Genomic DNA, 57,671 nt, shown 5'->3' with positions numbered 1-57,671 from the left:
CTTAATCTCTTTACGCATTTGTTGCTCGTTATCAAACTTTGTAGCTTCAGGTGAATTAGTTGTAAAAACGAAAGTGACTGGAACAATAGGGCGGTCATCTGTGGAGACTTTAGGGGCTTCTCCTGAAGGAATTGGGGGACGTGTAGTACAAGAAACAGATAGCAAAGTCAAAGTAATGACCAGTAATATTTTTTTCATGCAGATCTCCCTTAATCCCACCTTGGATTGCATTTAATTTTAGTCAAAAATTCTTATATGATACGAATTACGTCAATTTTTATGGAGTCCATTTTGACAACTCAGTATGAACTACATCGGCAAATTTTAGAAGTCATTGCTTTGATTCCTTACGGAAAAGTTGCAACTTATGGACAAGTGGCTCGTATGGCAGGATTACCGAAACATGCGAGATTAGTGGGGTATGTTTTGAAACATCTTGAAGCTGATCATCAAGTTCCTTGGTATCGTGTGATTAATTCTCAAGGCAAAATTAGCCTAAGTAAATTTAATGAAAAAGGTGAAAATATTCAGCAATTAAAATTGGAAGTTGAAGGTGTCTATTTGTTAAATGGTAAAGTTGACTTAAAGCAGTTTGCTTGGCAGCCTTAAATCTATTGAAAAAAGTTTATTTATCAAAAATTGCCTAAATTATTAAGATTAACAAGATAGGCAATATTGAAAATTATCGAACAATTAACACGGGAATATGGCTTTCCCCTAAAACTTTTTGTGCCACACTTCCTAAAACGAGTTTTCGTACCCCCGTGCGCCCATGAGAGCCCATTACAATCAAATCTGCATTTAAGTCTTGGGCAGCCTGAATGATTTCCTCATGAACGACAAAACCTTCCAGCAGTTTAGTCTCAACGGTAATGCCTTCGTTGGCAAACTCTTGTTTTGCGTGTTCTAAAATATCGAGTAAATAAGTTCTTGTGCGTTCAATCAAATCATTCGTTTGGCCAGTTTTTACGTAGACATCAGCAATAAATGGGTCAAGTGCCATCACTTGTACAACTGTAATTTTGCTATTTAATGCTTTTCCCAGCTTAATGGCCTCTTTCATGGCGACCATAGAAGTTTCAGAACCGTCAATTGGTACCAAAATATGTTGATATAACATGAGTATTTTCCTTATTGTAATGATGCTTATTTTAATTAATACTTTATACCTATTTTTTAACGATTTAAATTCAAGCACGTAATCATTTGTGATTTTATAACGACAAATTTTGTAGATAAATTTTTATAAATTGCGCAAATTTTCTATATGTGTAGATAAAGCATCAATATCGTCAGTTTGAAGATATTCACGTATTTTCAAAATTTGCTTCTCATCTAAACCATAAAGTTTTAAAGCAAGTAGTTTGTCGATTTGTTCTTGAGGAAAGCGATATTTAATAATTTTCGCAGGCACTCCACCTACAATTGCATAAGGAGGAACATCTTTAGTTACCACGGCTCCAGTGGCGACCACTGCACCTTCACCTAGTTTGACACCTTGCATAATCATGGCACGGCTACCAATCCAACAGCCATCAGCAATAATAGTATCGCCAGCCGCCAAAAAACTACGAGTATCAAAAGGGAAAGTTGAAATCCAGTCAGGTCTATGAAGCTGATTACCGCCCATCATGATTACACACTCAGCGCCAAAACAAACAAAATTGCCAATATAAAGTTGGTCAATCGGTTTCTCTGGCGTTGAAGCTTTGTCATGTAAATAACGGACTACACAACGTTCAAAACCTTGATCCCAATAGGCAGAGTAATATGAGTAATTTCCTTTAATATGGATATTTGGATTTTTCACAGTTTTGGAAATAAACTCAAATTCGCACCAATGACGGACTGGTGTGTTAATCAGAGGCGTATCCATAATCTATTATCCAAAAAATGAGCTAAACCATATTAAATAAAAAACCCCTCAGGAAGAGGGGTTCAAGAGCAGTATCTTAGAGATATTCTACGCTTACAACTTCGTACTCAACTTCGCCTTGAGGAGTAACGATTTTTACTTCATCACCTTCACTCTTGCTCAAAAGGCCACGTGCGATTGGTGAGTTCACTGAGATTTTATTGATTTTAAAATCAGCTTCATCATCACCAACAATTTTATAAGTCTTGCGTTCTTCAGTATCAAGGTTTTCAATCGTTACCGTAACACCGAATACAACACGACCGTTTTGTTCTAAGTCTTTAACATCGATGACTTGTGAAGCACCCAATTTCCCTTCGATATCTTGGATGCGTCCTTCACAGAAACCTTGCTGTTCACGAGCAGCATGGTATTCTGCATTTTCTTTTAAGTCCCCATGTTCACGTGCCTCAGCAATTGCTTGAGTAATACGTGGACGTTCAACAGATTTCAGATGTTGTAATTCTTTCTCTAAGGCGATTTTACCTTCAGGGGTCATTGGATAACGTTGCATTTCGGTCCCTCTTAAGTTGAGAAAACACAGTTAAAAAAATGAAAAAAACCCGCCACCGATAAGGTGACGGGACTTATCGGTAAAAAATTAACCTACAGTTAAATCTTGCAAGCGGTATACATCCATTGGCAATTTCACAGCAAAGGCTTGGCAAACAGCTTCTGCGCCATTGATAGTCGTTGTGTAATACACTTTGCCTTGTAGGGCAGCACGACGAATCATTGCAGAGTCATATTGAGCCTGTTTACCTTCAGTGGTATTGACAATAAGGTGTATTTCACCATTTTTCAAGCGGTCAACAATATGTGGACGACCTTCAGTAACTTTATTTACAGATTCGCATTCTAAACCTGCTTCTTTAAGCACTTGGTAAGTACCACCTGTTGCAACAAGCTTGAAGCCATATTCAACTAATTTCTTAGCGATATCAGCGATGTATTTCTTGTCAGATTCACGTACTGATAAGAAAGCATGTTTTACTTCGCCTTCAGTTGGTAAACCAGGTAAGCGTTCATTTGAGCCTAAAACAGCTTTATAGAATGCTTCACCAAATGTTTTACCTACGCCCATCACTTCACCTGTAGATTTCATCTCAGGTCCAAGCATAGGGTCTACGCCTTGGAATTTAGCGAATGGGAAAACGGCTTCCTTCACAGCAAAGTGAGTTGGAATGATTTCTTTAGTAAATCCTTGAGACTCAAGAGATTGACCTGCCATACAACGTGCAGCAACTTTCGCTAAAGAATCACCAATACACTTAGATACGAATGGAACTGTACGTGAAGCACGTGGGTTAACTTCTAGAACGTAAATATCGTCACCTTTTACAGCGAACTGAACGTTCATCAAGCCAACAACGCCAAGTTCTTTTGCCATCGCAATCGTTTGACGACGCATTTCATCCTGAATTTCTTTTGATAAAGAATAAGGAGGAATCGAACATGCAGAGTCACCTGAGTGAATACCAGCTTGTTCAATATGCTGCATGATGCCGCCGATCACAACGTCTTTACCATCAGATACACAGTCAACATCAACTTCAGTTGCGTCATCTAGGAAACGGTCAAGAAGAACAGGGGCTTCATTAGATGCTTGAACTGCTTCACGAAGGTAACGTTTAAGTTCTTCTTCGTTATATACGATTTCCATTGCACGACCACCTAATACATAAGATGGGCGAACAACAAGCGGATAACCTACTTTTGCAGCTTCAGAGATACCTTCTTCAGCAGATTTTACAATGCTGTTGTTTGGTTGACGAAGCTGTAAACGTTGAATCATTTGTTGGAAACGTTCACGGTCTTCAGCACGGTCAATCGCATCTGGTGATGTACCGATAATTGGGGTACCTGCTTCTTCTAAAGCACGTGCCAATTTAAGCGGAGTTTGACCACCGTACTGTACGATTACGCCTTTAGGCTTCTCTGTACGTACGATTTCAAGTACATCTTCAAGTGTTACCGGCTCGAAGTATAGACGGTCAGATGTGTCATAGTCGGTAGAAACAGTTTCAGGGTTACAGTTCACCATGATTGTTTCGTAACCGTCTTCACGCATAGCTAATGCAGCGTGTACACAGCAGTAGTCAAATTCGATACCTTGACCAATACGGTTTGGACCACCACCAATGACCATGATCTTGTCACGGTTTGATGGATTCGCTTCACATTCTTCATCATAAGTTGAATACATGTATGCAGTACCAGATTCAAACTCTGCTGCACATGTATCAACGCGTTTATAAACTGGATAAACACCCAAGTTCCAACGTTGTTTACGGAATTGTTTTTGTGAAATGCCCATGAGGTGAGCAATACGAAGGTCAGATAAACCTTTACGCTTGAACGAACGGATGTTGTCAGCGTTTAAGTCACCAAAACCTAAAGTTTTCACTTGAGCTTCAGTTTTAATGATGTCTTGAATTTGGATAAGGAACCAGCGGTCAATCTTAGTCGCTTCAAAAACTTCATCTAAAGAGAAACCATGACGGAAAGCGTCCGCTACATACCAGATACGCTCAGGACCCGGAACTTTAAGTTCTTTTAGAATAATTTCTTTTGCATTTGTTGCACCAGCTTCGATTTTTTCATCAAAACCGCTTACACCAACTTCAAGACCACGTAATGCTTTTTGTACAGATTCTTGGAAGTTACGGCCAATTGCCATCACTTCACCAACAGATTTCATCTGAGTGGTAAGAACTGGTTCAGCTTGCGGGAATTTCTCGAAGTTAAAACGAGGAATCTTCGTTACAACATAGTCAATTGATGGTTCGAAGCTTGCAGGAGTCACGCCACCAGTGATGTCATTTTTCAATTCATCAAGGGTATAACCAACAGCAAGTTTTGCTGCGATTTTAGCAATCGGGAAACCTGTTGCTTTAGAAGCAAGTGCAGATGAACGAGATACACGAGGGTTCATCTCGATAACAACCATACGGCCGTCTTTCGGGTTAATACCGAACTGAACGTTAGAACCGCCTGTCTCAACACCAATTTCACGAAGAACTGCAACCGAAGCGTTACGCATCAATTGATATTCTTTGTCTGTTAATGTTTGAGCTGGTGCTACAGTGATTGAGTCACCAGTGTGTACGCCCATTGGGTCGAAGTTTTCGATGGCACATACGATAATACAGTTGTCGTTTTTGTCACGAACAACTTCCATTTCGTATTCTTTCCAACCAATTAAAGATTCATCGATCAATAACTGATGAGTAGGAGAGAGGTCAAAACCACGTTCACAAATTTCAAGGAATTCTTCGCGGTTATATGCGATACCGCCACCTGAACCACCCATTGTGAATGATGGACGGATAATTACTGGGAAACCAAAGCGTGACTGGATTTCTAAAGCTTCTTCCATTGTTTCAGCAATGGCAGCTTTTGGACATTCCAAGCCAATTTTACGCATAGCGATATCGAAGAGTTTACGATCTTCGGCTTTCTCAATTGCGTCTTTAGTTGCGCCAATTAATTCAACATTATATTTCTCAAGAACGCCGTGCTCATCAAGTGCAAGAGCACAGTTCAACGCAGTTTGGCCACCCATAGTTGGCAATACTGCATCTGGACGTTCTTTTTCAATAATCTGTGCAACTGTTTGCCAAGTAATTGGCTCAATATAAGTTGCATCAGCCATTGAAGGGTCTGTCATAATGGTTGCTGGGTTAGAGTTAACCAAAATAACACGGTAGCCTTCTTCACGAAGCGCTTTACACGCTTGAGCACCTGAGTAGTCAAACTCACATGCCTGACCAATCACAATCGGGCCAGCACCAATAATTAAGATGCTTTTAATATCCGTACGTTTAGGCATTATTCGCTCCTTAATTACTGTTTAGATGCTTCGATAAGTTCGATAAAATGATCGAACAATGGGGCACAATCATGTGGACCTGGGCTTGCTTCAGGGTGACCTTGGAAGCTGAAAGCTGGTTTGTCTGTACGGTGAATCCCTTGTAAGGTGCCATCGAACAATGATTTATGCGTTGCTTTTAAGTTAGCCGGTAAAGTTTCAGCATCTACAGCGAAACCATGGTTTTGCGAAGTAATCATCACTGTACCATCTTCAAGATTTTGTACAGGGTGGTTAGCACCGTGATGACCATGATTCATTTTTACAGTTTTTGCACCAGAAGCGAGTGCCAAGATTTGGTGGCCTAAGCAAATACCAAATACAGGTAATGTTGTGGTTTCAACAATAGTTTTTACAGCTTCGATTGCATAATCACAAGCAGCTGGATCGCCAGGACCATTTGAAAGGAATACGCCATCCGGATTAAGTGCCAATACTTTTTCAGCCGGAGTTTCTGCAGGAACAACGGTTAATTTGCAACCGCGGTCTGCAAGCATACGCAAGATGTTGGTTTTGACACCGTAATCGTATGCAACTACATGATATTTTAATTCAGGTTGAGAGAAGCCTTGGCCTAGAGTCCATGAACCTTCAGACCATTCAAAACCAGTTGGATCGCAACATTCTTTTGCAAGGTCTAAACCGTTTAAGCCACCAAAAGCACGAGCTTTGGCAATTGCTTCTTCTTCAGTAATATTTTCGCCAGCAAGGATGCAACCATTTTGTGCACCTTTGTCACGCAAAATACGTGTTAATTTACGTGTATCAATATCCGCGATTGCAACAACATTGTGTTCTTGCAAATATTCACTCAATGACTGTTCAGCACGGAAGTTGCTGTGTAGTAGTGGAAGGTCACGAATAATTAAACCATTCGCCCATACTTTATGGATACGACCAGATTCAACGTCTTCCGCGTTGCAGCCAGTGTTTCCGATATGTGGGTAAGTTAATGTCACAATTTGTTGTGCATAACTTGGGTCAGTCAAAATTTCTTGATAGCCTGTCATGGCTGTGTTAAAAACGACTTCTCCAGTCGTACTTCCCGTTGCGCCGATTGACGTTCCTTTAAAGATCGTTCCATCTGCGAGGGCTAAAATGGCGGGGGTGCTCAAACCAAAGCTCCTGAATTTCGGCTGTAAAAAAGCGAGTAGACCCAAAAAAGATAGGCGATGTTGTGATAAAACATGCCCCTCCCTATCGGTCTGCTCGCTTGTAACTTAACAGCGCATTATACGCATGGAACCTCAAAAAGTCTATTTATTTTCTGCTAAAAAACATAATTCATTGCTTGATTTTTACAAAAAAATTATCCGCTCATCCGAATCAGTTACTTTTGATAAATTGTCTAACAATTTGCTGGCTGAATTTTTAGAACTGGATTTATTGTATTGCTAGTTAAAAAATAAACAGTATGAGGAAATAGCATGAGTAATGATCAAGTTTCAAAAGATGTGAGCGAGAAAGCTCAAGCAGTAGTTGACTCGGTAAAAGCTGAGGTGAATGAAGTGAAAGAAACCGTAGCTGCTACTACAACTAAAGCAAAAAGAACAGTAACTGCTAAAACTGCGCAAGTAAAAGAAAGTGTTGCAGAGAAAACTGAGCAGATTAAAGAAGTTGCTACAGAAGCAAAAACTCAAGTGAAAGAAGCTATCACTGAAACTCAAGAGCAGGTCAAAGAGGTTTTAAGTGAAACTCAAGAAAAAATTGAAGCTGAAACTCATGAGTTAAACAAGAATATTCAAAATCAATTTATTCAAATTAAACAAGATATTTTACAACGTCTTGATGTGATTAAAGCTCAGTTTAGCACTTCACAAGAAGGACTATCTGAACTTAAAAATGCTTTGAAAGCAGAAATTAATGCACTTATTGAAGATTTGACGAAAGTAAGTAAAGAACTTAAAGGTGATATTAGCCAGATTTCTTTGAAGCACAAAGATTCTTTAAGTGAAAGCATTAAACGTACTAAAAACAATGCAGTCGAAGCATGGAATAAAGCACGAGATAACTAATGATCTTAGCTTTTACCCAGCTATAAAAAAGCGAGAATTAATTTCTCGCTTTTTTATTTTTAAAACTGATGTAACCAGTCACGCTTATTATGGAAATCTGCACTTTTTCCACTATGCTGCATTGCATAGTACTGCATACCTTCTTTGGTTTTTAAAACTGCAGTTAAACCTAAATAGAGGTTTGCCCATTTCAAGCGATGCTTTTGCATAAATTGTCCCAAATCAAGACTAACATTTAAGCCATAATGAGTACGCTTGAGATGGTTCAGTTCGATATCGTAAGCAGCAAGGGGAGGCATACTTTCTGGGTAGCGATATTCTTCAAACTGATAAGACTGCCATGCTTGAGAAGGGGAAAGGTTAATTTCCCGATAATAATCTTCATCATGCACGCCAACAAAAATTTCGAAACAAGTTTCTTCCCACAAAAAATCCTGACGAGGATGAGCCGCGACTTCTTGGGGCCAGACAATGAGTTGATTTGGATCACGAATCCAAAAACCGACATTTAAGGTGTGCGGTGCTTGCTGTTCAATTGCGCCAACAACAGAAACAGCATGAAAACGATCAAAAGCTGAAAGTTCGTAACTTGCCATAGTTTGTCAAATCAACTTAGTTTGCTAAATGAGCGTGGCGAACAAGATTAGACAAATGCTGGTTTTGTTTAGCTGCTTTTTTGTAAAGTAAAACAATTTTACCAATCTTTTGCACAGCTTCTGCGCCAGTCGCTTCTACAATTGCATCAATTACAGCAGTACGTGCTTCACGGTCTTCACCAGCAACTTTAACTTTGATAAGTTCGTGGTCGTTTAAAGCACGAAGAGTTTCTTCGATAACAGCATCTGTTAAGCCTTGTCCACCAATCATGACAACCGGATTAAGCACATGACCAATTTGACGTAAACGTTTACGTTCATGGATAGATAAAGCGGCCATTAAAAATACCTGATTTTAAAAACGACTTAGTATAGCAAAAAACTTAAATTCAGATGTACGAAAAACTGTATAAATAATCGATCAACATTATTGGAAAAAAACTGTAAAACTTGGTGAGATTACGCTACATCCGTACTGTAATGAGAGTAATTTTCACGTACAATGAACGATCAGAAGTTTTTTTGATATTTAGTGAGTTATGGCAACACGCATTACAAACCAGAAATTGTCGAAAAGTAGTCGTGCGTGGATGAGGGAACATCTAGACGATCCTTTTGTAAAAAAAGCACAAAAGGAAGGGTATCGTGCGCGAGCAGCCTATAAACTTCTTGAAATTCAAGAAAAATATAAGTTGATCAAGCCAGGAATGACGGTAGTCGATTTGGGTGCAGCTCCTGGTAGCTGGTCTCAAATTGCTGGAAAACTTGTGGGTAGCAAAGGTTTAGTGATTGCTTCCGATATTTTGCCGATGGATGCTTTGCCTGATGTCACTTTCTTACAAGGCGACTTTAGAGAAGAAGCTGTATTTGAAAAATTGTTAAATATTTTAAATGGGCGACAAGTAGACATTGTAATTTCTGATATGGCCCCCAATACATCAGGTAATAGGGCTGTTGATCAACCTAGACAGATTTACTTATGTGAACTGGCTTTAGATTTTGCTCAAAAGGTTCTTGGTCCTAATGGACAGTTTGTGGTTAAAGTGTTCCAAGGCGCAGGATTTGATGAGTTTCGTAAACAAGTGGTTGATAGTTTTGATGTGTTAAAGACAGCAAAACCAGCAGCTTCTCGGGCGCGTTCTAAAGAAGTTTTTTTGGTTGGACAAGGGCGTAAGAAAGCATTGCAATAAAGTTTACTTGCCAAGCTCCTAAAAATTGTGCATTTTGTACTTTTAGGTTATCCGCAAGCAATACAGTTGCTGTTTTTATGACGATCAGCCAAGATTGGGCATGATCAAATTAGATCGATATGGGAATAAAGCTTTGAGCGATTACTTCAAGAATGCCGTATTGTGGCTAATAATACTTGGTGTTCTGATTTTAATTTTCAGTAATATCAGTGACCGCAATAAGCCTACTGCGATGAAATATTCAGATTTCGTTGCAGCGGTGAATGCTGGCCAAATTAAGCAAGTCACAATTGACGGTTTAAATATTAATGGTGAAAAAACTAACGGATCACAGTTTGAAACTGTTCGTCCGCAAGTTGAAGACACTGAGCTTATGCCGAGCTTAAATAAGCAAAATGTTGTTGTAGAGGGAACAGCTCCTCAACGTCAAGGCATTTTGATGCAACTTCTCATTGCTAGTTTCCCTGTACTGTTAATCATTCTGTTATTCATGTTCTTTATGCGTAACATGGGTGGTGGTGCAGGCGGAAAAAATGGGCCGATGAGTTTTGGTAAGTCGAAAGCAAAAATGCTTTCTGAAGATCAAATCAAAGTCAATTTTTCTGACGTCGCTGGTTGTGATGAAGCAAAACAAGAAGTTGTTGAAATTGTAGATTTCTTAAAAGACCCTGCAAAATTCAAACGTTTGGGCGCTACTATTCCTCGTGGCGTACTTATGGTTGGTCCTCCGGGTACTGGTAAAACGTTATTAGCCAAAGCAATTGCTGGTGAAGCTAAAGTTCCTTTCTTCAGCATTTCAGGTTCTGACTTTGTCGAAATGTTCGTGGGTGTGGGTGCGTCCCGTGTCCGTGATATGTTCGAGCAAGCTAAACGTCATGCGCCTTGTATTATCTTTATTGACGAGATTGATGCAGTAGGACGTCATCGTGGTTCAGGTACAGGTGGTGGTCATGATGAGCGTGAACAAACCTTAAACCAAATGCTTGTAGAGATGGATGGTTTTGAAGGTAACGAAGGTGTAATCGTAATTGCTGCGACGAACCGTGTTGATGTCTTGGATAAAGCGTTATTACGTCCGGGTCGTTTTGACCGTCAAGTAATGGTAGGTTTACCTGACATTCGTGGTCGTGAGCAGATTCTGAACGTACATTTGAAAAAATTACCTTCAGTTACGGGTGTGGATGTTAAAGTTCTATCTCGTGGTACTCCAGGTTTCTCTGGTGCGCAGTTGGCAAACCTTGTTAACGAAGCTGCATTATTTGCTGCACGCCGTAATAAGAACACGGTCGACATGCATGACTTTGAAGATGCAAAAGACAAAATCTACATGGGACCAGAGCGTAAATCGATGGTTCTACGTGAAGAAGAGCGTCGTGCAACGGCTTATCATGAAGCTGGTCATGCGATTGTTGCCGAGATTTTACCGGGTACAGATCCTGTTCATAAAGTAACGATTATGCCGCGTGGTTGGGCTTTAGGTGTAACTTGGCAGTTACCTGAACAAGACCAAATTAGCCACTATAAAGACAAGATGCTAAACGAAATTGCAATTTTGTTTGGTGGTCGTATTGCTGAAGAAGTATTTATCCAACAGCAATCTACTGGTGCTTCAAATGACTTTGAGCGAGCTACTAAAATGGCACGTGCAATGGTTACGAAGTACGGTATGTCTGACAAAATGGGTGTAATGGTTTACGAAGATGAAAACCAAAATGGTTTCTTTGGTAATGTAGGAAGCCGTACGATTTCTGAAGCAACTCAACAGCTAGTTGATGAGGAAGTACGTCGTATTCTTGATGAGCAATACAAAGTTGCACGTAATATCTTGGAAAGTAATAAAGATATTGCACACGCGATGGTAAAAGCTTTGATGGAATGGGAAACTATTGATCGTGATCAAATCCGTGACATTATGGAAGGTCGTGAGCCACAACCGCCTAAAGTATATGTTGCTGAAAACCCAGTGGCTGCATTTGAACCACCAAAAGATGGTCCATCTACACCGCCACCATTGCCAGCAATGAACTAATTAGTTAATTAAAAAAGCCACAGTCATGTGGCTTTTTTTATGGGTTTGATTTTGGTAAAAGCTGAAAACAAATCAACACCATACATGGATGATAATTGCTAAAATACAGCCTGATTTTAAACTGGAGCTTTTTATGCAACTAATGCCTTTGCCTCAACAAATTTTACAGTGTGGACAGCTTCAGTTAGATCTATCACAGCCTCACGTTATGGGTATATTAAATGTCACACCAGACTCTTTTAGTGATGGCGGAAAGCATAATCAAATAGATCAAGCGATTGCTTATGCACTAGCCATGATAGAGCAAGGTGCCACCATTATTGATATTGGTGGGGAGTCTACCCGTCCAGGAGCATCTGAAGTAAGCGTAGAAGAAGAAATACGAAGAGTTGTGCCCGTAGTTGAAGCTTTAGCTAAACATAATATTGTTCTATCAATTGATACGAGTCAGCCTGATGTTATTCGTGCTGCGAAAGAAGCAGGAGCACATATTTGGAACGATGTACGTGCGCTTACTCGTCCCAATGCTTTAAAAACGGCAGCAGAACTGGATATACCCGTAGTGATCATGCATATGCGTGGTGAGCCGACTACAATGAATCAGTTAGACCAATATACGGACGTAACCTTAGATGTTATAGAGGAGCTCCAGCAGCGCGTGAATGAAGCTTTAAATGCGGGCGTGAAAAAAAATAATATTATTATTGATCCTGGGTTTGGTTTTGCAAAAAATGCGCAGCAAAATTTAAGACTATTAAAAGAATTTTGGAAGCTTGGTGAAATGGGTTATCCGATTTTATCTGGCCTTTCTCGTAAACGTTTTATTGGTGAAGCATTAAAAGGTGCAACTGCAGATCAGCGTGCGGTAGGAAGCGTTACGGGGCATTTGCTTAGTATTCAGCAAGGAGCATCTATTGTTAGAGCGCATGATGTCAAAGCAATGACTGATGCAATTCTAGTTTGGAAGGCGATGATACAAGCTTAACAAAGTAGGCTTTATAAAAATCAGGTAGTAGCTCATTAATTTAATGAGCTAGCTGATTGAGTCAGGGAAAAATATCGTTATTCTTTTGAAAATATGTTATAAGCGGCAAGTTTTTGCTGTTGTGTAAACTTTTGTATGTTCGAAGACTTACTTCTCCCGATGTTTGATGATGAATATTATCCAGATATTTTGGTCGCTGAACTCAAGCAGCTCATTGAACAATTTGCTAAAAAAGTTCAGAAGCCTGCCTTAGCTGAGCAGGATATCTATCGATATGCTCATCAAACTGTGATTGAAATTAATGAGATGAAACCTCAGTTCGAAGATCTAGATTCTTCTTTAGATGATAGTGCTGCTGACTATATTGCTGAAGCAATGATGATGGTAGCACAGGAAGCTGGATATTTAGATCTAGAAATGGAAGAGCTGGTGATGAATCGAGAGTGGTGATTACTCTCGATTTTCAATATCTTCAAATGCATCTAATAAGTGGCAAGATGCCTTTAAATGTATTTCGTCTATTTCTTTAATTTTTAAAATTAAAACACCATTCTCTTGATAATCTGCGTCCGCTAACAAACTGACCCAATAAGTTTCTCGTTTTTGTTCTAGCGTTTTAAATTTATCTATTATCTGTTCGGGTGCTTTAACTAAATAATCATCTTTGGTAATAGAGCAACGTGAAAAATACCAATGGTTGTCTTTGAGAGAAAGGGTGCCGGAGAAAAGATCTATGGCGTAAACCTTTGTTATAAAAAGGGTAGTGTAAACGAGTAATAATATTCTTATCATAAAATTCATTTTAATTAGGCATAAAAAAACCAGCATACGCTGGATTCTTTGTAGCACCAAATTCAATATTTGAAAGTGGTGCCCGGGGCCGGACTCGAACCGGCACGCTTTGTGGGCGGGGGATTTTAAATCCCCTGTGTCTACCTATTTCACCACCCGGGCATGTGCGCAATAATAGAGGACAAGTGCGCGATTGGCAAGAGAAAATCAGAGAGTTTGCTTTATTTTCAATCAGTTCTTGTTGGTATTTATATAAATTAACCAATTTATGTCATGATTTGTTCATTAAACTGAGATCAGTTGTTCATCTTATCTCCCTAAATTTAAGACACTCATTGCTTAAAACTTAGGTAATTTTATGTCAGAGAAAATTTCACGCCGAGAATTAATTCAAAAAAGTCTGTTCGGTTTTGGGGCGCTATCTTTGCCTGTAGCTTTTACGGGGTGTAATGATGGTTCCGATGAGGAGGGTTCAGAAACACAAGCAGATTTTTTACATGGAGTTGCGAGCGGTGACCCATTGCAAGATAAAGTAATTTTATGGACGCGGTTAACACCAGTAGACCTTAATGCGCGTCTTAGAGTTACTTGGGAAATTGCTATCGATGATCAGTTCAAGCAGAATTTAAAGACTGGTACGGTTCAAACGAATAAAACTGACGATTTTACCGTGAAGGTGGATGCAACAGGTCTACAAGCGGGTATGACTTATTATTATCGCTTTCGATTTGGTAGCAAAGTCTCGCCAGTAGGGCAAACAAAAACATTACCTGTAACTACCAATAAGGTCAGCTTCGCAGTATGTTCTTGTTCTAATTATCCTGCGGGTTATTTTTACGTTTATCGTGAAATGGCAAAACAGAATGTGGATGTACTCATTCATTTGGGCGATTATATTTATGAATATGGGGCTGATGGCTATGCGACAGAAGATGCTGCAAAGCTGGGCCGTACTTTACCGTCCGATAATAATAAAGAAATTATTAAATTAGATGATTATCGCAAACGTTATGCGCTCTATCGTCAGGATAAAGATTTACAGGCGGTTCATCAGCGTCATCCTTTTATTGTAATTTGGGATGACCATGAGTTAGCAAATGATACTTGGCGTGATGGTGCGGAAAACCATCAAGATAATGAAGGATCTTTTTCTGATCGTAAGTTGGCTGCTCTACAGGCTTATTTTGAATGGATGCCAATTCGCCCTGTTTCTAACACAGATCATCTAAATATTTATCGTCAGTTTAACTTTGGTTCGTTGGTTCAATTAACCATGTTAGATACACGTATTATTGCGCGAGATAAACAGCTCGAATATACAAACTACATTACATCTTCAGGTTTAGATGCTCAAAAGTTTCAGACTGATTTAACAGATCCAAAGCGTACTTTAATGGGATATACGCAAAGGGATTGGCTGGTCGATAAATTAAAGCAATCTACAGCAACATGGAATGTGATTGGTCAGCAAGTCTTAATGAGTAAAATGTGGATTCCAGCTGAGTTATTGGCATCGCTGGGGCAAATTACTTCAGGCGGAACTTCACCTGATACTTTAGCTAAAATGAATGCGCAAATTACAGAATTAGTCACATTAAAATTACGATTAGAGCAGGGCGATCCAACTTTGACTATTCAAGAAAAAGCTCGAGTCACAACATTAGTTCCATATAACCTTGATGCTTGGGATGGTTATTATACTGAGCGAGAGTTTCTGTACGCTAAATTGGCAGAGTTTAATAAGAAAATTATTGTTTTGGCGGGCGATACCCATAATGCGTGGACATCTTACTTATATAGCCAAAAGGGTGAATATGTCGGGGTTGAACTGGCGACAAGTTCGGTTTCTTCACCGGGTCTTGAAAAATATTTAAGTATTCCGCTAGCTCAGTTGCAGCAATTTGAATTTGCCTTTACGACGCTTATCGATGAATTGGCATATTGTAATTTAAATCAGCGGGGTTATTTGATGGTTACACTAGATGATAAGCAGGTGCTGTCGGATTGGATTTTTGTAGATTCAATTAAAAATGCAGAATATAAAGTAGATTCTAGTAGAAGCTATCAATTGGTGTTGGATGCGAATTTAACACCTGAAAAAGATAAGCAAAAAACTGCTTAAATATATGGGGTGAGAAAGGGATGCTAATAAGTATCCTTTTTTTAGACATAAAAAAACCAGCTTTCGCTGGATTCTTTATGACACCAATTTCTATACTAGAAAATGGTGCCCGGGGCCGGACTCGAACCGGCACGCTTTGTGGGCGGGGGATTTTAAATCCCCTGTGTCTACCTATTTCACCACCCGGGCTTTACCAAAATTGGAGGCGGAGGTCGGAATCGAACCGGCGTCCACGGAGTTGCAGTCCGCTGCATGACCACTCTGCCACCCCGCCTACATTTGGTGATGCACATATTAGCAACCTTTACAAAAAAAACAATACTGTTTTGAGATAAGATGAACATAAAAGCAACATCTAGAATAAATTTGTCCAAATAATCATGTATTATTGGCACATTAAATTCATGTCTACCTTGGAGATGTGCTGTGGCATTGGTTTTAGACGGTCGCGCATTAGCAAAGCAAATTGAAGAAAATTTGTCAGTACGTGTTGAAGCTTTAAAAGCTAAAACAGGTCGTACCCCAATTTTGGCGACTATTTTAGTTGGGGATGATGGCGCATCTGCAACTTATGTACGCATGAAAGGAAATGCTTGCCGTCGAGTAGGCATGGACTCTTTAAAAATTGAATTGCCACAAGAAACGACAACAGAACAATTATTAGCTGAAATTGAAAAACTTAATGCTAACCCAGATGTACACGGCATTCTTTTACAACACCCAGTTCCAGAGCAAATTGATGAGCGCGCATGTTTCGATGCAATCTCATTAGCTAAAGATGTTGATGGTGTAACTTGTCTTGGTTTTGGCCGTATGGCTATGGGTGAAGCTGCATATGGTTCAGCAACTCCTGCGGGCATCATGACCATTTTAAAAGAAAATAATATCGAAATTGCTGGTAAACATGCGGTTGTAGTTGGTCGTTCTGCAATTTTAGGTAAACCAATGGCAATGATGCTTTTGCAAGCGAATGCAACAGTAACGATTTGCCATTCACGCACACAAAACTTACCTGAGCTTGTGAAACAAGCTGACATTATTGTTGGTGCTGTAGGTAAAGCTGAACTTATCCAAAAAGATTGGATTAAACAAGGTGCAGTGGTTGTAGATGCTGGTTTCCATCCTCGTGATGGCGGTGGCGTAGGTGATATTCAATTACAAGGTATTGAAGAAATTGCTTCTGCTTATACACCAGTACCGGGTGGTGTTGGTCCAATGACCATTACTACTTTGATTCGTCAAACTGTAGAAGCTGCTGAAAAAGCTTTAGGTTAATTTAATTAACGCTAGGCTGTTATTTGATACGCGTAACCGTCATCCGCAATTGTTTGAGGCAGAAATACGTTAAAAATTTAATGTTTCTGCGATGCTTTCGATTCTAGAGAGTATCTGCCGAGTTTTGCGGATGACAATGGTTTTGCCTACTTTTCCCGAAAGAAAAGTAGGTCCAACCAAAGGTTATTCTAAAAATTCAAATCATAATGGAATGACTCTGTTATGCTTGTTATAAAAATGAATTAAAAGAAATCTGATGAGCTGCACTTTTCAACTGTCTAAAGCCCCTGAACATTTACTTCAAGCACTAAATGAAGTTATTCCTAATTGTGAGTTGATGGTACAACAATTACCAGAAACGCCTATTTCTTTATGGTTGATTCCACCAGTTTTTCCAACTGATCGCTTAGATGATGAAGTTATTCGCCGTATTTGGAATGACACGCCGTATTGGATTTTTTGTTGGGCATCTGGTTTAGCGATGGCACAGTGGTTACTTGCAGAGCCGCAACATGTTAAAGATAAAGTTGTTTTGGATTTTGGAGCTGGTTCAGGTGTTGTTGCAATCGCAGCTAAAATGGCTGGTGCTAAAAGAGTAATTTGTTGTGATATTGATCAAATTAGTCTTGCTGCCTGCCGTGAAAATGCTTTGTTGAATGATGTTGAGCTGGAATATCTGGACGATTTGTATAAAGCAGAGCAAGTTGATGTTTTGCTAGCAGCTGATGTTTTATATGATCAATGTAACCGCTTTTTCTTAGATGAATTTTTAAAGTTTGCACCAGAAGTCTGGGTGGCTGATAGTCGTGTTAAGAATTTTAGTCACCCCAAATATCAAAAGATTGGTGAAAGAAGTGCTTCTACATGGCCTGATCTAGATGAAGCTAAAGAGTTTAGAAATGTAAGTTTTTATAAGACGCTGTAAAAGAACAGCGTCTTTTTTTATTTTATGAACAAGTATAACGAACAACTTTTAATGTGCTTGGACGTGCTTCAAGCGCTTGGCGAGTTGCATAGTCCTCACCATTATTTAAGCTAGGTGTGTTTGATAAACCAAAAGAAGCACGAGTTTCGCCGAGTTGAATTCCATAATGCTCATCTTTCGCTGGATTAGGAATTTCGTTGATACTCAAAATTGATAATTTATAAACTTTCTGAGCACCTAGCACATTCTGACAAGCGCGTTGTAATTTACGTTCATCGAGTTGCTGGTTATTACGACCCGCTAAAGTGTAAGCTAAAGTCGCCGAAGTTTTTGTTTGGTTTTCAATCTGGTATCCAGTTGAACCATTATATTGTCGAGGGGTAGTCTGACAAGCAGTTAAAACAAACATACTACTTAATGCCAAGCATAAAATACTTCTATTCATCAGTATCGTCCTTATTTTCTTATAGCTAGTATCTCATAAAATACAAAGGTTGTTGGGGCTTAATCTCATGATTTGAGCTAACATCGGCGAACGATATTAGCCCTTATTAGTAAAGTATTAATGTTCTTTGATTTTTGAATGATGCTTGGTATCTTTCATAAAAATATAAATAATGAGAGAAATGAAGATCATAATACTTACATAAATAAAGTACCAAGATTCATGCCCAGCTTCTTTAAAACTTAAAGCAAAGAACTCTGCTGTTCCGCCAAATAATGTATTGGCAATCGCGTAAGGTAATGCAACACCTAGAGCGCGAATGTGTGCAGGGAAGAGCTCGGCTTTAACCACGGCATTAATTGAAGTGTAGCCAGTCACCATCACAAGACCTCCAAAACATAACCAGAAAGCTGTCCAGTAATTATGTGTATTTGCAAGTGCATCAAATAAAACGTATGTGAATAAAACACCTGTTATTCCGAAGAAAATCATAAGGGGTTTTCGACCAATGCGATCCGACAGAGCACCCGCTACAGGCTGTAGACACATAAAAATAAATAGCGCTAAAGTTGTAATTTGAGTGGCTTCAGGTTTAGTAAATCCAGAAGTATTGACCAAATATTTTTGCAAATAAGTCGTGTAAGTATAAAAAGCTAAAGTCCCGCCAGCGGTTAAAAACAATACTGTGAAAGCTTCTTTAGGGTAATGTTTAAATAAAGCAAACATGCCTGATTTTGGCTGGTCTGTTTCTGCCTGAGCATTTTTAAAAGATTGAGTTTCTAATAGGCCACGTCGAATACGGAAAACTACAATAGCAAGTAAAGCCCCGATAAAGAATGGGATACGCCATCCCCAATCATGTAGTTGTTCTTCGGTTAATACCATTTGTAATATTAATAGAACACATAGGGCTGTGAGCTGGCCAGCAATCAATGTTACATATTGGAAGCTAGAGAAAAAACCACGTCGATTTCTTTCAGCCATTTCACTTAAATAGGTAGCACTAGCACCATATTCACCGCCTACACTTAAGCCTTGAATTAAACGAGCGACAACTAAAAGAAGAGGGGCAAATACACCAATACTTTCATAACTTGGTGTCACGGCAATAAGCAGCGAACCTATACACATTAAAGTGACGGAAAGCGTAAGACCCGCTTTACGACCTTTACGGTCTGAATAGATTCCCATAATCCATGCACCGATTGGGCGCATTAAAAAGCCTACAGCAAAAATTGCGGCCGCTTGAAGGAGCTGAGCCGTCTGGCTACCTTTTGGAAAAAAAGCATGAGCAAAATAGAGCGTAAATGCGGCATATACATACCAGTCGTACCATTCGACAAGGTTACCGGCTGAACCGCCCAAAATTGATTTTAGACGAGTTTTTGTATCTAAATTAGAATGTGGAGTTGTTGCGGTAGAAGGTTGATCAACCATGAGTCGCTCCATGTTTCGCTTGGGTTGAATGCTAAAAAAGAGAAGATTTATTCCGTTTTTACATATTTTCTAGAGGAGTATTTCACTTTATTTTTTTTATGTCTGTAAAACAATGTTTATTATTTAAGCAAAGGAATAAGTTGAATATTTATGTGATTTCAAATTAGCCGATCAGCTCACGTTTATAATATTGTTGGGATCTTTGGCATATTATTTTTTTCCAAGTAGTAAAAATTGATAAAGAATGAGTAGAGTTTGGGCGAAGAAAACCTATACCCCTTAAAAATAATGATATATTCCAAAGAAAATTTTAAGTAAATATAGTTAGGCATGATGTCTTGGCATTGTGGACTAGATGTGTGTGAATAATGAAAGGGACATTCAGATGTCAAATTGCCCGAAAAAATATATTGTTGCTTTTGATCAGGGAACAACAAGCTCAAGAGCAATTGTTTTAGACCATGATGCTAACGTTGTAAGTATTGCTCAAAAAGAATTTACTCAGATTTATCCTCAGCCTGGCTGGGTTGAGCATGACCCTATGGAAATTTGGGCTACGCAAAGTGCTGTTTGGGTAGAAGCATTAGCTCAAGCTGGTATCAAGAGTGAACAAGTTGCAGCAATTGGGATTACCAATCAGCGGGAAACCACAGTTGTTTGGGATAAAAAAACGGGCAAGCCGATTTACAATGCGATTGTTTGGCAAAGTCGACAAACGACTGAGATATGCAATCAACTACATAAAGCGGGATTGAAAGAATACATAAGTAAAACAACGGGTTTGGTGATTGATCCGTATTTTTCGGCTACAAAAATTAAATGGATTTTAGACCATGTTGAAGGAAGCCGTGAGCGTGCTGAGCGAGGTGAATTATTGTTCGGTACGGTGGACACTTGGTTAATCTGGAAACTAACCAATGGTGCTGTTCATGTCACTGATTTTACCAATGCTTCAAGAACTATGCTTTTTGATATCGAAAAACTTGAATGGGATGAAAAACTTTTACAAGTTTTAGAGATTCCTCGAGTAATGCTACCCGAAGTGCGTAGCTCATCTGAGGTTTATGGATATACACATACCATTAGTGGGCAAGAAGTTGGTATCCCCATTGCAGGAATCGCAGGTGATCAACAAGCCGCACTGTTTGGTCAAATGTGTGTTGAGTCTGGTCAGGCAAAAAATACCTACGGCACAGGCTGTTTTCTATTAATGAACACAGGTAAGAAGATTGTCTGGTCAGAACATGGATTACTAACTACTATTGCATGTGGTGCGAGTGGTGAGGTGAACTATGCCTTAGAGGGCGCCGTGTTTAATGGTGGTTCTTGCGTGCAGTGGTTGCGCGATGAATTAAAGGTCATTAAGAATGCTAAAGACTCTGAGCTTTATGCAACACGTGTGAAAGATAGTAACGGTGTATATGTTGTACCTGCTTTTACAGGGTTGGGCGCACCGTATTGGGATCCAACTGCGCGAGGAGCAATTTTTGGTCTCACACGTGGAGCCAGTATTGAACATATTATTCGTGCAACTTTAGAGTCTATTGCTTTTCAAACCCGAGATGTTTTGGATGCAATGCAGCAAGATGCAGAAGAAGAGCTCCGTACACTCCGTGTTGATGGGGGAGTGACGGAAAATAATTTCTTAATGCAATTTCAGGCCGATATTTTAGCAACACCAGTAGAACGTCCAATAATGAAAGAAACCACAGCTTTGGGTGCAGCTTTCCTTGCTGGACTGGCGACGGGTTTCTGGCAAGATCTACATGAGTTAAGAAATAAATCTGCCATAGAAAAGGTATTTGAGCCAAAAATGTCTTCTGAACAATCAGAAATTATTTATAAAGGTTGGATCAAGGCAGTTAAGCGTAGTCAAAGTTGGGCTGAGGATTAATTCGTTCTTTAACTGGTTGAATTCAATAGTAGGGTAATCAATTAACGGTTAAACACTTAGTTATTTAAAATTGATTATTCTACTTTTTTGATTGTTGTTTCTTCAATTTGGTGTTTTAATTTTTATAAGATCAACAATAAAAAGAAAATGAAAAATGATAGTACAGCCTAATGATTATTCAAAAATATATGACATTGCCGTAATTGGTGGCGGTATTAATGGCGTCGGTATTGCTAATGATGCGGCAGGTCGGGGCTTATCGGTATTTTTATGTGAAAAAGATGATTTAGCTAGTCACACTTCATCTGCTAGCAGCAAATTAATTCATGGTGGTCTGCGCTATTTAGAGCATAAAGAGTTTAGATTAGTTAGAGAAGCCTTAGCAGAGCGTGAAGTGTTGTTGGCTAAAGCTCCACATATTATTAAACCCATGCGCTTTATTATGCCTCATCGACCACATTTACGCCCTGCATGGTTAATTCGGGCGGGCTTGTTTTTTTATGATCATTTGGGAAAACGAGAAAAACTATTAGGATCAAATCTTATTTATTTCAAAGAAGATAGCCCTTTAAAGCCGGCTATCACACGTGGCTTTGAATATTCTGACTGTACTGTAGATGATGCACGTCTTGTAGTGTTAAATGCATTACAGGCCAAAGAGAAAGGTGCCAAAGTCGTAACACGTACGCGTTGTATTAAAGCTTATAGGGAACAAGAGCTGTGGCATCTGGAGCTACAAAGTGGAGCAGAGTTTTATCAGGTACGTGCACGAGCTTTAGTGAATGCGGCAGGTCCTTGGGTTGAAGAAATTATTAGTGAAAATCTGAAGCTAAAATCACCCTATCGAATTCGGCTGATCCAAGGAAGTCATATTGTTGTACCAAAATTATATGACTGCCATAAAGCCTTCATTATGCAAAACGAAGATCGACGCATCGTGTTTGCAATTCCGTATTTAGAAAAATATACACTGATTGGTACGACCGATCAGGAATATACAGGTGATCCACAAAAGGTAGAGATCACAGAGGTAGAAATTGATTACCTCTTAACAGTGACCAATTCACATTTTAAAAAGCAGTTAACTCGAGCTGATATTGTAAGTCAGTACTCGGGTGTACGTGCTTTATGTGATGATGAATCTGATAATCCTTCAGTGATTACACGTGACTATACCTTGGTATTACAGGCTGAACATAAAAAAGCACCTTTGTTATCTATATTTGGTGGCAAGATCACGACTTATAGGAAACTGGCAGAGGCTGCTTTAGAAGATCTATCCCCGTTTTTTAGTAATATGGCAGAGGAGTGGACTGCAGATGAGCCATTACCTGGCGCTGAAAACTGGACAACACTAGATGATTTAACGCATCAGATTCAGTCACGTGTAAGTGGAGTGTCTGAATCACTTACCAACCGTTGGGCGCATGCATATGGCACAAGAGTCTGGAATATGCTCCAAGAGAGAAATGCAATAGAGCAATTAGGCCAGAATTTTGGACATGACTTATTTGAATGCGAAGTCAAATATTTATGTGAATATGAATGGGCAACTACTGCTGAGGATATATTGTGGCGTAGAACAAAACTAAGTCTGGCATTTGATGAGCAACAAGTAAAAATATTGGAAGCTTATTTATCTGAGCGTCGACAAAAAGATGATGCCGCATAATAAAAAAGGTCGCACATGGCGACCTTTTTTATATATAGCAATTAGAAGCCAGTTTTTACAGCTTCAAGTAAAGCTGCTTGACGTTCTTTTAATGCTTTCGGTAAGCGATCACCGAGTTTATTAAATAAATCAGTGTGGCTTTCAATTTCAGTAATCCACTGATCTTTATCTTGAGCTGTGATTAGGTCAAATTCTTCTTTAGAGAATTCAGTACCTTCCCAGTTCAAGTCGTCATATGTTGGAACAAGGCCAATTGGTGTTTCAACAGCGTTTGCACGACCTTCACAACGATCAATGATCCACTCAAGAACACGCATGTTTTGACCGAAACCAGGCCATACGAAGTTGCCTTCAGCATCACGACGGAACCAGTTTACATTGAAGATTTTTGGTAATTTATTACCAGCTGCTTCAGCTTTTGTGCTTACTTGTTGACCAAGGCTTAACCAGTGATCGAAGTAGTCAGCCATGTTATAGCCAGCAAATGGAAGCATCGCGAATGGGTCACGACGAACGATACCTTGTTGGCCAACAGCAGCAGCAGTAGTTTCAGAACCCATGGTTGCCGCTTTATATACACCGTCAACCCAATCAAAAGCTTCAGAAACTAAAGGAACTGTATCTGCACGGCGACCGCCGAAGATAAATGCAGAAATTGGAACGCCTGCTGGATTTTCCCAGTCAGCATCGATAGAAGGGCATTGACCAGCTGCAACAGTGAAGCGAGCATTTGGATGCGCTGCTTTTTCACCATTTACATGAGGTTGACCTTTCCAGTTAGTTAAGTTTGTTGGAACTTCTTTAGAAAGACCTTCCCACCATACTTGACCATCTTCAGTTACCGCTACGTTTGTATAGATAACATCTTTATGAAGAGTTGCCATACAGTTCGGGTTAGTCTTGGTGTTTGTACCAGGAGCTACACCGAAGAAACCAGCTTCAGGGTTAATCGCATATAAACGACCATCTTCACCTGGTTTGATCCAAGCAATATCGTCACCTACAGTTTCGATTTTCCAACCTTCATAACCTGCTGGTGGAATTAACATTGCAAAGTTTGTTTTACCACATGCAGACGGGAATGCTGCAGCGATGTAGTGTTTTTCACCTTGAGGGTTAGTTACACCAAGAATAAGCATGTGTTCAGCTAACCAACCTTGTTCGCGTCCCATGACAGAAGCGATACGAAGAGCTAAACATTTTTTGCCAAGTAATGCGTTACCGCCGTAACCAGAACCGAAAGACCAGATTTCACGAGTTTCTGGGTAATGAACGATATATTTTTCAGGGTTACATGGCCAAGCAACGTCTTTTTGACCTTCAGCAAGTGGAGCACCTACTGTATGTACACAAGGAACAAACTCACCGTCTGTACCTAATACGTCATAAACTGCTTTACCCATACGTGCCATTTTACGCATGCTAACAGCAACGTAAGGAGAGTCAGTTAACTCAATACCGATATGAGCAATGTGGCTACCTAAAGGACCCATTGAGAAAGGAACAACGTACATTGTACGGCCTTCCATTGAGCCTTCAAATAAACCATTTAATTTTTCACGCATAACAGCTGGGTTTTCCCAGTTGTTTGTCGCACCAGCATCTTCTTTATTTTGAGAGCAGATGTAAGTACGGTCTTCAACACGTGCAACGTCAGATGGGTCAGAATTTGCAAGATAAGAACCAGGATGTTTTTCTTGGTTTAATTTCTGCATGGTGCCGTTAGCGATCATCAAGTCGATTAGACGTTGATACTCTTCTTCGCTTCCGTCACACCATTCGATTTTTGCTGGTTTGGTTAAGTTTGCAATTTCTTCAACCCATGCGATAAGCTTAGGATGACGAACGAATTCTGGTGCGTTCACTGTGGTCATGGTGAGGCCTATTCAAAATATGTACAACGTACAAGTCATTCATTGAGAGGTACAATGAAAGATCAAATAAAAAAGTGGCTGTATTAAAGCACAAAATCATAAAAAAAATAAGACTAAAGACTAAGAAATAGATATTTTACTTTTTTATATTTTTCTCATTTAAATCATTAACTTGTAGTTTTTTACAATATCTTATTCTCAATATTTTTATGTTGTATGTATGTTATTTATATTATTTATTTCCTTAAAAATCAATATCTTGATTCTTATTTTTTTCTTGAGAATTATTATTGATTAAACAAATGATCTTCATTCAAAATTTACATAAAGAGACTTTTATTAGGCGTTTTTATATACAATATTCAGGATGAATCCCTCTAAGATAATAAAAATGCGGACTTTAAAACCTCTCTCTATCATTTATAACCAAAAGTCGGGTTTTCATGCGTCAAAACATGAAGATATGTATGAACAGTTAATGACCGTGTTCACCGAATTTGGTTTTGAAATACAAGTTTTTGAATTAGCGGAAGATGTTTCTTTTGATGATTTGATGAGTCAAGTAATTCATCGGCATAGCCAAAATGCAAACTTAGGTGTTGTTGTTGCAGCGGGTGGGGATGGAACATTAAATGCGGTAGCATCAAAACTTAGACATACTCATATCCCTATGGGAATTTTACCTTTGGGAACTTTTAATTATGTCGCTAAAGTTTTAGATATTCCCTTAGATTTGTTAGAAGCTGCTGAAGTCATCGCTACAGGTACACCACGCTCTGTACATATTGCGACAATTAATGACCATGTTTATTTAAATAATGCGAGTCTAGGACTTTATCCATTATTTATAAAGAAACGTGAGCTTTATAATAAATACTTAGGACGCTTACCTTTGCATGCCTATACCTCAGCGCTGGATGTTTTATTAAGAGAAAATAAATCCATGAAACTTTCCGTCACAGTTGATGGGAAGAAATATCCAGTCAAAACCCCTCTAATTTTCTTTGGTAATAACCAGTTGCAGTTGTGTGATATGAAATTAAGAATTGCCGAATGTGCAGCACAAGGTCGAGTCGCTGGAGTGGTCATTACGAAAAGTGATCGGCTTAGTTTATTAAACATGTTGTGGCAGTGGATTCAAGGCAAAGTAGAAGAGACACAAGATGTTTATAGTTTTTGTGCAGATCATGTGGTGGTAGATTGTGCAAAAAGATCAAAACTTACAGTAGCTTTAGATGGTGAAATATTAGAGATGAAAGCACCTTTAAATTTCTCTGTAGAAAAGAATGCTTTAAATATTATGGTGCCAAATGTTGTTACATCTGTCTGATCTGCATTTTGGAACAGAAGTTGAGGTATGTTTAGATGCAATCCGACTTTTTTGCACTCAACATAAGCCTGAAGTCATTGTGGTGAGTGGTGATATTACTCAACGTGCCCGATATCAACAGTTTTATAAATGCCGTCAGTTTTTAGATAGCCTTAATATTCCTTATCTTGTTGTTCCTGGTAATCACGATATTCCGTTGTACCATGTCTGGAACCGTTTTTTTTCACCATTTACTCGCTACCAATATTTTTTTGGCCAGCTTGAACCCACTTTAGAAACTGAACATTTTTATATTGTTGGGGTGAATAGTATTCGCCGTCGTTATCATACTCGTGGACATATTTCGATTGAGCAAATTCAAACTACATATGAGCGATTACAGCAAGGGCCACCGAATAAAATCAAATTAGTTGTTTTCCATCAACCTTTTTATACTCCACCTGATGATGAGCATGGTATTAAAGATTGTCCTGTATTAGGAAAAATGGCACTCGAAAAATGGAGTACAACGGGACTATTTGGAATGTTACACGGGCATTTACATAAAACTGCTGTATATGATTTAACGCAAATTTATCAATTAAAGATAGATCATCCTATTTATGATATTCATGCGGGAACAGCAACTTCTAGCCGTTTGCATTATCATGTTCCAAATAGTTTTAATGTCATTTCAAATGAAGGAAAAATTAATCATTATTGGTTTAATGCGCAGTTGGCTAAATTCACTTCTGATTGATTTGGTTTAGATGAGTTTAAATATTTGATTGTTTAAAAAATATTCAAAAGATAGAAAAATTTTTCTTATTTCCCCTTGAAGCCTTTTTTTTCATCCCCACAAAAGTGACATCTAAATATTTTGTTATTGCTCTGGATTAAAGCAATAACGATTAATCAAAAAGACTTAGTCTGATGGAGTTAATTATGAGCAACATTCGTCCATTACATGATCGCGTTGTAATTCGTCGCGTAGAAGAAGAAACCAAAACTGCTGGCGGTATTTTACTTCCAGGTTCTGCTGCTGAAAAACCATCTCAAGGTGAAGTAATTGCAGTAGGTAATGGTCAAATCACTGAGAATGGCGTACGTGCTTTGGATGTTAAAGTTGGTGACAAAGTATTGTTTGGTACTTATGCAGGTACAACAGTGAAAGTAAGTGGTGAAGAACTCTTAATCATGAAAGAGTCAGACATTTTAGCTGTGTTAGAAGGCTAATCAATCCATAACTCAATTCATTATCAGATTCAGTATTTAAAAAGATTCGGAGTTTAATATGTCAGCTAAAGACGTAAAATTTGGTGATTCAGCTCGTTCAAAAATGATTGCAGGCGTAAACGTACTTGCTGATGCTGTTAAAGTGACTTTAGGCCCTAAAGGTCGTAACGTAGTGATTGACCGTTCTTTCGGTGCTCCGCACATCACTAAAGACGGCGTAACTGTTGCTAAAGAAATTTCATTAAAAGACAAGTTTGAAAACATGGGTGCTCAACTTGTTCGTGAAGTTTCTAGCAAAACTAACGACATCGCTGGTGACGGTACTACAACAGCAACTGTACTTGCTCAAGCAATTTTAAATGAAGGGATCAAATCTGTAACTGCAGGCATGAACCCAATGGATTTAAAACGTGGTATTGATATCGCAGTAAAAACTGTAGTTGAAAATATCCGTTCAAATGCAAAACCTGCTGACGATTTCAAAGCGATCGAACAAGTTGGTTCTATCTCTGCTAACTCTGACACTACTGTTGGTAAACTTATCGCTCAAGCGATGGAAAAAGTAGGTAAAGAAGGCGTAATCACTGTAGAAGAAGGTTCTGGCTTCGAAGACGCTTTAGACGTTGTAGAAGGTATGCAGTTTGACCGTGGTTATATCTCTCCGTACTTCGCAAACAAACAAGATACTTTAACTGCTGAACTTGAAAATCCGTTCATTCTTCTTGTTGACAAGAAAATCAGCAACATCCGTGAATTGATTTCTGTTTTAGAAGCAGTTGCAAAAACTGGTAAACCTCTTCTTATCATCGCTGAAGATGTTGAAGGTGAAGCGCTTGCTACACTTGTTGTAAACAATATGCGCGGTATTATCAAAGTATGTGCTGTTAAAGCTCCTGGTTTCGGTGACCGTCGTAAAGCAATGCTTCAAGATATCGCAATCTTGACTGGCGCAACTGTTATTTCTGAAGAAGTTGGTATGTCTTTAGAGCAAGCAACTCTTCAAGATTTAGGTACTGCGCACAAAATCACTGTTTCTAAAGAAAACACGGTTATCGTTGATGGTGCTGGTGATGCTGCTGGTATTGCTGAGCGTGTTCAACAAATCCGTGCTCAAATTGAAGAATCTACTTCAGAATATGACCGTGAGAAATTACAAGAACGTGTTGCTAAATTAGCAGGCGGTGTTGCTGTAATTAAAATCGGTGCAGCGACTGAAGTTGAAATGAAAGAGAAGAAAGACCGTGTAGACGACGCACTTCATGCAACTCGTGCAGCAGTTGAAGAAGGTGTTGTTGCTGGTGGTGGTGTTGCTCTAGTACGTGCGGTTAATGCATTAGATGGCTTAAAAGGCGCTAATGAAGACCAAACAGCAGGTATCAACATTTTACGTCGTGCGATCGAAGCTCCACTTCGTCAAATCGTTGCAAACGCTGGTGATGAGCCATCTGTAGTGATCAATGCTGTTAAAGGTGGTGAAGGTAACTTTGGTTACAACGCTGCAACTGGTGAATATGGCGATATGTTAGAAATGGGTATTCTTGACCCAGCTAAAGTAACTCGTTCTGCACTTGAGCATGCGGCCTCTGTTGCTGGCTTAATGTTAACTACAGAATGTATGATTACTGACATTCCTGAAGATAAACCAGCTGTTCCAGATATGGGCGGTATGGGTGGTATGGGCGGAATGATGTAAACTGCTCAATTTTAATTTAAGTGTTTGTAATATACGGTTTAATTTTTAATTTAAATAATATTTACTCACAGTATTACTCACATTTAATTTAGCCATAAAGAAAAGGTCGCTTAATGCGACCTTTTTCTTCAACTGATTTCATGCTTTCAGTTCCTGAATTTCGGATTCCTCAGAACCTTCTAAAATACAGCTAAGAACATAACTATTAAGTCAGAAGTCTTTACGTCCATCTTTATTTGGAGGTTTTATTCTTCCGTCCTTTATTCGATCATATGTTTTAATAAAACACCGTCATGTTCACCAAGTTGTCTTGGATCTAAAAATAATTGTGAACGATCTTTAGTAGCTACTGTAATGTTGTCGTGTGTACGATCAAGTACAGTCGTAAATTCATATTCAACACCATCTCGCTGTTCAGCCTTCAATTTTACAAAGCACATTGGGTGAAATTTGATGTGCTTTTTTGTTGTCTTGATGAGAGAAATATTGGTATACCAATATAAGTAGTCAATAGTTCTTAATGTTTAATACTAGTTTACTTATTTTTGCGGGAAATTAATTAAAGAAGACCCACTTAAAGTGGGTAATAAAGGGATTAGTATTTTTTTTAATTGGCTAGATATTATTGATATTTAAGTTCTGTATAAGAACAAAAGAAATGAGAAAAAGCCTAAATAAACCCAGTACCATATCTCTCGGACCAATTCTCTGCCGCCGTAAGCACCAACTATTTCAAAGACCAGACCTGAAGCAAATAATGCCATGAGAGCCATTACAAATAACATTACTCCCCAATCGCTCAATCCATACAATCGTTCAGGCTTTTCCCCTTCCTTTTTTCGATATATCCAGTTTTTAATTGATCTGTAGTAAAAGTAAGAAGCACCAATTCCCAGAACTATCATGAAGAGAGTAGATGCTGAGTTGTTGGTTGATGGACTACCTGTCACTCTATATCCACTATAAATCACAGCATTCACTTTAAAATTAATAAGGAATAGGAATAAAAAAATTCCTAAATTTTTTAATAAAAACATATTAGTCTCGTTTTAATATTTGACCTCTCTATTGTGCCTAACAACAACACCAATAATCGATATTATAATTTGTAACGAGTTAAGTGTTGGAAATTCTGGATTTAATGGTACTGATTCATACGAAAGACTTTTTTTAGTTGGTTTAATCGTTTGATTTTTATATCTTTTAACATGAAGTGTGAGTAACGCTATTTTTGAGGGGGCTACTCACAAAAATTGGTAATGTCATATAAGACTAGTTCAGCATAAAAAATACTAAGTGACATTAGCTCAAGATTTTACTTCATACTAGTTCATATAAGGTAATGATGATGTTAGGAATGATGTAATAACGCATCAACGCATTAACCAAAAAATCCCTGCTTATGCAGGGATTTTTTTTATTTTTCACGTAATTTTAAGAAATAATTAAGTTCCATTATTTATATTAAAAACAGGAACAGCAGCTAGAAGTTCCTCTTTTGTTACAACCATGCTTATTTACTTGTAGGCATGGTTTTTTTTTAGCCTAATAAAATAATTAACCATGTAATAGCAATGATAGAGAGTGCAACAAATTGCGCAGCACTTCCCATATCTTTTGCATTTTTAGAAAGCTGATGTTTTTCAAGGGAGACTCGGTCAACCACAGCCTCAATAGCAGAGTTGAATAGTTCAACGATCATTGCAAAAAGACATACAATAATCAGTAGTACATGCTCACTACGGCTCACATCAAGAAAAAAACTAACCGGAATCAAAATAATATTAATCAAAACAATTTGGCGAAAAGCTGCCTCATTTTTATAAGCTGCTTTAAATCCTGAAATAAAGTAGCCCGTTGCATTTAATATGCGCTTAAGACCGCTTTTACCCTTATAGGGAGAATAGCTATTCATATACTTATATTTCTGACACTTTTCATGCATTATATACCCTAGCCCTTAAAAAATTATTAAATCTTTTTTAAAGATTTCGACTTTATAACTCAATAGAGAAGAAAAGATGAAAAAATTATGTGTAGCGTTGGGCCTTGCAATTGGAAGCATCCATGCAAGTTATGCTGAGCCAACAGCAACCCCGCAAGTACCAGGATATTATCACCATCAATTTGGAAACTACCGCGTAACCTCTTTGCTTGATGGTACGATTTATTTAAATCCTGATTTATTCAAAAACTTAAATCAGGCCCAGAAAACTAAAATCTTAACGAAATATGCTGCTGTTAATGAGAAAGGGATTCAAACCTCGGTAAATGCATTTTTAGTTGATGATGGAAAAAGTTTAACGCTTGTAGACAGTGGTGCAGCAAGTTGTTTTGGCCCGCAACTTGGTTCCATTGCAAAAAATATTGAATTGGCAGGTTATAAGCTTGCTGATGTAAAAACTGTCTTACTTACTCATCTACACCCAGACCATGTGTGCGGTATTGCTCAAAATGGAAAAGCCGTATTTCCTAATGCAACTGTATATGCACATGAGCGTGAAACTGATTACTGGTTAAATCCAGCTTCTGAAAAAACAGTGCCAGCTGACAAAAAAGAAAGTTACTTGGGTACTGTTAAAAACGTAAAAAATGCTCTTGCTCCATACCAAGTAAAAAAAGCATTCAAGACATTTAAAGACGGCGATGTCATTCAAGGTTTTGAGGTAATCGATACTCGTGGTCATACACCAGGTCATCATAGTTTCCGCTTAAAAAGTAATGATCAGCAAATCATTTTTGTTGGAGACATTGTCCACTCACATTCATTGCAATTTGATGCTCCAAAAACTGGAGTAGATTTTGATGTGAATTCTGAGCAGGCGATTAATACACGTTTAAAAATGTTTGCTGAAATTTCAAATAAGCAACAATGGGTTGCCGCACCACATTTACCATTTCCGGGCATTGGCCATGTTTATAAAGTAAATGTTGAGCAATATCAGTGGATCCCACTTTATTTTGATAATGTTGTAGAGAAATAAAAAAACAGGGCATTTATTGCCCTGTTTTTTTATTAAAAACTTTATTTATTTTGCGGTTTTTTCATAATTAATAACGGCTTCACGGCCAAGTGCTGGGTCATCTGTAAAGACACCATCAACACCAGCTTTAAAATAGGCTTCAAACTCTTTTAAAGCACCAGATGGACAGCGCTCCGCTGGTTTATCTTGACTGCACTTTAAATGCGTTGGTAAATAATAATTTTCTGGGCGGAAAGTATAAGGATGTACTTTTAACCCAGCTGTATGTGCATCAGTGATAAACGAAGTTGTTTGAACTGAGCCACTGTCATTAAAGTTAAGAATATAGCCTTTGCTTGGCCCTACACCGTTTGCATATTTAGCCACGTCTTTTAAGCCTTGTGCTGTGGCTAAATCGGCATAAGTTTTAGTTTCGCCAGATTCAACGAAGTCGGCTGGTTGCGAAGTTTTAGCGTCATATAATTGAATGATTTGTGCATGTTTAATCGTTTTATGAAGGTCGAGCTGATCTTTTAAATATTTTAGATTACTCACTTCAAAAGACTGTAAATAGACAGGTGCAATATCACGTGTATATTCGTATTTGGCTAAGGTTTTAAGAAGGGTATCTTCCATTGCCAGTTTCTGATTTTTAAAGTAAGTCGGATGTTTGGTTTCAATATATAAACCAATAATTTTTCCCGTTTTCTTATAATTTGCTTCAGCCAGTTCAATCACTTGCTCTAGAGTCGGGACAGGGTAGAGGTCATTATAGGCTGTGTTTGCTGGTCGGAACTCTGGAATGCGTTCACGCGCTTTAAGCTGTTGTAATTCACTTAAAGTGAAGTCTTCTGTAAACCAGCCTGTTAAGTCTTTACCATCAATATTTTTTGTTGTTTTACGATCTGCAAACTGGCTTAAAGTGCTTACATTGGTTGTTCCACCAATCTCATTTTCATGGCGAGTAACCAATACGCCATCTTTTGTAGAGACTAGATCAGGTTCAATAAAATCTGCGCCATCATCAATCGCTTTTTGATATGAAGCTAATGTGTGTTCAGGACGTAAAGCGCTCGCGCCGCGGTGTCCTACCACTAAAATTTTAGGAAGTTGATATTCTGGTGTGGTTGGTGAGTTTTCAGTTTTATCGTCATCATTACAACCAACCAAGCTAATTAAACTTAAGCATAAAAGTGCTCTTTTAAACATAATTCTACTCATATTGTTTTAGTCGAAACGTATTTAGTCTGATGATTGAACTTGACGTGATCATGAAGAATTCATGAATTTTCAGTGACACTTGTTAAAACCTTGTTTATGGGTTTGTAGGAAATGCCAGTTCTTGCTTTGTTTTTGTTCTAATTGCATTTATTGTGTTAATTCTACTTGTCTTTTTTATATCGCTCGTTGATGATCAAGAGGGCAAATTTGGTATTGCCATCTGTTAATTGACGACCTAATTCTGAGCAGCCATGCTATCTAAATTTTTTATTCAGCGTCCCATTTTTGCCAGTGTACTCGCAATTATTGTTATGGCATTTGGTATTTTCTCGGTGCTGAATTTACCCGTAGAGCGCTATCCTGATATTGCCCCTCCTAAAATTACAGTCTCGGCAAGTTATAGTGGTGCGGATGCACAAACGGTTGAGCAAAGTGTTACTCAGATTTTAGAACAACAAATACAAGGTATTGATAATTTACTTTATTTCAGCTCTACCAGTGATTCATCAGGACGTAGCCGAATTACCATTAGTTTTGATAATGGAACAAATCCAGATACAGCACAGGTTCAAGTACAAAATAGTATTAGTGGCGTCATAAGACGCTTACCCGATGAAGTACAACGCCAAGGGGTGACCGTGAGTAAGTCACTCGGCGATACTTTTATGGTGGTAGGCTTATATGACTCTACAGGTAAATCGGGCAATATTGAGCTATCGGACTATTTAACTACGCATGTGGTAGATGATCTGAACCGTATTGAAGGGGTGGGTGAGTCTGATGTTTTCGGTTCGCAATATGCGATGCGAATCTGGCTAAATCCAGAGAAATTAAAACAATATAATTTAATGCCAAGTGATGTAGCGAATGCAATCACTGCTCAAAATACACAAGTTGCCGCAGGTGCAATCGGTGATTTACCTGTCATTGATGGACAATATTTAAATACGAAAGTCACCGCAGGATCTCGACTAAAAACAGTCGAAGATTTTAAAAATATTGTAGTGAAAGCAAATCAAACAGCGAGCTATGTCTACTTAAAAGATATTGCTAGAGTGGAGTTGGGTGCAGAAAATTATCAGTCTTTTAACACCATTAATGGTTATCCGGCCGCTGGTTTAGGCATTTCACTATCTTCTGGTGCAAACGCGATTCAGACCTCTAAACTCATCCATCAAACTCTAGATCAGCTTACAACCAAGCTACCTGCTGGCTATAAAATTGTTTATCCACGAGATAATACGCCGTTTGTTCAAGAGTCTATTAAAGAAGTTGTAAAGACGCTTATTGAAGCCATTATTTTAGTTATTTTGGTGATGTTCCTGTTCTTGCAAAGCTGGCGCGCTACACTCATTCCGAGTATTACCGTTCCTGTTGTTATTTTAGGAACCTTTGCTGTTTTATATGTGCTCGGTTTTAGTATTAACACCTTAACGCTTTTTGCATTGGTGCTCGCCATTGGTTTGCTAGTAGATGATGCGATTGTGGTGGTTGAGAATGTTGAACGGCTCATGCATGAACAGCATTTAACACCGAAAGAAGCAGCCATTGAGTCGATGGGAGAAATTAGTGGTGCCTTAGTCGGAATTACATTGGTTTTAACTGCTGTTTTTATTCCAATGTCGTTTTTAGGTGGTTCAATTGGCGTGATTTACCGTCAGTTTTCCATTACCTTAGTTGCGGCTATGGCATTATCACTCGTCGTGGCATTAGTCTTAACACCTGCGTTATGCGCTTTAATTTTAAAACCGAATCCAGAGCCTATGCGCTGGGCAGTTTGGTTTAATAAAAAAATTGATCAACTTAAAAATCAATATATCAAGATCGTTCAAACAAGCATCCGTTATAGTAAATCGGTTATCGTGATTTTTGTGGCTTTGATTGCTGTTTTTGCACTGTTCTATAGTGGTTTAAAAAGTGGATTTATTCCTAAAGAAGATCAAGGCATTTTAAGTGTTCAAATTAAACTTGTTGATAGTGCGCCAATCTCGCAAAGTCAGAAAATTGGAGAACAAGTCCGTCAGTATTTCTTAACCCAAGAAGATAAGAATGTAGATCTGGTTTTGATTCGCTATGGCCGAAATTATTCTGGTACAGGCCAGAACTTGGCTCAAGGATTTATTGCCTTAAAACCTTGGGATGTGCGTACTGGAAAAGAAAATTCAGCTGACGCTATACAAAAGCGTGCGATGAAATATTTTAGTCAATTCAATAATGCACAAATTAATGTGACATTACCCGCTTCAGTCAATGGTTTGGGTCAAACCGATGGTCTGGATTTATGGATTCAAGATTTGAATGGGCAAGGGCAAGATTTTCTAGATAACACCTTCCGTCAGTTGCAAACACAGAGCAAAAACTATTCAAGTTTTGAAAACTTTGATAAGCAATCTACTAATAGTAAAGCAAACCTCAATATCAAAATTGATCAGAAACAAGCATTAGCAAATGGATTAGAGCTACCCGCGATTAACAATACTTTGTCGAGTGCATGGGGGGGAACGTATGTAAATGACTTTATTGACCGTGGTCGTATCAAGCGCGTTATGATTCAAGGTGATGCCCAGTTCAGATCAAAACCGGAAGATTTATATAATTGGTCTGTACGTAATAACCAAAATGAAATGGTACCTTTTAGCTCATTTGCTAATTTCAGTTGGGGTGGTGCTCCTGAAATCGTAAAACGCTATATGGGTTATAGTGCCTTGCAGTTACAAGCAGATGTTGCAAGCGGCAGTAGTTCAGGTCAGGCAATGAAAGATGTTGAACAACTTGTAAATCAGCAAAAAGATGTTGGCTTGGCGTGGACAGGTCTATCTTTTGAAGAGCAGAAGTCGACAAATCAGGCTGTCTGGTTATATTTAATTTCCGCAGGCTTTATCTTCTTATGTTTAGCTGCACTCTATGAAAGTCTAAGCATTCCCGCTGCGGTAATGACCTCTATTCCGCTTGGGGTGGGAGGAAGTGTCATTTTCTCTTATATTTTTGGCCTCCCAAATGATGTGTATTTCCAAATTGCACTGTTAACCACAATTGGATTGTCTTGTAAAAATGCAATTTTAATTGTTGAGTTCGCCGCCTTGGCTCAAGAAAAAGGGAAGAATGCAATTGAAGCAGCTTTAGAAGGCGCGAGCTTACGTTTAAGACCGATTTTAATGACTTCTTTGGCTTTTGGTGCAGGTGTGATTCCTCTTGTCTTTGCGCAAGGGGCAGGGGCTGTAAGCCGTCAAGAAATCGGTATTAGTATTTTAGGTGGCGTAATGTTTGGTACAGTACTGGTTCTTTTCTTTATTCCAGTCATGTACGTGTTGCTGCGTTCCTTGTTTAGATCGAAAGCTACTCGTTAAGTAAATAATTTAAAAACAGGTATTAAATCAAGTATATTAAGATTAACTACTCTTCATATATTTGATTTAAATGCCTCAAGAAAAAAAATTAACAGAGCAACAGGTCATCGCACTAGAACGAGATCTGGCCAAGTTTGCAACCATGATGGACAGTGCGGTTCGCATTCCTTTTACAAAGCAGGGCATTGGTGCCGATGCTGCACTGAGTACTATTCCGTTTGCCGGTGATGTCGCTGGTTTTGCATTGACCTGTTATGCCATCTATAAAGCTAAACAAATTGGTGTGCCTCAGCATAAGTTGACTCCAGTCATCAAACTCGCTGTTGTAGATGCTGTAGTAGGCTTTGTTCCTGTGGCTGGGACTATTTTTGATATTTTTATAAGACCCAGTCGAAAAGCACTAGATGTAGTTCATACGCATATACGCGAAGAATATGCGATTCAGAGTGATATTCATGTCGTTCATCCATACTTACATGAAAAGCTCGAAAAGAAGCAGCAGAACTCAGCTTTCTGGCGAAATCCTGTTGTCAGTTGGTTATGGTTGCATATTCCCGATTTAGTAGGTGCGCTTGTACTGCTTTTAATTGGATTAGCTGTTTGGTGGGGCGCAAGCTATCTTTGGAGTTTCTATCAAACCATGTAATAAAAAATAAAGCCTCCATTTGGAGGCTTTATTTTTACATTAAACGTTTTATGGGCAATCTAATTGATGTAAAGCTGCCACACGCTGTTCAATTGTTGGGTGGGTTTGGAACAAAGCAGCTAAGCTGAAACCTTGTTCTTTACCTTCCGCAATTGCGAAGGCTTTCATTTCTTTTGGCATTTGATCTGGCATTTCCGTCTCAGCTTGGAGACGTAATAATGCAGAAATCATTGCTTGTTTACCTGCTAAACGTGCACCTGCTTCATCAGCACGGTATTCACGATAACGAGAGAACCACATCACAATGGCAGAAGCGAGAATACCAAAGACGATATCCAATACCATGGTAATAATGAAGTAACCCATACCCGGGGCTTCATCGTCTTGACGACCAAAGACATTACGGTCGATAAAGTCACCAACTACACGAGCAAAGAACATAACAAAGGCGTTCACAACACCTTGGATGAGCGCTAGGGTAACCATGTCACCATTCGCAACGTGACCAATCTCGTGCGCAAGCACAGCACGTAGCTCATCTTTGTTCATACGTTCAAGTAGACCAGATGAAACGGCAACTAAGGCATCATTTTTGTTCCAGCCTGTTGCAAAGGCATTGGATTGATATGATGGAAAAATACCAACCTCTGGCATGTTGATACCAGCACGTTGAGAAAGTTCAGCGACTGTTTGCAATAACCAGCTTTCAGCTTGGTTACGAGGAGCATTCGGGTCGATCAGTTCTGTACCGGTCGTTTTCTTAGCCATCCATTTTGACATGAATAACGAGATTAAAGATCCCACCATACCAAACACAAAACAGATCACTAAAAGGTTGCCTAGATTCAAGCCACCCGCGCCATGGTAACTACCGACACCGAAGAGTGACAAAATAATGCCAGCTACAACCAGTACCGCGAGGTTGGTAAGCAAAAACAAACCAATCCGCATCATTGAGAAAATCCTCTTATAAATAAAATGTTATCTGATTTACAAATTCGAAATCATGAAGCTAATATGCGGGGCTTGGGGGAAAAATTCAAGAAAAAAATAAGGAATTGATACATTCTTTCATTTAGCAGAATGTGCCTAAATTTAAAGAATAATTGGCTAAATTCGTCAAAATGGTAAAGATCAGGTAATAGATCATTACAATTTAAAACATCTGAACTTACCTAAATAGAACTGCGAGCCGCCGTTCTTCTTTACTGTTTATTCAATTCGTATATGGGCAATTGCGGTGGCATTATTGGTGACATAAGTGCCTGTTGGTGCATCGGTATAGGTACCGTCAGATAAAGTCACGATTTGACGAGAAGATGAATATTTAGGTGATTGAGTCGTAATTTGAGCTGTTGTGTTTTCTGCCAAATTAGAAGGATGTGAAACGGTTTGTACTGAAGCATTAGTAAAAGATGAAAAACCTGAACCCGATGCATATAGGTTTTGGTATCGACTTGTTACACGGCGCACATAATCTTGTGTTTCACGGAAAGGGGGAATACCGCCATATTTATCGACATTACCTTCACCGGCATTGTAAGCCGCAAGCGCCATTTGCGTGTTTCCATTAAAACGCTTGAGTAACCAGCTTAAATATTTAGCGCCTGCAAAAATATTTTGTTGCGGGTCATAGGCGTTAGAGACATTAAAACGACGGGCAGTCGCAGGCATGAGCTGCATTAAGCCTTGAGCACCTACTGGCGAACGAGCTCTTACGTTAAATCCTGACTCGGTGTGCATAACGGCTTTAATTAGACCTTCTGAAACACCATGTTGTTGTGCAGCTTGTCTAATAATGTGGTCGAAAGCGTTCTTATTTTTATTGTAGCTTGGCAAAACAGAAGCTTCTGATGCTCCCCAGTTTGTATAACTGTGAATATTACTATCAGGGTAATAGGTCACTTTTACTTTTTTAAGGGAGTGGTCATAGCTTTTTCGGTTGGTGAGTAATGTACTACCGTTTTTATCTTGGTAAATATACATTTGACCTGCTGAACTCGAAGTTATGCCGACCGTAAAAGTGGTCATCCCCAGCAAACAAGAAACAAGAAATTGAACCGATTTTTTCATTTTATGTTATTCACAATTTTTAGGTACTCAAAACTTGCAAAAGAGTTTATCAAAAAATATTACTTAAAGAAGATTTGTGTAATTTTTTTTATTTCGACTCTTTCAAAAAATCAAGCTGATTTGTTCGAATGCTCATCAAAAAAAATTAAAAAATTTTTTTAAAATGATTCTATTGACATGGTTAACGTGTTGATTATTAATAATAAAAAACATTGGTTAAAAAATGATCAATTTAAAGAAAACCCTTAACAGAAGGCCAAAACAGTTTGTCAAGTACGAAGAAATCCACAATTTTATCCACAGGTTTTGTGGAAAACTGTGGAAAAGTCCAAAAAGTAAGCATTTTGCACAAATTTTGAACGCTTCAGTCAAAATAGAGCATGTGTTTTGCATCATGCACGAGCAATGTGACGACTTCAAGAATTGAAACTATTCTTTTGATGCGATTCTCTTCTGAATCATATAAAATTGCGCGGTATTTTTATTTATGGGTATATCTCGTCTATGTACGCGCCAGTTGAGTCCAATCAGGGATTTAATTTTAAGCCTGAACTTCCAACAAGCTCGGCCTATTACCGTTTGCTCAAGAAGCTTCGCCGTCAAGTTGGGCATGCTATTCGTGACTTCAATATGATTGAAGATGGCGATAAGGTCATGGTGTGTGTGTCTGGTGGTAAAGACAGTTATACCTTGCTCGATATTTTGTTGCAGTTTAAGCGTATTGCACCAATCAATTTTGAGGTGGTTGCGGTTAACCTCGACCAAAAACAACCAGGCTTTCCTGAAGATGTTTTGCCTCGTTATATGGAAGAGAACAACATTCCATATTACATTTTAGAAAAAGACACATATACCATTACTAAACGTTTAACACCTGAAGGTAAAACCTACTGTGCAGTGTGTTCACGTTTACGCCGTGGTTCTTTATATGGCTTTGCACAAGAGATCGGTGCGACTAAAGTTGCTTTAGGTCATCACCGTGATGACATCATTGCAACGTTCTTCTTGAATTTGTTCCATGGTGGTAGCTTAAAGGCGATGCCTCCAAAGCTTTTATCGTCAGATAAAAAGAACATTTTGATTCGTCCTTTGGCATATGTTGAAGAAAAAGACATTATTAAATATGCCGAGATTCGTCAGTTCCCAATCATTCCATGTAATCTTTGTGGTTCGCAGGAAAACCTACAGCGTGCCATGCTTAATGAAATGCTACGTGAATGGGATAAACAGTATCCGAAGCGCTTACACAGCATTTTCGGGGCATTACAAAACGTATCTCCGTCTCAGTTAGCAGACCGCGAATTGTTTGATTTCGAGGCTCTAGATTCTCAGCGCGAGTTGGATATTAAAGATCCGGAAGAGCTTAAGAACCGTTTAGATGTCGTGAATTTAAGCTTCGCTGCTGAATAAACGCTAGCATAAAGAATGTTAAAGGCACTTTATAAACAAGTGCCTTTAATGTATCAAAATACTAAAAAATGAATGTTCCGTACAAAAAGTCATAGCCCAAAATTTAAATTACATGCTATAACAAGCCACAAGCAGAATTGCTTCACATGATGTTGTCTGGATAGACAACCAGAGAAATTGAACAAATAAATTTGAGGAAGAATCATGCCTGCATTTTTAACTGAAGATTGGTTTGCGACTGTCGAAAAATTAACTGCTGAAGCAGGTGATCTTAATTTGCCGCCCGCTCTTGCGAACTTGGCAATTAATTTAGTAGTGACAGATGCTTCTGGAAATACCGAATTAGCTTTAGATGGGGGTAAAATCCAAAAAGGTTTGTCTTCAAATGCCAAAACAACTTTAAATATGGATGCTGAGACTTTACGTAAAGTATTCTTAGAGTTTGATATGGCTGCTGCTATGCAGGCATTCATGACTGGTAAAATTAAAGTTCAAGGCGACATGTCTCAATTAATGGCTTTACAAACAGCTAAGCCAAGCCAAGAACAAAAAGATTTATTTAAGAAAGTATTAGAGCATACTGCTTAAATCTAAAAGAATTCATATAAAAAGCTTACCCAAAGAGGTAAGCTTTTTATTTGTACAAACAATGAATTTATCAACTTTTAAAAATAAAAATTAGATATTGATTCGTGTTTGCGCCGTTTTGATATGTTCAAGATAAGCACGGATACGAGTGACATATTGAACTGCTTGCTTATATCGACCATTTCGCGTTTTATTACTTTGCAAATAGTCATAGAGGTTGACCCATTTGTTCGGATCTTTCCCTTGAGATTGCAAGCGCTTCTGAATCTGACTTACCGCACCTGGTCCCATGTTATAGGCCACAAGCGCATACCAGTTCCGATCAGGGAACGGAATATTATCAAATTCGGTTAGCATCAGATCGTAATACTTCGCGCCGCCCTGAATACTCTGAGCAGGATCGCTACGATTGCTTACACCCATTGCTCGAGCAGTGCTATTGGTTAGCATCATTAAGCCACGCACACCTGTGGGAGAAACAGATTCTGGCTTTAAATATGATTCTTGATAACCAATTGCAGCAAGTAAATGCCAATCTAGATCATACTTCGCTGCGCTTTGCTTAAAGCTCGCTTTGTAAATCGGTAAACGTGTGCTTAAGTCACGTTGAATGGTTGACCATGCTTCTGGTTTAACCACATTGCGGTTATAAAAAGAGGCAAGTTGTTGGGTCACACCATTTTGCTTACTTTGGCATACAAAGCCGCTGGCGGTCTGTGTGAGTGGGTCATCAGCTTGTTTAAATACCCAACTTAACTCAGGATTTAAGCCATTTTTTTGCAAATTTGCTGTGTCACCACAACTTGCAGAAAACGACATTAAACCTTTGTTTTCGATTGTGCTTAAACCTGCTGTAGTCATCGCAAAGTTTGCTTTACCTTGCTGAACCCATCTAAGTGCAGTGGCATTGTCTGCCACGATTTTAAAGTCCAGCTTTACATTTAGGTTCTGTGCATAGTTACGTGCTAAATCGTAACCAAAACCATGTAAAAACTGATCTTCTTTGAAAACGGTTGTCGGGCTTTCTACCGCAACAACAGTTAAAGTGTTTGTGTTAACTACAGTATTGTACTGTAGGGTTTTTCCTGCATTAAGACTATGAAATGGGAGAAGTATAGTACTGAGTGCAAGAGCTTTTAACGGGAGAGAAGAAAATAAAGAGTTAAGGCAAAGCCTCGACCCAGAACTTGAATTACTGTGCATGTTGTCTCCGCTACAGATAATTTATGCCCTAAAAGTCAGACAAAAAGCTGCCATAACTTCTAAAAGTTGATAAATTCAATAAGGGGTGGGCAGTCATGACGTCATTCAAAATGACATGAAATGAAAAAAACAAACTGTGTAGAAAATCTACATAGTTTTCGAGTGGGTTAAAAAATGCTCAACATTTAAACTGCGCGCATCATAATATTGAAAAAAAGTAATGTCAAATTTTGTACAATTAAAACTTCGATATATCATCATAAACACATGAATTTCTTAAGGAAGAAAATTTATACACTTCTGATGTGAGAAAATAGGGTATAAAATGCTACATTTTGTAGCCATCATGTTAGTACAACGTGAAATTTGATTTAGATACTAGGTAAATTGATATAAGTTAAATAATTGAAAATATAAAATAATTTAGTTTTGTTCTAATAAATTTAATTTGTTTATAATTAAATTGAAGTTAAAAGATACTGTTAAAAAAGTATCTTTTAACTAAGGTAATATTTTTATAAGTTATTTTTTATTAAATCTTCCATAACATTACACCGGTCTGATAACCTGCTCCTAAAGACCAAAAAACAATAATATCGCCTTTATTTATAAGTGATTTTTCTAAACGTTTTTTATAAGCAATAAAAAAACTACTTACTCCTGTATACCCATATTGATCTCCAATATATTCAATTTTTTCAGTAAGTATATTGATTTTATCCTGAAGAATGTCAATATTAGATTTTGTAAATTGAGATAATAAAAAACAAGATATGTCTTCAATTTTTAAATTATTTTTCTTTAATAACTTTTCTAACGCATCCGCAGCAAATTCCACGCTTTCTAGACCAGTAAATGGTGCCCAATGAATTTTTTGTTCCTTACTATGATAATTCGTTAAACCATGAGGAGGAAAAACAATAGTTTTACAAAAACTACTATCTGTCTGATACATCCTGTCAATAATGCCTGAATCACCAGTATTTTTTTCAAGTATTATGGCTGCTGCTGCATCTCCTACAATTGTTGAAGGAATTGGTTGCCTCTCATCTCCAAGCATTGTTAGATGGTCAGATCCAATCACTAGTGCACGTTTGTAGCTCTCTTTAGACGCTAGTAAAACGGATGCCTGTTCAAGGGCAACAAACATTCCTAAACAATTAGCATTTATATCAAAGCATATACAGTCAGTTTTAATATTTAGTTCTGAATGAATAAGTAAAGCATTAGTTGGAGATAGATATTGTAATGTTGTAGAGGAAAAGATAATAATATCAATACTATCATGTGAAATATTATAATTTTTTAATAATTTTTTTGAAGCATGAATTGCCATTGTGAGAGCATTTTCTTCCTCATCAATAATTACATGCCTTTTATTTCTACCTACTTTTTCAAAAATTCTATTTAAACTGTCTTTATCTTCAAATTTATTTAAATAGTAATCATTATTTCTAATTGTTTCTGGATGATAGGTTGATATAGCAGAAATTTTTATACCTTTCATAGTTAAATAATCTCTTTATTATAAAATAAAATTTTGTTTGGTTCTTAATCTATTATCGATGGCATTTTATTTATTTTTTTTAATTTTAATTTTTATGTTTTTTATTTTTATACATGAGCTTATATAGGTGTATATTAAAAATCAATGAGCTATATTGATTTTCAATGACAATATAATTCAATATTATATTTCACTTAATTATATTGTAATAAAAATTAAATTATTGATAAGAGATGTTTGTTATATACCAAATCATTTTACCCTTAGGAGTTTGAACTTGTATTTCATCATCTATACTTTTACCTAAACAAGCTTTTGCCATAGGCGATTGCAAAGAAATATAATCCTTACGACCGTAAATTTCTTCATCGCCGACTATGCGAAATTTAATAGCTTCGCCTTCGTCATTTTCTAACTCAACCCATGCTCCAAAGTATGCTTTTCCGTCTTGTTCTGGGCTATATTCAACTTTATGTGCGACTTCAAATAGTTTGGTTAGGTATCTAATTCTACGATCAATTTCACGTAGTTTTCTTTTGTTGTAGTGGTAGTCTGCATTTTCTGAGCGATCACCAAGACTGGCTGCCCATGACACAATTTTAGTAATCTCTGGACGTTCTTTTCTTACAAGATCATTTAACTCATCTTGTAATTGTTGATAACCTTCAACCGTTAATAGTTTGCGATTCATCATATGGCCAAAACTTCTTTCATATAGATAGTTTCGTTAGAAACTACATCAGGAATTAAAACTTATCAGTAATTGCAAAGGGCAGAATACCCTGAGTAAAGCTTCTTATCTTTGTGAGTATGTTATCAAAAAGATGGAAGAATATCATTTAGTTATGCCAAGAGTGTTCTGCTGTCAAAGATAGCTAAGAATCTCAAAAGAAAGTTTTGTTTAAGATGAAAAGAAGGAATAAGTAGATAAAAACTCAAAATCTGAAATATTTTGTTTTTATTTTGAGCGGTTGAATTAAAAAATTAAATAAAAGATTTGCCAACTTCAATTTTTATTTATATTATAGCGCTCGTTGGAAGCGTGGCAGAGCGGTTTAATGCACCGGTCTTGAAAACCGACGAGGGTGTGAGTCCTCCGTGAGTTCGAATCTCACCGCTTCCGCCAAAAATTTTTAAACGGAATCAAATGTATAATTTGGTTCCGTTTTTTTATTACAATTTTGGAAATCTTCTAAATTTTAGTAATCCTCTCTTATTCTCATCTGAATTAATTTACTTCGTATATCGTTTTATTAGCATCATGACACTATGATCAACTTGTAAAACTACATATTAGGATTTAATGCATTTGTTAAAAATGTAGTCGCAGTTAAATTCGCTTATAAGAATTTTATTGATATGGATCTATTTGTTCAATTAATACATAACCTGTCAGGTGAGTACGATAATTTTAGAAGCTCGGTAGTACATTTAGGGTACTATCATGAAATACTAGTACAGGAGAGGGCATCTAAAGTACATCTATTTCTAATTTATAAATTGTGTACAAATTGAACATTTTTTGGTATTTTAAAATGAGAATCACATTGTTCAGGCATAGTGTGGTCTATATTGCATGTATTATGCACGGCTCAATGCGATTGCTATGAGCTTTTTTTTCGTCTGTAGTTTTGCATGGTAACTGGGTAAATTTATGAATATCTGGAACTTTATTAAAAGTTTTAATACTGTAAACACTTATTTAATTCTTTCTTTTTCTTTACTTTTTATAATAACCACTTATTTTTATTATATAAATCCAAGGTAAAGGTATTGGTGTTTTGCTCATCTCTAGAAAATTATAACTTTAGATAGCCCTACTAATTTAATTATTAGATAGAATCCACCCCCTAGATTTTGAAAGCATTTTCTAATTCAAAGTCTAGAGGGGGAATTAAAAGAATTTATTAAAACTTGTCCTTGATTACTAAAATTTAAAAATAATAAATATTTAAAAATCAATAAAATATTAATTTTTAAAAGGATGATTATAGTTTTATTTAATTTTAATGTGCATATTGCACATTTTATGTCTTGATGATAATTTGATCACACTAATAGAAAAATTGTTGCTGCAGTTATAGCTGTTATACCTCTTGCAGTTAACTCAAGCACAAGGATATTTCCAACCAACATATGCAAAAAAGGAAATTAAAATGAATAAGATATATCGGTTAATCTGGAATGAAGCTTTAGGTATTTGGGTTACGGCATCTGAGCTATCTAAAGCCAAAGGAAAGCGTAGTTCAGGTAGCAATATTACAAATGTGGGTATTAGTCATACATCTAGCAAAGTTAAAAATAATCAATTTATTGTTTTTTCTAGGAGTGCTCTCTTTTCTGGCGCTTTAGTATCAACGGGTGCTTTTGCTGCAGGTAGTGCAGACATAGGAACACCAACAGTAACTGCGGCTATCGGACCGAGCAATAGCTGTGTGAGTCAAACAGCAACCAATCTTACCACTGTAGTTCCGTGGACATGTCTTGGCCAAACAGCAACTGGTGGTTTTACTCTCATTAACGGCGTGCAAGCCAATGCGCAAAATGTAGCTCAGACTAATTTAGATGCAAGGGCTTCTGGGCAAGAAGCAATTGCAATAGGTTTTATCGATACAACTGCTTCGGGCACGAATAGTGTGGCAATCGGTGAAACTTCTAATGCGTTAGGTAAAAACTCAGTTGCTATTGGTAAAAATATTACGGCAGATAACTCTAATATAAATGAAGACCTATCTCATAATGTAGCGATTGGATCTAACAGCATAGCTAGTACAAAAGGTAGTCAATATACTATAGGTTCTGGAGGTGCCGTAGCTATTGGTTATGGTGAGGATGCTAATGGTGTTGGGGCCGTAGCGATAGGTTCATCTAATACAGCTGAGGGTGATGGTGCAGTTGCAGTAGGTCGAATAAATAATGCTATTGGAAGTGGTACGATTGCATTAGGGGACAGTAGTTCTGCAAATGGAAATCGAGCAGTAGCCTTAGGTTCAACTGCTGATGCTGTTGGTAATGCCGCATTAGCTATTGGTGATGGTGCAAAAGCTCATGGATGGAGTGCGATTGGAATTGGACGTATTGCAAATGCTGATGCAGATGCAGCGATTGCTCTGGGGGATTATGCTCAAGCATTAGCTTTTGGATCATTGGCTTTTGGACGTGAGTCTTATGTGGATGAAAACTCTTATGAGTCAATTGCTCAAGGTTTTGGAAGTTCAGTAACTTCTGCGCGAACTGCAGTAGCTCTTGGTCCTAATGCGACAGTAAATAGTCGGAATAGCGGTATTGCTATTGGCGATAATGCGCAAGTAATTGTAGGAAATCATGTTAACGATGTGAATGGCCTACCAGGATCTATAGCAATAGGTTTAAATGCTCGTTCAGTAGGTGGTAGTGAAGTTATTATTGGATCCTATGCTGCTCAAAATGCGCAACGTTATGATGATGGCGCTAAAAATACCTATGGTTCAGATAGTGTTATGTTAGGCAATCAAGCTGGACGTAATTCTCAATATTTATATGCGACATTTATTGGTGATCAAGCAGGTCAAAATAGCATTGGTCAACACAATAGTTATGTAGGGCAAAATGCAGCGAGATACCGAACTGGGAGCTATAATACTGCTCTAGGTAGTAATGCATTAACAGGGATTAGTAATACTACAAACTCTACTGGTGAGTTTAATACTGCTATTGGCGCTGGTTCAGGTGGAGCCTTAGAGGGAGATAATAATACTTTAACTGGTTTTAATGCAGGTAGAAATCTAATAGGGAGCAATAATTCTGTATTTGGTAATTATGCAGCTTTTGGATTACAAGGAAATAATAATATTGCAATTGGAAATCGTGCAGCATACTCAGCAGTTGGTAACGACAATGTAATTCTAGGTTCAAATTCTAATATAGGTGTAAATACTAATAATGTTGTAGGTATAGGAACAAATACTCGAGCTACTAAAGAGAATTCAATTGCTTTAGGTGCAAATGCAAATACTAATACAGATGCAACACAAGAAGCAGAGGCAAATTTAAATGGGTTGACTTATGGGGATTTTGCGGGACAAGTTACAAATACAGGGATGCAATTGTCAGTTGGTTCTGAGGGAGCAGAACGTCAAATTAAAAATGTAGGTTCAGGGAATATTTCCGCTACGAGTACAGATGCGATCAATGGTAGTCAGTTATATGCAACGAATAGCGTATTAGGTAACGTTGCTAATAGTACACAAAATATTCTAGGGGGCAATGCGAGTTTAAATAGTGACGGTACGCTTTCAATAAGTAATATTGGTGGTACTGGCCAAAATACAATTGATTCAGCAATAGCAGCATCAAGAACAGAAGTCGCAGCGGGCACTAATGTTGCCGATGTAGTTAAAACGACAGGCAGTAACGGTCAGGACATCTATACCGTGAATGCACAAGGGACCACTGCGTCAGCAGGATCAAATGCAGTGACCGTCACGGCAGGAACACCTGATGCCAACAATGTTACGGACTATGCAGTTGATTTGAGTCAGGACACCAAAGACAGTCTGGTTAAGGCAGACACGGCATTACAAAGTGTGGTGACACAGATTGACGGTGTCGATGTGAAGACCGTGAACAAGGATGACAACAAGGTTAACTTTGTGACGGGAGACAATGTTGAATTAACAGCGAATGCGGATGGCAGTATCACGGTGGGTACGGCAGCGGATGTGAGCTTCAATACGGTGAACACCACCAACCTGACTGCGACAGGAGAAACCAAGTTAGGTGACAGCTTCACGGTCAATAATGGTGGCAGTTACTACACAGGTCCAATTACCGAAGGTGATCACATCACCAATAAAACCTATGTAGATCAAGCCACAGCAGCATCAAGAACGGAAGTTGCAGCGGGCACTAATGTTGCCGATGTGGTTAAAACGACAGGAAGTAACGGTCAGGACATCTATACGGTAAATGCACAAGGGACCACTGCGTCAGCAGGGTCAAATGCAGTGACCGTCACGGCAGGAACACCTGATGCCAACAATGTTACGGACTATGCAGTTGATTTGAGTCAGGACACCAAAGACAGTCTGGTTAAGGCAGACACGGCATTACAAAGTGTGGTGACACAGATTGACGGTGTCGATGTGAAGACCGTGAACAAGGATGACAACAAGGTTAACTTTGTGACGGGAGACAATGTTGAATTAACAGCGAATGCGGATGGCAGTATCACGGTGGGTACGGCAGCGGATGTGAGCTTCAATACGGTGAACACCACCAACCTGACTGCGACAGGAGAAACCAAGTTAGGTGACAGCTTCACGGTCAATAACGGTGGCAGTTACTACACGGGTCCAATTACCGAAGGTGATCACATCACCAATAAAACCTATGTGGATAGCCAAACAGCAGCATCAAGAACGGAAGTTGCAGCGGGCACTAATGTTGCCGATGTAGTTAAAACGACAGGCAGTAACGGTCAGGACATCTATACGGTAAATGCCAAAGGTAGCACTGCGTCAGCAGGATCAAGTGCAGTTACGGTAACGGCAGGTACACCTGATGCTAACAATGTTACGGACTATGCAGTTGATTTGAGTCAAAGTACCAAAGACAGTCTGGTTAAGGCAGATACAGCCTTACAAAGTGTGGTGACGCAGATTGACGGAGTTGATGTTAAGACAGTCAATAAAGATGACAACAAGGTTAACTTTGTGACTGGAGACAATGTTGAGTTAACAGCGAATGCGGATGGCAGTATCACGGTTGGTACGTCAGCGGATGTGACGTTCAATACAGTGAACACGACGAACCTGACTGCGACAGGAGAAACCAAGCTAGGCGATAGTTTTACGGTGAATAATGGAGGCAGCTACTACACAGGTCCAATTACTGAAGGAAACCATATTACCAATAAAACCTATGTAGACCAGGCAACAGCAGCATCCAGAACAGAGGTTGAACAAGGGAAAAATATTACTGTTATTTCAAGCACTGGCGTAGATGGGCAAAATATATACACTGTTGCGACAGCCGATGAGGTTGATTTTAATAAGGTTACAGTTGGTGATACCACAATTTCAACGGATGGTATTGTTATTGCCAATGGGCCAAGCTTAACGAAAGATGGTATTAGTGCAGGCGATAAAAAAGTAACTGATGTTGCGGAGGGAATTATTAGTGCAGATTCTAAAGATGCGATCAATGGTAGTCAGCTTTTTGGCTTTGCTAATAACTTGACTCAACTGTTTGGCGGTAATGCTCTTTATAGTAATAACCAGATTAACTGGAGCAATATTGGTGGCACTGGACAGAATAACATTGATGATGCAATTAAATATGTAAATGATCAGGTTGCAAATGCAAACCAAGGTTGGAATGTAAGTACTGATTCAGGTTCGAATGCGACAAGCACAGTAAAACCAGGTCAAACAGTGAATATTAATGGTAGCTCTGATAATGGTGTATTAGTAACGAATTCTGGTAATAACATTAAAGTGAGTTTGGCTGATCAGATTAAAATTGGTACAGGAGATAAAGCGGTTTCAATTGATGGCAATACTGGAACAATTCAGGTTGGAGATGTTCATATTGATGGTGAAAAAGGCAATATTTCGGCTGGAAAAGTTACTGTTAATGGCGAAGCTGGTACAGTTAATGGATTAACAAATACGACTTGGAATCCTAACAATATTGTTTCTGGGCAAGCTGCTACTGAAGATCAATTAAAACAAGTTGCTCAAAATGCAAATGCAGCTGCAACAGCTGCTAAAACAACTGTATCGTCTGGGGAGAATATTACTGTTTCAAGTACTAAAAATGCTGATGGTAGTACGAATTATCAAGTGGCAACCAATAAAGATGTTAAGTTTGATACCGTTACTTCTGGTTCGGTTACCACAAATAAAGTTTCTGTAGGAAATATTACTATTGATCAAACGGGTATAAATGCTGGTGGCAGTAAAGTTACAAATGTAGCGGATGGCACAATTAACTCTACATCGAAAGATGCGATTAATGGGTCTCAGTTACATGCGAGCAACACCAATATTTATAACTACTTAGGTGGTGGTGCCAATTATGAAACCAATACAGGCCCTACTTATAATGTGGGTGGAGGCTCTTACAATAATGTGGGAGATGCACTGAATTCTTTAGATCAACAAGTCGCTAATGTAAGTAATCAATTAGAACAAGCATTCTATACAACGAATAAACGTATCGATGATTTAGAAGATCATGCCAATGGAGGTATTGCTCAAGCAATGGCAACTGCTGGATTACCACAAGCTTACATTCCAGGTAAAAGTATGATGGCAATCAGCGGTGGTACGTACCGAGGTGAATCTGGTTACGCAATAGGTATGTCATCGATTTCAGATAATGGAAAATGGGTTTTTAAAATGTCTGGCAGTGGTAATTCTCGTGGTGATTTTGGAGGAACTGTAGGCGCAGGTATCCAATGGTAAGTCTTTAGTGATTATTAGATACATTGAATATTTCAGTGTGTCTAATATAAAGACTACTTAAATTTAAATTATCGAATACAAAATTTATACGGGAATTAAGATATGAAAAATTTATTTATTATGTGTTTAGCAGTGGGAATTTTTAGTGGATGTTCAACTGGTACGTTAATTACAAAAGAGGGGACGACTGACAATCCTAAATGGCATAAAGCTAATGATGTTATTTTTAATAAGGAGTTAGGAACATTTCCAAATTTACAAAGCTTAAGCCAAATTCGTTCAGGTATGACAAAAGATCAGTTATATGAACTAATTGGACGACCACAATATGATGATGGGTGGAGACCAAGAGAATGGAATTATTTATTTCACTTTAATACACCTGGCAAAGGTGAAAATGGTATAACCACTTGCCAATATAAGGTTTTATTTGATCAAAATATGATTGCAAGCAGTTTCTATTGGAATCCGATTCATCCTGAGAATGCTGCTTGTCCTCCATCATTCAATCCACCAAAGAAAGAAGAGCCTAAACAGCAAGTATCAATCAAACGTTATACACTAGGTGCAGATGCATTATTTGCTTTTGATAAAAGTGATCTGAATCATATAAATCTAAAAGGAAGAGAGGATTTAGATCGTTTGGTTACAGAACTTCATAAATTTAATGAAATTAGAACAATTCGGATTTTGGGATATACAGATTACTTAGGACAGGAGGCTTATAACTTAACTTTATCTCAAAAAAGAGCAGAAACGATAAAACAATATTTTTTGAATAGTCAAATCAATGCCCAAGTTCTTATTGCGCAAGGTCTAGGCGAGCAGGATCCTGTAAAACACTGTGCAGATGGTCTTTCAAGAAATCTATTAGTGAAATGCCTAGAGCCCAACAGGCGTGTAGTAATAGATGTTGATGGTATCATTGAGTAAAATTTCATATATTATTTCTATAAAAGGCTTATTCAGATTGAATCAAGAATAAGCCTATTTTTTTCATAATTAAATTTTCAAATTGTTATTGATAATCAAAATATTTTTTTTGATATAAATTTTTGTTTTTATTTAAAATTTTATAATAATTTGCTTTCTTTGAATATTGGTTCTTTTATCTTTTTAGATATATCTTAGTTTCATAAGAAACTTAATTGTTCCCTTTTTAACATCAACACAGCTTGTAGAGAATGAACAAAGTGTACGAAGTAATTCGTTAGTTTATAAAAAAAAGCCTACATTTTTTTAAAAAAAAGCCTACAATTTATTAGGCTGAAAAAGTATAATTTTATTAAATTAAAATGATTTTTAACTTTCTAACTACTATTGAATTGGGGAAGTCTATTTCATCTCACACTGGAGTATGCATGGGTAAAGAGACATCGGCTTTGGTAACTTCTAAAGACATGATGTTGTCTCATGACACTGAAACGACATTAGAACATGCTATCAGTATTATGCCTGAGTTAGTTCGTTGGCTTATTAAAACTGGTATTGGTTACAATGAGTTTTCAACTGCACTAAAGTCGGTATTTTATAATGAAGCCATTAAAGAGCTAGACGCTATCAAACAAAAAAAGACAGACTCTGCTGTTAGCTTATTATCTGGTTTAGGGCGACGTGATGTCAGAAGTTTTTGTCAGACCTATGGTGAATATAGATTAATTAATCAGTTTAATCAGCAATTACCTATTAGTGTACCTGCTCGTGTAATAGGTTTGTGGATAGGCCAAAGACTGCCAACCCAAATTCCTTTTAATGGGGAGGAACCAAGTTTTGAGGGTTTGGTTAAGCAGATATCTTCTGAAAAGCATCCAAAATCAATATTACTCGAACTTAAACGATTGGGGTTAGTCATAGAAGAAAATGATCAAATTATTTTGCAGAATTCCAGTTTTACTCCAGATCCACACATGGATGAAAGTAAGCAACTATTTACTCAAAATATTTCAGATCATCTTGCAGCCGGAATTAGTAATCTAACGCAAAAAACCAATTTTTTAGAACAAGCTATTTTTGCAGACGAGTTAAGTCCTGAATCTGTAGAAAAGCTTAAAAAATTAAGTCTTGATATGTGGAATTTGATGTCTAAGGCTGTACTTTCTTCGGCAATAGAATATTGTAAAAATGATGAAAGATCGACTGATGCGAATAAACAGTTTCGTCTGGGTATTTTCCAATATGATAAATAAATATTGACTCACTCTCGACTTTTAAATTTATTTTTCCATCCAATTTTTTTTAAGCCTCTCCAAAGAATAGAATATGAGACTTTATAACCAAATCTATGTTCAAAAGGGTCTATTAATTCTCTGATTTTAGAGAAGGGTGTAGATTTTACAAAATCTTCAAAGCTTTTTAAGTCATAAATAGAAAAGGGTCTACCAGTACGAGTAAGTGGTAGTGGTTTTAAATCTTGTGTTGTTTCTTCAAGAGCAATCCATTCATCCAGTGTTGATCTGGCAATCTTAAACTGTTTACAGACTTTTGTCTTATGTTGCGTTTGTTTGTAAGCAGCCATTACATTCTGGCGAAAGTCTAAAGAATACGCACGCATAGAATTTAACTCATTTCCCTAGTGTCAAATGTTTAATAAAAACCTACTGTTTGAGCTATCGTAATTTTTTCTATTCAAATGTTACAGTCCTATCTCCTTTACGTAGAGTCACTCAAAGGAAATGTACCATTATTTAAAAAATATGTACATATTGCACATATTATTATTTTTTTTAAATTTTAACTTCCCTTTATATAATTTTTTTTATAAAAAATGATTTAATTGCACATTATTGTTTGTCAAAAAGTATGTTTATTGTTAAATTATATTAGCTTTTAATAAGAGAGGAGTTCCAGACATCATCCAATTGTAAAAGAATATATTTATTTCTGAATGCCTAGATTATTGTTAGCTAATTGAATTTTATAAAATTTAAATTTTATAGTGATTGAATAATACCAAATATTTAAGTTTCCTATAAAATATTTCATGAAAAAAACAGGTTTAAAGGAATTTTCTGTTTTTAGTTCTTACAACGTTTATTGAGATAACTCATATGCCTCATTCGCGTCTTACATTACCATTAGTATCTGTAGGTTTGTTTATGCTCTCGGGTTGTACTGGAGAGGACGGCGGATTTAATGTTGGAGTGACTTTAGGGGGGACTGGCACAGGTGAAATGACGGTTGGCACCGAAAACCCTGTTACTAATCCTCGACCAAATCCAGGTTCTAATCAAATGGAAGATGATGGTGAGTATGCTGTTGCTTATCCAAATCCTGTAACACAATATTGTGGCGGTGTAGAGCGAACAATTCAATTTGTTAGACACTATGCTCCATTTATCCCTATGAAAATGGGGGATCGGATGGATCTTTTGGGAATAAATAGTGGATTGAAGGTAAGGTATAAATTACAAGTCATTGTGAAAAATACGACATCAGAACCGATCTATGAGTACATCAACAGTTGTAAAGCTGCTATACAATTAACGGGTTCTAAAACAGAAAAAGAAACAGAAACAAATTATTGTTTAAATGATGAAACTGTTAATACTTATCAACCCAATGAAGAAAAAACATATTACTATACTTTTAATTTACCTAATATCTTGCAGAATTGGACTGCAAGTTATACTTCACAATATTCTAAACAATTATATCCAACAATGTACGATGATGATAATGAGAGCCTAAGAACTCATTGTGCTGCGCTAAGTACAATATTATTAATGGATGATTATCCATCAAGTAAAGATGGAGCTCCTCCACAAACATCTGAACAAGAAAATGGTTCTAACTCGTCGGAAGGAAACTCAAACAATGATGATAGTACGACAGAAGAGCCCCCAATCTTCGGTGGGTTTGATTTATAAGTTTAAATTTAAAGTAGACTAAATTTAACTTAATTTTTTCTTTCAAACCGCTCTTCATCTAAGCCATCTACTTCAGTATGGCTTTTTTTATCTCTTATTCTCTTATAGAAATTATTTACTTTATCCGCATAAGACGCTACTGAGCTTAAAGTCACGCAGTCACAAATTTTCTATGTTAAAAATGCACATAATTAGTTGTAGATAAAAAATAACAATTTTTTATTAAAAAAATAAATTAAAAAAAATATTAAATATTAAATATTTAAATTTGTAAGAGAATTTTTTTGAAACTATTTTCATTTTTAATATAAAAAGCATAGTTTGAAATAAAATAAAAATGTGTAAAATGCACATAAATCATGATGTGAATTTGATAACTTCACTTTGCATATATGAGAACTGCTTCACAAATATAGAGATAACAATGGTTTTTACTTTTAACGTTTAGGGAATGCTATATGTATAAATTGCGATTGTTAGTAATAGCTGTGTCAATTGGACTGTCTGCCTGTGCAGCCAACAATTATTCCCAGCCTACAGGTTTACGGTTTCAAGAAGGGGGTAACGATAAGACTCAAGTAATAAACGTAAAACGAGATGATAAATTATGTGCAGAAGATGCTCCGGAAAAGCAAAACTGTCCTATTAATTTCTATATAGACAACATTCAATCGGGTAGCTTCTATATTAATAATGCAGCGCAGTACCGTTTGAAGCCTGAAATTTACAATTTCAAAGTTAAAAATTGTACTTCTCAAGAGTGTCAATCATGTGATGTAGACCTTCAAACCAATCAGTTATCCGACAATAATTTGACCCTTTCCATAGATAAGAATGGCAAACCTTATATTTTAAATAATGGAAAAGAACTTGTTTGCTCAAAAAAAGAAGAAACTCCAACTATTGAACACACTTCAGTAATCCAATTATCAGCAGATACTTTATTCAAATTTGATGGTTCTACACTTAATGACTTGCTGCCAAAAGGGCGTCAAGAAGTAATGGATTTAGCTTCTAAAATTTCGCATGGATATGTTTCGGTAAGTGCAATTAAGTTGATTGGTCATACAGACCGATTAGGCAATCACAATTATAACCAAAAGCTGGCGCAAAGCCGGGCGGATACAGTACGGAATCTTCTAATCCAAAATGGGGTGGCTGATAGCGTTATCAGTACAGCAAGCATGGGAGAAACTCAACCTGTAACTGATGGGTGTCCTAACGCTAAATCACAAGAAGCCTTAAAAACCTGCTTGCAACCAGATCGTCGTGTAACTGTCGAAATTACTGGGATTTCTAAGTAATTACCAATTTATGGAATAAGAAGTTTAGGTGAAATATGACTAATTTTATCGTAATAGAAAAAGATTCATTAGAGAAATCAATAGTTAATTCGAATCAGATTACTTTAACAGAAGCATCAATCGTTCATACGAAAATGCATCGTGATGATGTTGAGGAATTTATCCGTGACGGTAATAACTTATTACTTAAATTGAAAAATGGAGAAGTAATAGTTATTGAAAATTTCTTTACTGCTTATGATGAAGTAATTTCTGACTTAGTATTTGAAGAAGATGGATGTGTTCTTTATTGGTTCGATGGGGTTTCTGACTTTAAAGGTATTCCAGGGTTAGAAGTATTATTACCAGAAGCAGGGAGTCAACTTGCTAGCCTTTTACCTTGGTTAGCTGGTCTGGGTGCTGTTGGGGGGATAATTGCTGCAACCCATAATGATGATGATAATTCCCCAAGTAAACCTAATGGTGTGAATAGTATCCAAGTTTCAAGTGATGGGCTTATAACGGGTAACACTGAAAATATTCCTAATGGCAGTAAAGTGAATGTTACCATTACGGGTAAAGATAAAGATGGAAATTTAATTAGTCAGGAAATTGAAACAACTATTAATCCTGATGGTAGCTATACAATAGAAGTGCCAAATGACTTTGCTGATGGGGATTTGAAGGTAGAGTCTGAGGTTGTAGATCAAAATGGTAATGTTGTAAAAGCTGAAGACAATCTGTCAGGTCAAGACGGTCTAGACCGGGTTGATGGCACCATTACAGTTGATGTAGACAACACGGGTCATATCACAGGCGGTACCACAGATGTTGCACCGGG

Annotated in this window: 47 protein-coding genes, 4 tRNA genes and 4 pseudogenes (1 of these 55 running past the window's edge); 28 read left to right on the top strand and 27 right to left on the bottom strand. The window is 37.7% G+C overall.

Translation table 11 applies throughout. The annotated features are described in order from the left end of the window. Positions 1-198 carry the 5' portion of a metalloprotease gene (locus RMA94_RS03215; RefSeq protein WP_311081828.1) on the bottom strand. Its footprint begins 519 nt before the window's first position, so the window shows 198 of its 717 coding nt (coding positions 1-198); its start codon is at positions 196-198; its stop codon lies beyond the left edge, outside the window. 81 nt (positions 199-279) lie between these two features. Here RMA94_RS03215 and RMA94_RS03210 point away from each other — a divergent pair, with 81 nt between their 5' ends. Continuing rightward, on the top strand, positions 280-609 hold the full coding sequence (locus tag RMA94_RS03210) for an MGMT family protein (protein ID WP_130173311.1): 330 nt from the start codon (positions 280-282) through the stop codon (positions 607-609). A 73-nt stretch (positions 610-682) separates the two neighbouring features. Here RMA94_RS03210 and RMA94_RS03205 read toward each other — a convergent pair whose 3' ends face one another. From RMA94_RS03205 to carA, 5 genes are all read right to left on the bottom strand, one after another. Further along, complete coding sequence (locus RMA94_RS03205; protein ID WP_060464906.1) at positions 683-1,120, bottom strand: universal stress protein; 438 nt, start codon at positions 1,118-1,120, stop codon at positions 683-685. Positions 1,121-1,243: 123 nt separating this feature from the next. Continuing rightward, positions 1,244-1,876 carry a CatB-related O-acetyltransferase gene (locus tag RMA94_RS03200; protein WP_130173310.1) on the bottom strand — a complete coding sequence of 211 codons (633 nt, stop codon included), beginning with the start codon at positions 1,874-1,876 and terminating at the stop codon, positions 1,244-1,246. Between the two features lie 76 nt (positions 1,877-1,952). Continuing rightward, positions 1,953-2,429 carry a transcription elongation factor GreA gene (gene greA, locus RMA94_RS03195; RefSeq protein WP_130173309.1) on the bottom strand — a complete coding sequence of 159 codons (477 nt, stop codon included), beginning with the start codon at positions 2,427-2,429 and terminating at the stop codon, positions 1,953-1,955. A gap of 87 nt (positions 2,430-2,516) precedes the next feature. Then, positions 2,517-5,747 carry a carbamoyl-phosphate synthase large subunit gene (gene carB / locus RMA94_RS03190; RefSeq protein WP_032057423.1) on the bottom strand — a complete coding sequence of 1,077 codons (3,231 nt, stop codon included), beginning with the start codon at positions 5,745-5,747 and terminating at the stop codon, positions 2,517-2,519. Positions 5,748-5,761: 14 nt separating this feature from the next. Continuing rightward, positions 5,762-6,901: a glutamine-hydrolyzing carbamoyl-phosphate synthase small subunit gene (carA, locus tag RMA94_RS03185; protein WP_005067597.1), complete on the bottom strand. Its 1,140-nt coding sequence runs from the start codon at positions 6,899-6,901 to the stop codon at positions 5,762-5,764. Positions 6,902-7,025: 124 nt separating this feature from the next. On the opposite strand from carA, the gene RMA94_RS03180 reads away from it, so the two are divergent. After that, positions 7,026-7,184 (top strand): hypothetical protein, encoded by a 159-nt coding sequence (locus tag RMA94_RS03180; protein WP_002115567.1) that lies wholly within the window; start codon positions 7,026-7,028, stop codon positions 7,182-7,184. Between the two features lie 29 nt (positions 7,185-7,213). Further along, positions 7,214-7,801, top strand: a complete 588-nt coding sequence (locus RMA94_RS03175) for a hypothetical protein (RefSeq protein ID WP_033847991.1) — start codon at positions 7,214-7,216, stop codon at positions 7,799-7,801. 59 nt (positions 7,802-7,860) lie between these two features. On the opposite strand, the gene RMA94_RS03170 is transcribed toward RMA94_RS03175, so the two are convergent. Together RMA94_RS03170 and yhbY are read right to left on the bottom strand one after the other, a co-directional pair. Continuing rightward, on the bottom strand, positions 7,861-8,397 hold the full coding sequence (locus RMA94_RS03170; protein ID WP_199113181.1) for a DOMON-like domain-containing protein: 537 nt from the start codon (positions 8,395-8,397) through the stop codon (positions 7,861-7,863). A gap of 16 nt (positions 8,398-8,413) precedes the next feature. Beyond that, the gene (yhbY, locus tag RMA94_RS03165) at positions 8,414-8,737 is read right to left on the bottom strand and encodes a ribosome assembly RNA-binding protein YhbY (RefSeq protein WP_002115576.1); all 324 of its coding nucleotides are present in this window, start codon (positions 8,735-8,737) and stop codon (positions 8,414-8,416) included. A gap of 199 nt (positions 8,738-8,936) precedes the next feature. Between yhbY and rlmE the strand changes: the two genes are divergently transcribed. From rlmE to RMA94_RS03145, 4 genes are all read left to right on the top strand, one after another. Then, positions 8,937-9,587: a 23S rRNA (uridine(2552)-2'-O)-methyltransferase RlmE gene (rlmE, locus tag RMA94_RS03160; RefSeq protein WP_000235573.1), complete on the top strand. Its 651-nt coding sequence runs from the start codon at positions 8,937-8,939 to the stop codon at positions 9,585-9,587. A 133-nt stretch (positions 9,588-9,720) separates the two neighbouring features. Continuing rightward, positions 9,721-11,616, top strand: a complete 1,896-nt coding sequence (gene ftsH / locus RMA94_RS03155; protein ID WP_033848050.1) for an ATP-dependent zinc metalloprotease FtsH — start codon at positions 9,721-9,723, stop codon at positions 11,614-11,616. A gap of 133 nt (positions 11,617-11,749) precedes the next feature. Next, complete coding sequence (gene folP, locus RMA94_RS03150; RefSeq protein WP_311081821.1) at positions 11,750-12,601, top strand: dihydropteroate synthase; 852 nt, start codon at positions 11,750-11,752, stop codon at positions 12,599-12,601. Positions 12,602-12,736: 135 nt separating this feature from the next. Next, the gene (locus RMA94_RS03145; protein WP_005067609.1) at positions 12,737-13,051 is read left to right on the top strand and encodes a DUF5713 family protein; all 315 of its coding nucleotides are present in this window, start codon (positions 12,737-12,739) and stop codon (positions 13,049-13,051) included. On the opposite strand, the gene RMA94_RS03140 is transcribed toward RMA94_RS03145, so the two are convergent. Both RMA94_RS03140 and RMA94_RS03135 read right to left on the bottom strand, forming a co-directional pair. Further along, complete coding sequence (locus RMA94_RS03140; protein WP_016802917.1) at positions 13,052-13,429, bottom strand: hypothetical protein; 378 nt, start codon at positions 13,427-13,429, stop codon at positions 13,052-13,054. It lies immediately after the preceding gene. A gap of 40 nt (positions 13,430-13,469) precedes the next feature. Continuing rightward, positions 13,470-13,555 (bottom strand) — tRNA-Leu (locus RMA94_RS03135). 196 nt (positions 13,556-13,751) lie between these two features. On the opposite strand from RMA94_RS03135, the gene RMA94_RS03130 reads away from it, so the two are divergent. Beyond that, a complete protein-coding gene (locus RMA94_RS03130; RefSeq protein WP_284090207.1) occupies positions 13,752-15,515 on the top strand; it encodes an alkaline phosphatase in 1,764 nt (587 codons plus the stop codon). 103 nt (positions 15,516-15,618) lie between these two features. Here RMA94_RS03130 and RMA94_RS03125 read toward each other — a convergent pair. After that, positions 15,619-15,704, bottom strand: a tRNA-Leu gene (locus RMA94_RS03125). A gap of 11 nt (positions 15,705-15,715) precedes the next feature. Beyond that, a tRNA-Cys gene (locus tag RMA94_RS03120) sits at positions 15,716-15,789 on the bottom strand. A gap of 152 nt (positions 15,790-15,941) precedes the next feature. Here RMA94_RS03120 and folD point away from each other — a divergent pair. Both folD and RMA94_RS03110 read left to right on the top strand, forming a co-directional pair. Beyond that, positions 15,942-16,790: a bifunctional methylenetetrahydrofolate dehydrogenase/methenyltetrahydrofolate cyclohydrolase FolD gene (gene folD / locus RMA94_RS03115; RefSeq protein ID WP_002115552.1), complete on the top strand. Its 849-nt coding sequence runs from the start codon at positions 15,942-15,944 to the stop codon at positions 16,788-16,790. Between the two features lie 256 nt (positions 16,791-17,046). Beyond that, a complete protein-coding gene (locus RMA94_RS03110) occupies positions 17,047-17,715 on the top strand; it encodes a methyltransferase (protein ID WP_078221306.1) in 669 nt (222 codons plus the stop codon). Between the two features lie 22 nt (positions 17,716-17,737). Here the strand turns inward: RMA94_RS03110 and RMA94_RS03105 are convergent, their stop codons facing one another. Together RMA94_RS03105 and RMA94_RS03100 are read right to left on the bottom strand one after the other, a co-directional pair. Beyond that, positions 17,738-18,160, bottom strand: a complete 423-nt coding sequence (locus RMA94_RS03105) for a hypothetical protein (protein WP_002115580.1) — start codon at positions 18,158-18,160, stop codon at positions 17,738-17,740. 117 nt (positions 18,161-18,277) lie between these two features. Further along, positions 18,278-19,609, bottom strand: a complete 1,332-nt coding sequence (locus RMA94_RS03100; RefSeq protein WP_005803945.1) for an MFS transporter — start codon at positions 19,607-19,609, stop codon at positions 18,278-18,280. Between the two features lie 373 nt (positions 19,610-19,982). Between RMA94_RS03100 and glpK the strand changes: the two genes are divergently transcribed. Next, on the top strand, positions 19,983-21,491 hold the full coding sequence (gene glpK, locus RMA94_RS03095) for a glycerol kinase GlpK (RefSeq protein WP_311081818.1): 1,509 nt from the start codon (positions 19,983-19,985) through the stop codon (positions 21,489-21,491). Between the two features lie 154 nt (positions 21,492-21,645). Then, positions 21,646-23,163, top strand: a complete 1,518-nt coding sequence (gene glpD / locus RMA94_RS03090; protein WP_057085552.1) for a glycerol-3-phosphate dehydrogenase — start codon at positions 21,646-21,648, stop codon at positions 23,161-23,163. Between the two features lie 41 nt (positions 23,164-23,204). Here the strand turns inward: glpD and RMA94_RS03085 are convergent, their stop codons facing one another. Then, complete coding sequence (locus RMA94_RS03085) at positions 23,205-25,037, bottom strand: phosphoenolpyruvate carboxykinase (GTP) (RefSeq protein ID WP_005067621.1); 1,833 nt, start codon at positions 25,035-25,037, stop codon at positions 23,205-23,207. A gap of 391 nt (positions 25,038-25,428) precedes the next feature. Here RMA94_RS03085 and RMA94_RS03080 point away from each other — a divergent pair, with 391 nt between their 5' ends. From RMA94_RS03080 to groL, 4 genes are all read left to right on the top strand, one after another. Further along, positions 25,429-26,367 (top strand): diacylglycerol kinase family protein, encoded by a 939-nt coding sequence (locus RMA94_RS03080; RefSeq protein WP_002115559.1) that lies wholly within the window; start codon positions 25,429-25,431, stop codon positions 26,365-26,367. Further along, positions 26,348-27,106 (top strand): metallophosphoesterase, encoded by a 759-nt coding sequence (locus RMA94_RS03075; RefSeq protein ID WP_130173302.1) that lies wholly within the window; start codon positions 26,348-26,350, stop codon positions 27,104-27,106. The genes RMA94_RS03080 and RMA94_RS03075 overlap by 20 nt, the downstream gene beginning before the upstream one ends. A 185-nt stretch (positions 27,107-27,291) precedes the next feature. Further along, positions 27,292-27,582 (top strand): co-chaperone GroES, encoded by a 291-nt coding sequence (gene groES, locus RMA94_RS03070; protein WP_002120604.1) that lies wholly within the window; start codon positions 27,292-27,294, stop codon positions 27,580-27,582. A 58-nt stretch (positions 27,583-27,640) separates the two neighbouring features. Then, positions 27,641-29,275, top strand: coding sequence for a chaperonin GroEL (groL, locus tag RMA94_RS03065; RefSeq protein WP_002120607.1), 1,635 nt, complete (start codon positions 27,641-27,643; stop codon positions 29,273-29,275). Positions 29,276-29,541: 266 nt separating this feature from the next. Here groL and RMA94_RS03060 read toward each other — a convergent pair. From RMA94_RS03060 to RMA94_RS03045, 4 genes and pseudogenes are all read right to left on the bottom strand, one after another. Next, positions 29,542-29,706, bottom strand: a pseudogene (locus tag RMA94_RS03060) (AAA family ATPase); the annotation flags it as partial. A 201-nt stretch (positions 29,707-29,907) separates the two neighbouring features. Then, entirely contained in the window at positions 29,908-30,312 is a 405-nt protein-coding gene (locus RMA94_RS03055; protein WP_069037059.1) for a putative four-helix membrane protein, read from the bottom strand. 12 nt (positions 30,313-30,324) lie between these two features. Continuing rightward, positions 30,325-30,429, bottom strand: a pseudogene (locus tag RMA94_RS03050) (LexA family transcriptional repressor); the annotation flags it as partial. A 386-nt stretch (positions 30,430-30,815) separates the two neighbouring features. Further along, positions 30,816-31,190: a diacylglycerol kinase gene (locus tag RMA94_RS03045; protein WP_311081813.1), complete on the bottom strand. Its 375-nt coding sequence runs from the start codon at positions 31,188-31,190 to the stop codon at positions 30,816-30,818. A 106-nt stretch (positions 31,191-31,296) separates the two neighbouring features. On the opposite strand from RMA94_RS03045, the gene RMA94_RS03040 reads away from it, so the two are divergent. Continuing rightward, complete coding sequence (locus RMA94_RS03040; protein ID WP_311081811.1) at positions 31,297-32,259, top strand: MBL fold metallo-hydrolase; 963 nt, start codon at positions 31,297-31,299, stop codon at positions 32,257-32,259. A gap of 45 nt (positions 32,260-32,304) precedes the next feature. Here the strand turns inward: RMA94_RS03040 and RMA94_RS03035 are convergent, their stop codons facing one another. Then, positions 32,305-33,447: a glycerophosphodiester phosphodiesterase gene (locus RMA94_RS03035; protein WP_039759756.1), complete on the bottom strand. Its 1,143-nt coding sequence runs from the start codon at positions 33,445-33,447 to the stop codon at positions 32,305-32,307. 263 nt (positions 33,448-33,710) lie between these two features. Between RMA94_RS03035 and RMA94_RS03030 the strand changes: the two genes are divergently transcribed. Continuing rightward, positions 33,711-36,806: a multidrug efflux RND transporter permease subunit gene (locus RMA94_RS03030; RefSeq protein WP_202724752.1), complete on the top strand. Its 3,096-nt coding sequence runs from the start codon at positions 33,711-33,713 to the stop codon at positions 36,804-36,806. Positions 36,807-36,876: 70 nt separating this feature from the next. Continuing rightward, positions 36,877-37,452, top strand: coding sequence for a DUF4112 domain-containing protein (locus tag RMA94_RS03025; protein ID WP_130173299.1), 576 nt, complete (start codon positions 36,877-36,879; stop codon positions 37,450-37,452). Positions 37,453-37,500: 48 nt separating this feature from the next. On the opposite strand, the gene htpX is transcribed toward RMA94_RS03025, so the two are convergent. The 3 genes and pseudogenes from htpX to RMA94_RS03015 all read right to left on the bottom strand — a co-directional run. After that, positions 37,501-38,406: a protease HtpX gene (gene htpX, locus RMA94_RS03020; protein WP_002118851.1), complete on the bottom strand. Its 906-nt coding sequence runs from the start codon at positions 38,404-38,406 to the stop codon at positions 37,501-37,503. Between the two features lie 258 nt (positions 38,407-38,664). Then, a pseudogene (locus RMA94_RS19385) lies at positions 38,665-38,790 on the bottom strand (lytic transglycosylase domain-containing protein); the annotation flags it as partial. Positions 38,791-38,849: 59 nt separating this feature from the next. After that, positions 38,850-39,525, bottom strand: a pseudogene (locus RMA94_RS03015) (lytic transglycosylase domain-containing protein); the annotation flags it as partial. A 504-nt stretch (positions 39,526-40,029) separates the two neighbouring features. On the opposite strand from RMA94_RS03015, the gene ttcA reads away from it, so the two are divergent. After that, entirely contained in the window at positions 40,030-40,935 is a 906-nt protein-coding gene (gene ttcA, locus RMA94_RS03010; RefSeq protein WP_002118895.1) for a tRNA 2-thiocytidine(32) synthetase TtcA, read from the top strand. 204 nt (positions 40,936-41,139) lie between these two features. Then, complete coding sequence (locus RMA94_RS03005) at positions 41,140-41,523, top strand: SCP2 sterol-binding domain-containing protein (RefSeq protein WP_002118641.1); 384 nt, start codon at positions 41,140-41,142, stop codon at positions 41,521-41,523. Between the two features lie 90 nt (positions 41,524-41,613). Here the strand turns inward: RMA94_RS03005 and RMA94_RS03000 are convergent, their stop codons facing one another. From RMA94_RS03000 to greB, 3 genes are all read right to left on the bottom strand, one after another. Further along, entirely contained in the window at positions 41,614-42,726 is a 1,113-nt protein-coding gene (locus RMA94_RS03000; protein WP_032057444.1) for a transglycosylase SLT domain-containing protein, read from the bottom strand. A 532-nt stretch (positions 42,727-43,258) separates the two neighbouring features. Further along, positions 43,259-44,233 (bottom strand): 3-oxoacyl-[acyl-carrier-protein] synthase III C-terminal domain-containing protein, encoded by a 975-nt coding sequence (locus RMA94_RS02995; RefSeq protein WP_311081804.1) that lies wholly within the window; start codon positions 44,231-44,233, stop codon positions 43,259-43,261. Positions 44,234-44,453: 220 nt separating this feature from the next. After that, a complete protein-coding gene (gene greB / locus RMA94_RS02990; protein WP_069036577.1) occupies positions 44,454-44,924 on the bottom strand; it encodes a transcription elongation factor GreB in 471 nt (156 codons plus the stop codon). A gap of 345 nt (positions 44,925-45,269) precedes the next feature. Between greB and RMA94_RS02985 the strand changes: the two genes are divergently transcribed. The 4 genes from RMA94_RS02985 to RMA94_RS02970 all read left to right on the top strand — a co-directional run bounded on the left by RMA94_RS02985 (position 45,270) and on the right by RMA94_RS02970 (position 53,867). Further along, positions 45,270-45,359, top strand: a tRNA-Ser gene (locus RMA94_RS02985). A 1,030-nt stretch (positions 45,360-46,389) separates the two neighbouring features. Then, positions 46,390-51,681, top strand: a complete 5,292-nt coding sequence (locus tag RMA94_RS02980) for a YadA-like family protein (protein ID WP_311081802.1) — start codon at positions 46,390-46,392, stop codon at positions 51,679-51,681. Between the two features lie 102 nt (positions 51,682-51,783). Continuing rightward, the gene (locus RMA94_RS02975) at positions 51,784-52,614 is read left to right on the top strand and encodes an OmpA family protein (protein WP_130173298.1); all 831 of its coding nucleotides are present in this window, start codon (positions 51,784-51,786) and stop codon (positions 52,612-52,614) included. 428 nt (positions 52,615-53,042) lie between these two features. Continuing rightward, the gene (locus RMA94_RS02970; protein ID WP_130173297.1) at positions 53,043-53,867 is read left to right on the top strand and encodes a DUF6502 family protein; all 825 of its coding nucleotides are present in this window, start codon (positions 53,043-53,045) and stop codon (positions 53,865-53,867) included. An 8-nt stretch (positions 53,868-53,875) separates the two neighbouring features. Here RMA94_RS02970 and RMA94_RS02965 read toward each other — a convergent pair whose 3' ends face one another. After that, a complete protein-coding gene (locus RMA94_RS02965; protein ID WP_130119572.1) occupies positions 53,876-54,232 on the bottom strand; it encodes an IS630 transposase-related protein in 357 nt (118 codons plus the stop codon). Between the two features lie 496 nt (positions 54,233-54,728). Between RMA94_RS02965 and RMA94_RS02960 the strand changes: the two genes are divergently transcribed. The 3 genes from RMA94_RS02960 to RMA94_RS02950 all read left to right on the top strand — a co-directional run. Further along, positions 54,729-55,547: a hypothetical protein gene (locus RMA94_RS02960; protein ID WP_001120776.1), complete on the top strand. Its 819-nt coding sequence runs from the start codon at positions 54,729-54,731 to the stop codon at positions 55,545-55,547. A 458-nt stretch (positions 55,548-56,005) separates the two neighbouring features. Beyond that, positions 56,006-56,851 carry an OmpA family protein gene (locus RMA94_RS02955; RefSeq protein ID WP_311081796.1) on the top strand — a complete coding sequence of 282 codons (846 nt, stop codon included), beginning with the start codon at positions 56,006-56,008 and terminating at the stop codon, positions 56,849-56,851. A gap of 35 nt (positions 56,852-56,886) precedes the next feature. Continuing rightward, on the top strand, positions 56,887-57,671 hold a 785-nt coding region (locus RMA94_RS02950; protein WP_311081793.1), incomplete at its 3' end, for a BapA/Bap/LapF family prefix-like domain-containing protein.

Origin of the sequence: Acinetobacter sp. V115_6, from assembly GCF_031799025.1 — a bacterium.
Taxonomy (GTDB): Bacteria; Pseudomonadota; Gammaproteobacteria; order Pseudomonadales; family Moraxellaceae; genus Acinetobacter; species Acinetobacter pittii.
Note: the sequence above shows the minus strand (reverse complement) of the source record. Positions and strands in the feature narration are given on the sequence as shown.

Coding starts and splice junctions, on each gene's coding strand:
- RMA94_RS03210 (WP_130173311.1), top strand. CDS start 280: ATGGAGTCCATTTTGACAACTCAGTATGAACTACATCGGCAAATTTTA.
- RMA94_RS03205 (WP_060464906.1), bottom strand. CDS start 1,120: ATGTTATATCAACATATTTTGGTACCAATTGACGGTTCTGAAACTTCT.
- RMA94_RS03200 (WP_130173310.1), bottom strand. CDS start 1,876: ATGGATACGCCTCTGATTAACACACCAGTCCGTCATTGGTGCGAATTT.
- greA (WP_130173309.1), bottom strand. CDS start 2,429: ATGCAACGTTATCCAATGACCCCTGAAGGTAAAATCGCCTTAGAGAAA.
- carB (WP_032057423.1), bottom strand. CDS start 5,747: ATGCCTAAACGTACGGATATTAAAAGCATCTTAATTATTGGTGCTGGC.
- RMA94_RS03180 (WP_002115567.1), top strand. CDS start 7,026: ATGGAACCTCAAAAAGTCTATTTATTTTCTGCTAAAAAACATAATTCA.
- RMA94_RS03175 (WP_033847991.1), top strand. CDS start 7,214: ATGAGTAATGATCAAGTTTCAAAAGATGTGAGCGAGAAAGCTCAAGCA.
- RMA94_RS03170 (WP_199113181.1), bottom strand. CDS start 8,397: ATGGCAAGTTACGAACTTTCAGCTTTTGATCGTTTTCATGCTGTTTCT.
- yhbY (WP_002115576.1), bottom strand. CDS start 8,737: ATGGCCGCTTTATCTATCCATGAACGTAAACGTTTACGTCAAATTGGT.
- rlmE (WP_000235573.1), top strand. CDS start 8,937: ATGGCAACACGCATTACAAACCAGAAATTGTCGAAAAGTAGTCGTGCG.
- folP (WP_311081821.1), top strand. CDS start 11,750: ATGCAACTAATGCCTTTGCCTCAACAAATTTTACAGTGTGGACAGCTT.
- RMA94_RS03145 (WP_005067609.1), top strand. CDS start 12,737: ATGTTCGAAGACTTACTTCTCCCGATGTTTGATGATGAATATTATCCA.
- RMA94_RS03140 (WP_016802917.1), bottom strand. CDS start 13,429: ATGCTGGTTTTTTTATGCCTAATTAAAATGAATTTTATGATAAGAATA.
- RMA94_RS03130 (WP_284090207.1), top strand. CDS start 13,752: ATGTCAGAGAAAATTTCACGCCGAGAATTAATTCAAAAAAGTCTGTTC.
- RMA94_RS03110 (WP_078221306.1), top strand. CDS start 17,047: ATGAGCTGCACTTTTCAACTGTCTAAAGCCCCTGAACATTTACTTCAA.
- RMA94_RS03105 (WP_002115580.1), bottom strand. CDS start 18,160: ATGAATAGAAGTATTTTATGCTTGGCATTAAGTAGTATGTTTGTTTTA.
- RMA94_RS03100 (WP_005803945.1), bottom strand. CDS start 19,609: ATGGAGCGACTCATGGTTGATCAACCTTCTACCGCAACAACTCCACAT.
- glpK (WP_311081818.1), top strand. CDS start 19,983: ATGTCAAATTGCCCGAAAAAATATATTGTTGCTTTTGATCAGGGAACA.
- glpD (WP_057085552.1), top strand. CDS start 21,646: ATGATAGTACAGCCTAATGATTATTCAAAAATATATGACATTGCCGTA.
- RMA94_RS03085 (WP_005067621.1), bottom strand. CDS start 25,037: ATGACCACAGTGAACGCACCAGAATTCGTTCGTCATCCTAAGCTTATC.
- RMA94_RS03080 (WP_002115559.1), top strand. CDS start 25,429: ATGCGGACTTTAAAACCTCTCTCTATCATTTATAACCAAAAGTCGGGT.
- RMA94_RS03075 (WP_130173302.1), top strand. CDS start 26,348: ATGTTGTTACATCTGTCTGATCTGCATTTTGGAACAGAAGTTGAGGTA.
- groES (WP_002120604.1), top strand. CDS start 27,292: ATGAGCAACATTCGTCCATTACATGATCGCGTTGTAATTCGTCGCGTA.
- groL (WP_002120607.1), top strand. CDS start 27,641: ATGTCAGCTAAAGACGTAAAATTTGGTGATTCAGCTCGTTCAAAAATG.
- RMA94_RS03055 (WP_069037059.1), bottom strand. CDS start 30,312: ATGTTTTTATTAAAAAATTTAGGAATTTTTTTATTCCTATTCCTTATT.
- RMA94_RS03045 (WP_311081813.1), bottom strand. CDS start 31,190: ATGAATAGCTATTCTCCCTATAAGGGTAAAAGCGGTCTTAAGCGCATA.
- RMA94_RS03040 (WP_311081811.1), top strand. CDS start 31,297: ATGAAAAAATTATGTGTAGCGTTGGGCCTTGCAATTGGAAGCATCCAT.
- RMA94_RS03035 (WP_039759756.1), bottom strand. CDS start 33,447: ATGTTTAAAAGAGCACTTTTATGCTTAAGTTTAATTAGCTTGGTTGGT.
- RMA94_RS03030 (WP_202724752.1), top strand. CDS start 33,711: ATGCTATCTAAATTTTTTATTCAGCGTCCCATTTTTGCCAGTGTACTC.
- RMA94_RS03025 (WP_130173299.1), top strand. CDS start 36,877: ATGCCTCAAGAAAAAAAATTAACAGAGCAACAGGTCATCGCACTAGAA.
- htpX (WP_002118851.1), bottom strand. CDS start 38,406: ATGATGCGGATTGGTTTGTTTTTGCTTACCAACCTCGCGGTACTGGTT.
- ttcA (WP_002118895.1), top strand. CDS start 40,030: ATGTACGCGCCAGTTGAGTCCAATCAGGGATTTAATTTTAAGCCTGAA.
- RMA94_RS03005 (WP_002118641.1), top strand. CDS start 41,140: ATGCCTGCATTTTTAACTGAAGATTGGTTTGCGACTGTCGAAAAATTA.
- RMA94_RS03000 (WP_032057444.1), bottom strand. CDS start 42,726: ATGCACAGTAATTCAAGTTCTGGGTCGAGGCTTTGCCTTAACTCTTTA.
- RMA94_RS02995 (WP_311081804.1), bottom strand. CDS start 44,233: ATGAAAGGTATAAAAATTTCTGCTATATCAACCTATCATCCAGAAACA.
- greB (WP_069036577.1), bottom strand. CDS start 44,924: ATGAATCGCAAACTATTAACGGTTGAAGGTTATCAACAATTACAAGAT.
- RMA94_RS02980 (WP_311081802.1), top strand. CDS start 46,390: ATGAATAAGATATATCGGTTAATCTGGAATGAAGCTTTAGGTATTTGG.
- RMA94_RS02975 (WP_130173298.1), top strand. CDS start 51,784: ATGAAAAATTTATTTATTATGTGTTTAGCAGTGGGAATTTTTAGTGGA.
- RMA94_RS02970 (WP_130173297.1), top strand. CDS start 53,043: ATGGGTAAAGAGACATCGGCTTTGGTAACTTCTAAAGACATGATGTTG.
- RMA94_RS02965 (WP_130119572.1), bottom strand. CDS start 54,232: ATGCGTGCGTATTCTTTAGACTTTCGCCAGAATGTAATGGCTGCTTAC.
- RMA94_RS02960 (WP_001120776.1), top strand. CDS start 54,729: ATGCCTCATTCGCGTCTTACATTACCATTAGTATCTGTAGGTTTGTTT.
- RMA94_RS02955 (WP_311081796.1), top strand. CDS start 56,006: ATGTATAAATTGCGATTGTTAGTAATAGCTGTGTCAATTGGACTGTCT.